A 53,368-nucleotide genomic window follows, 5' to 3' on the forward strand; every position below is an offset into this window, starting at 1 on the left:
AGCAGTATTTCAACCTCAGCCACAGCCAGCCGCTGGGTGACTGGACGCTGGGCGCCAACCTCGGTTTCTTCACCGGCAAGGAAGACGGCAGCGCCCAGGCCGGCGACCTCGATAACAAGACTGCATTTGCCATGCTGTCGGCCCGCTACGGCGGCAACACCTTCTATGTCGGCCTGCAAAAACTCAGCGGCGATGACGCGTGGATGCGGGTCAACGGCACCAGCGGCGGCACCCTGGCCAACGACAGCTACAACGCCAGTTATGACAACGCCAAAGAGCGCTCCTGGCAGTTGCGGCATGACTACAACTTCGTTGCCCTCGGCATTCCCGGCCTGACCCTGATGAACCGTTACATCAGCGGCGACAACGTGCACACCGGGACGATAACCGACGGCAAGGAATGGGGTCGCGAGTCGGAACTGGGATACACCGTGCAGAGCGGGCCGCTGAAGAACCTCAACGTGAGATGGCGCAACGCGACGATCCGCCGGGACTTCAGCACCAATGAGTTCGACGAGAACCGGGTCTTTATCAGCTATCCGATTTCGTTGTTGTAAAGCCAGTCCTCACACCGGGTTTCCCTGTGGGAGCGGGCTTGCTCGCGAATGCGTCGGGTCAGTCAATTCATCTTTCAATGACACACCGCTTTCGCGAGCAAGCCCGCTCCCACAAGGGGATTGCATTGCAACGAAGGCGTCGCGGTGATTGAAAAGTGAATGAGCCCCTTCCGTCATTTACCCCAAAAGTCGCGTTGACAAGTTCCGGAAACCCTACCGATACTTCAGCGCAGTCATACGACAACCTACAACAAACCTAATAACAACGTGTAAGGGATTGCCATGACGTCTACCTCTACTCCCCGCGCCCCGTTCAATCGTCTGCTGCTGACCGGCGCTGCCGGTGGCCTGGGCAAAGTCCTGCGCGAACGTATGCGCCCTTATGCCCGTGTCCTGCGCCTGTCGGACATCGCCGCCCTCGCCCCAGCCATTGATGATCGCGAAGAAATCGTCCCCTGCGACCTTGCCGACAAACAGGCAGTGCACCAACTGGTCGAAGGCGTCGACGCGATCCTGCATTTCGGCGGTGTCTCCGTGGAGCGGCCCTTCGAAGAAATCCTCGGCGCCAACATTTGCGGCGTATTTCACATCTACGAAGCTGCACGCCGCCATGGTGTGAAGCGAGTGATCTTCGCCAGTTCCAACCACGTCATCGGCTTCTACAAACAAGACGAGCCGCTCGACGCCAGTTGCGCCCGCCGCCCCGACGGCTACTACGGATTGTCCAAGTCCTACGGCGAAGACATGGCCAGTTTCTACTTCGATCGCTACGGCATCGAGACCGTCAGCATCCGCATCGGCTCCTCGTTCCCCGAGCCACAGAACCGCCGAATGATGCACACCTGGCTGAGCTTCGACGACCTCACGCAATTGCTCGAGCGCGCGCTGTACACGCCAAACGTGGGCCACACCGTGGTCTACGGCATGTCCGCCAACAAGGACGTCTGGTGGGACAACCGCTTCGCCAGTCACCTCGGTTTTGAGGCCAGGGACAGCTCCGAAGTGTTCCGCGAAAAAGTCGAAGCGCAGCCTATGCCCGCCGCCGATGACCCGGCGCGGGTCTATCAGGGCGGCGCGTTCGTCGCGGCCGGCCCCTTCGGCGACTGACCACTCTGCCAACGACGCAAAGGAATGAGTATGCAAGCCGAATTGATCGTCGATGCGCGCAACGCCGTGGGCGAAAGCCCGGTCTGGGTGCCGCAGGAAAACGCGCTGTATTGGGTCGATATTCCCAACGGCGGGCTGCAACGCTGGAGCGCTGACACCGGCCATGTGCATGCCTGGAAAACCCCGCAAATGCTCGCCTGCATCGCCCGTCACAGCAGTGGCGACTGGGTTGCCGGCATGGAGAGCGGCTTTTTTCATCTGCACCCGCACAGCGATGGCAGCCTCGACAGCGAATGGCTCGCCGCCGTCGAGCACAGCCGAGCAGACATGCGCCTCAACGATGGTCGCTGCGACCGCCAGGGTCGTTTCTGGGCTGGCAGCATGGTGCTGAACATGGGCCTGAACGCATCCGAAGGCCGGCTCTACCGCTACGGCGCCGGGCAGTCTGGTGTGATCGAAGCGCAACTCGACGGCTTGATCGTGCCCAACGGCCTCGGCTTCAGCCCTGACGGCAAGACGATGTACCTGTCCGATTCACATCCGCACGTGCAATTGATCTGGGCCTTCGATTACGACACCGAGACCGGCACACCATCGAATCGGCGGTTCTTCGTTGACATGAAGCACTTCCCCGGCCGGCCGGATGGCGCTGCCGTGGATGCCGAAGGCTGCTACTGGATCTGCGCCAACGACGCCGGACTGATTCACCGTTTTTCCCCGGACGGCCGCCTCGATTTCTCGCTGCAAGTGCCGGTGAAGAAACCGACGATGTGTGCCTTCGGCGGCAGCCGCCTGGACACCCTCTTCGTGACCTCGATTCGCCCCGGCGACGACCGCGATCCGCAATCCCTGGCCGGCGGCGTGTTCGTCCTCAATCCCGGAGTCAAAGGCCTGGAAGAACCACTGTTCGACGATTCCCTGTAACACCTGCCTCTGCTGCACCGCTGCGCCTTGAACACAAAAATAACAAGACTGGAGACTCACCCCCATGAACTTCAAACGCACCTTGCTGGCCGCTGCACTCCCGCTGATGTTCACCTTCACTGGCGCCGCCCAGGCCCTGCAACTCAAATTCGCTGACATCCATCCCGCCGGTTATCCCACCGTGGTGGCCGAAGAAAACATGGGCAAGACCCTGACCCGGGAAACCAACGGCGAGCTGACCTTCCAATACTTTCCCGGCGGCGTGCTGGGCTCGGAAAAGGAAGTCATCGAGCAGATGCAAGTCGGCGCGGTACAGCTGTCTCGCGTCAGCCTGGGTATCGTCGGCCCGGTAGTGCCGGACGTGAACGTGTTCAACATGCCGTTCATCTTCCGCGACCATCAACACATGCGTAACGTCATCGACGGCGCAGTGGGCGACGAGATCCTCGACAAAATCACCAACTCCGAATTCGGCCTCGTGGCTCTGGCCTGGATGGACGGCGGCACGCGCAACGTCTACACCAAGAAACCGGTACGCAAGCTCGAAGATCTCAAGGGCATGAAGATTCGTGTCCAGGGCAACCCGATGTTCATCGACATGATGAACGCCATGGGCGGAAACGGTATCGCCATGGACACTGGGGAAATCTTCAGCGCCTTGCAGACCGGCGTGATCGACGGCGCAGAAAACAACCCGCCGACCCTGCTCGAACACAACCACTTCCAGAACGCCAAGTTCTACAGCCTGACCGGTCACCTGATCCTGCCAGAGCCGATTGTGATGTCGAAAATCACCTGGGAAAAACTCACCCCGGATCAACAGGCGCTGGTCAAGACCGCCGCCAAGGCTGCCCAGGCTGAAGAGCGCGTGCTGTGGGACAAGAAGTCCGCTGCCAGCGAAGAAAAACTCAAGGCCGCTGGCGTCGAGTTCATCGAGGTCGACAAGAAACCCTTCTACGACGCCACCGCACCGGTGCGGGAAAAGTACGGTGCGAAGTACGCCGACCTGATCAAGAAAATCGAAGCCGTGCAGTAACGCCTCCCGCCCCGTCCTCATTAACCAGGCCCGGCGCACCTGATCACTCAGGCGCGCCCGGTTACGGTGGAACCCGATGAAGAATCTACTGCTGCGTATCAACGACAAGATCTACATGACGTGCATCTGGGTCGCCGGCCTTTCCGTCCTGGCGATTTCCCTGATGATTCCCTGGGGCGTCTTCGCCCGCTACGTGCTGGGCACCGGTTCGAGCTGGCCAGAGCCGACGGCGATCCTGCTGATGATGGTGTTCACCTTCATCGGTGCCGCCGCCAGTTACCGCGCCGGTGCGCACATGGCCGTGGCCATGCTCACCGACCGCACGCCACCCCGGCTGAGATCTGCGGCGGCGATATTCTCGCAACTGCTCATGGCGTCGATCTGCATTTTCATGACGATCTGGGGCGCCAAGTTGTGCATGTCCACCTGGAACCAGTTCATGGCGGCCCTGCCCGATCTGCGGGTTGGCGTGACCTATCTGCCGATTCCCGTGGGCGGCTTGCTGACGCTGGTTTTCGTCCTGGAAAAACTCTTGCTCGGTGACCAGAGCAAACGGCGGGTCGTGCAGTTCGATCTGGTTGAAGAAAGTGAAGGTGGCGCTTAATGGACGCTCTGATTCTGCTAGGCAGTTTTATCCTGTTGATCCTGATCGGCATGCCAGTCGCCTATGCGCTGGGCGCCGCCGCGCTGATCGGTGCATGGTGGATCGACATCCCGTTCCAGGCGGTGATGATCCAGGTCGCGTCGGGGGTGAACAAGTTCTCGCTGCTGGCCATTCCGTTCTTCGTCCTGGCCGGTGCGATCATGGCCGAGGGCGGCATGTCCCGGCGTTTGGTGGCGTGTGCCGGGGTGCTGGTGGGTTTCGTGCGCGGTGGCCTGTCGCTGGTCAACATTGTTGCTTCGACCTTCTTCGGCGCGATCTCCGGTTCCTCGGTGGCCGACACCGCGTCGGTGGGTTCGGTGCTGATTCCGGAAATGGAACGCAAGGGCTATCCTCGGGATTTCTCCACCGCGGTGACCGTCAGCGGCTCGGTGCAAGCCCTGCTCACGCCACCCAGCCATAACTCGGTGCTCTACTCCCTGGCCGCCGGTGGTACGGTTTCGATTGCCTCGCTGTTCATGGCGGGCATCGTGCCGGGGTTGCTGATGAGCGCCTGCCTGATGGTGCTGTGCCTGATTTTCGCGAAAAAACGCGACTACCCCAAGGGTGAAGTCATCCCGATGCGCCAGGCGTTGAAAATCGTCGGCGAAGCCCTCTGGGGCCTGATGGCGATGGTGATCATCCTCGGCGGCATCCTCTCGGGGATCTTCACCGCCACGGAATCGGCGGCCATCGCCGTGTTGTGGTCGTTCTTCGTGACCATGTTCATCTACCGCGACTACAAGTGGCGTGAACTGCCGAAGCTGATGCACCGCACGGTACGCACCATTTCCATCGTGATGATCCTGATCGGTTTCGCCGCGAGCTTCGGCTACATCATGACCCTGATGCAGATTCCGGCGAAAATCACCACGCTGTTCCTGACCCTGTCGGACAACCGCTACGTGATCCTGATGTGCATCAACGTCATGCTGCTGTTGCTCGGCACAGTGATGGACATGGCGCCGCTGATTCTGATTCTGACGCCGATCCTGATGCCGGTGATTCTCGGCATCGGTGTCGATCCAGTGCAGTTCGGCATGATCATGCTGGTCAACCTCGGGATCGGGCTGATCACACCGCCGGTGGGCGCGGTGCTGTTTGTCGGTTCGGCGGTGGGCAAGGTCAGTATCGAGAGCACCGTGAAGGCGCTGCTGCCGTTTTATGCGGTGCTGTTTCTGGTGTTGATGCTGGTGACCTACATTCCGGCGATTTCGCTGTGGTTGCCGCATCTGGTGTTGTAACCGGTTGATGGATCGCAGCCCTCACGGGCTGCGATTTTTGCTTTACGCACGCAACAACATATACCCCGCCACCACCAGACACACGCTGGCAAACCCCACCTGCAACGTCCGCGCCGGCACCCGCGCGCACAGTTTGCGGCCGATGATCATGCCGACAATGCTGGCCACGATAAACGCCGCGCCCTGAGCATCAATCCGCACACCTGCGTGAAACGAGCCGATCACGCCAATCGCCGAAATCAGGCTGATCACCATCAGCGAAGTGGCGACAATCCCGCGCATTTGCACATCGGTCAGTTGCTTGAACGCCGGCACGATCAGGAAGCCACCGCCAACGCCGAGCAAGCCCGAAACCACACCGGTCACCGCACCCAGCGCCGCGAGGGTCGCGGTGCATTTGGCGGTCCAGTCGAAACGACCGGTCTGCTCATTGAGCATGCAGTTTTTCTGCCCCCAGCTCGCGTGGCCGTGGTCGCTCGGCCCCTCTTGCGCACGCTCACGGCGCAGCATGCGCCAGGCCACCATGACCATCAGCAGACTGAAGAGGATCATCAGGATCTTCTCCGGCAACTGGTGCGCGAAATAAATGCCCAGCGGCGAAAACAGCGCGCCAAGCGCGGCAATCAGCAGCGCCGCGCGATAACGCACCAGACCATGACGCAAGCCGTCGATCGCCCCGACTGCCGCCGCACTACCGACGGCGAACAACGCCACGGGCGCGGCCTGGGTCATGCTCCAGCCGAGGCCAAGCACCAGCGCCGGCACCGCGAGAATTCCGCCACCCGCCCCGGTCAGCCCGAGAATAAGCCCCATCAATACGCCAAACAGACTTGCCAGCAGCATAGGGAGTTCTCAGTCGACTTTGGACAAACCGGTCAGCCACTCGCGGCCCTTGAGCATGCCGTTCCAGTAGAACCACGGCAGCAGCGTCGCCTTGAGAAACCACGCCGAGCGGCGCGGCACGGTCGCATCGAGGGCGAAGGTCGGCAGCAACTTTCCGCCGTAACCAAACTCGGCGAGGATCACTTTGCCCTTCTCCACTGTCAGCGGGCACGAACCGTAGCCGTCGTACTTCAATGGCAGCGGTTGTTGCTTGCGCACGGCCAGCAGATTTTCCGCGACCACCACAATCTGCTTGCGCACCGCCGCAGCGGTTTTCGCATTGCTGGTGCCGCAGATATCACCGAGGCCGAACACCTCGGGGTAACGCGGATGTTGCAGGCTATGCGGATTGACTTCGCACCAGCCAGCAGCGTCAGCCAGCGCACTTTGCGCGATGAAATCCGGCGAGACTTGCGGCGGTACGACATGTAGCAGATCGAAAGTTTTCGCCTGTGTGGTGAGGTTGCCGTCAGCGTCCTTGATCTCGAACCACGCGGTTTTTGCCGGGCCGTCGACCTTGACCAGATTGCTGTTGAACGCCAGTTGCGCGTTGTACTTTTCGATGTACTTCATCAGTGGCGGGACGAAGGTCGCGACACCGAACAGCGCGGGGCCGGCCAGGTTGAACTCGACATTGATGTTGTTCAGCACAGCGGTTTTGCGCCAGTGATCGCACGACAGGTACAACGCCTTCTGCGGCGCGCCGGCGCATTTGATCGGCATCGCCGGCTGGGTGAACAACGCCTTGCCGCCGCTCAGTTTCTGCACCTGATCCCAGGTGTACTGCGAGTGCTGATAGCTGTAGTTGGACGTTACGCCGTGCTGACCAAGGCTTTCCTGCAGGCCTTCGATCTTCTCCCAGGCCAGACGCAGGCCGGGGCAGACGATCAGGTTCTGGTAAGTGACGGTGCGCTGATCGTTGAGGGTCAACTGGCGCTGATCGGGATCGATGCCAGTCACCGCCGCCTGAATCCAGGTGGCCTGACGCGGCATCACTTTGCTCATCGGCCGCACGGTGTCCTTGACGTCGTAGGCGCCACCGCCGACCAGCGTCCACGCCGGTTGGTAGTAGTGCTGGGCGCTTGGCTCGATCACGGTCACTTTTAGAGTGGGATCACGCTTGAGCAGACTGGCGACGAAGCCGATGCCGGCGGTGCCGCCGCCGATGACCACGATATCGGCACTGATGGATGGGCCCCAGTGTTGATCATTCATTGCTTGTTCCTTATTGCTGCATGCAAGGATTTCTTGGCCTTCACATAAATCCATTGTAGGAGTGAGCCTGCTCGCGATAGCGGTATGTCAGTCTATGAAGATGTTGGCTGATACACCGCTATCGCGAGCAGGCTCACTCCTACAGAGATTGTGTGGTGGCTGACATTTATTGATGGCCCAGGCTTTTCAGCACCGCTCCGCAATACAACCCGGACAGGGTCTTCATCACCTGAATCACTTCAGGACTGGCCAGACCGTAAAAGATGTATTTGCCTTCGCGACGGGTCGCCACCAGGCCTTCATCACGCAGGATGCCCAGTTGCTGGGACAGGGTCGGCTGGCGCACGCCGGTCATTTTTTCCAGCTCGCCTACGTTGCGCTCGCCCTGGGTCAGCTGGCACAGGATCAACAGGCGATCCTCATTGGCCAGCGCCTTGAGCAGCGCGCAGGCCTTGGAGGCGGACGCCCGCAACTGGGCGACTTCACATTCGGTCAGACTGGATTGCATTTGCACGATGCCTTCAACGTCACTTAAGCTGCGAACATTATGTTTTTAGATAAAGTGTTGCAACCCATTTCCCTGGTTCAGGTTGGTGACCATGCCCGCGCAGATTGAAGCTTTCCTCGACCCCGCCTCCTCGACCTACAGCTACGTGGTCTATGAAGCCGATGGCGGGCAGTGTGCAATCGTCGATCCGGTACTCGATTACGACGGCGCTGCCGGTCGCACCTGCACCGCGCAGGCCGACAAAATCATCACCTTCGTCCGAGAACACCACTTGCAGGTGCAATGGCTGCTGGAAACCCACGCCCACGCCGACCACCTGTCCGCCGCGCCGTACCTGCGCCGCGAACTGGGCGGCAAGATTGCGATCGGCCAGTCCATCAGCAAGGTGCAGAACGTGTTCAAGGCGCTGTTCAACCTGGAACCGGAATTCTGCGTTGACGGCTCGCAGTTCGATCACCTGTTCGCACCGAACGAATCGTTCAAGATCGGCAACCTCAAGGCCACCGCCCTGCACGTCCCCGGTCACACCCCGGCGGACATGGCCTACCTGATCGACGGCGAACAGATTCTGGTCGGCGACACGCTGTTCATGCCCGATGTCGGCACCGCCCGCTGCGACTTCCCCGGCGGCAACGCGCACCAACTGTTCAACTCGATCCACAAACTGCTGGCCTTCCCCGCCAGTGTCAAACTCTACGTCTGCCACGATTACCCGCCCGAGGGCCGCGCTGCGCAGTGCCAGACCACCGTCGGGGAGCAGCGTCTGAGCAATATTCATGTGCATGACGGGATCGACGAGGCGGCGTTTGTCGAGATGCGCACCAAACGCGATGCCGGGTTGGGCATGCCGACACTGTTGCTGCCGGCGATTCAGGTCAATGTGCGGGCCGGCAACCTGCCGCCGGCGGAAGGTAATGGCGTTGTCTACCTGAAGATTCCGATCAACAAAATGTGAGTTCAATTGCCCAGATGATTATTCGCTCCCTCATTTAAAGGAGCGCTCTGGACCGTGCCCTAGCCAAAATGCCACTACCGTGTAATATCCGGAAACCTAAACCGCTACGGGAGACTCCCTGCGACTACAAATGCGCAGGTGAGCAATAACACGGACATCGTCGAAGTCACACTTCGTCGAGAAGACTTTTTGCAGGGAAACCATGAGTCAAACTTCTCCACAGGGGCAAACCCCTGAACTGGAACCTGAAACATTCAATCGCCACCTTTCTATTTCTCGTCGCGCAATCGCCTACTTGTCATCCAAAGTCCTTGAGGCACTCAAAGCCATTGACGGGCGATCCTTCTTCGAGGGTAGAGAAGAAGGAATCAAGCTTGGCAATGACGCGGGCCTGCTTGCCGGAAAGGTTCTCGGCTACGCTGAGGGTTATGCAGAGGGGCGCGCCATTCTAAAGATCAACGACCTGCGCTCAGCCGCATCCTTGCCAGGAGAGGATCACTCCCTTTTTGACAATGAACTCATGCCCATCACCGATGATATCAAGCAGAAAATGCGCGACGAGGTGTGGGAAAAACTTGATGAGAAAGAACAACCGAGCGATCAGCAGTGGGCAATGATCTTTGCCGACACGACCTGTACTTCAGTGATCGCTGGCGCGGGCTCCGGGAAGTCCACGACGTTAGCCTTGCGTGTTGTGCTTAAACACTTTCACCTGGGCATCCCCCTTCATCACATGCAGGTGACTACCTTCACCACTGAGTCTAAAAAAGACTTGCAGAAAAAGATGGTGAAGATTTTCAAATCGTGGGGCAAAGACCTGAGTGAGAATCAAACTAAGAGTTTGGTACGCACCTTTCACAGCAAAGTATTCGGCTTCATGAAAGCGTTCTCGGATGCGCCTATCGACTATTTCGATTTCTTGGGCGCAAAAAAATCAGGTGAGGATGAGGACGAGCTGGAAAACCCCTTCTCGTCAAAGATCACGAATGAGCAAGGATTGGTTCTTTCCCAAGTATTCAATAGCCTTTACGAGAAAGACCTGACGTTCAAAAAGCACATCCTGGATCTCTACCAATCGATCGTCTTCGTCAAGCCGGATCCTATGTCTGAGTCCATGCGAAACAAAAAAAATCAGATTCTCGGCAAGATGTCCGATAAGGATGAAGCTGTCTGCGATGAAATTGAGGCCGCATGGGTAGAGTTGGGTCTATGGCCAATTCCAGGTGTGGCCGAGCGTCGAACGTTCAACATCGAAAGAAAACCCTTCATAGCCCACGGTTACTTGGAAGAGTTGGAAACACTGGTAATTCTTGGTTGGCCGGACACGAAAAACCAGTCGGGCGAAATTCCTAGGCGCGAAGGCCAGACAGTGAATCTCAAACAAGAGAGCTGGAGCCGCCAGGCGATGATTGGAGAATGTTATCGGGGGAAAAAATACATTCTCATCAATAACGTTATGGCCGCAAAGACACTGATGGGCAATGCCGAGCACATGATCGTTCAGGATGCCGGTTTTGATTATCACTTGCCGGGCACGACTATCAAGGAAACGAAGCTGACCGAAGTGTTCTTTGCCGAAGCCAACTACATCGAGAACCTGGGGTTGGATGTCGTCCAGGCGATCGGTTCATTAGATTTTACGCCGGGCGACCCACGCGAGCCTTTCTACCTCGCCTTGCAGATCTATTGGCGCGGCTTTCATGATTATCTGGAAAGCATGTCGCCCAAAAGATTGATTACCTTCAACAAGGCATTCGCACTGTTTGGCGAACACAATCCGGAAAATATTAAGCGCATTCCAACAGCCGAGCTAGACGGCATGCGACACCTCATGATTGATGAGTTCCAAGACGTGTCCGGCTTGAATATTTCCTGGGTCCGGCAATGCTGCAAAGAGATCCGTAATCGTAATCAAGGCCTGCCCGGATTGGGCAACAGCCTGATGGCAGTCGGCGACGACTGGCAAAGTATCTATGGCTGGCGCGGTAGCTCACCCCAGTATCTGATGGACTTCCATAAGCATTTCCACGCCCATACGCGCAATACTCTGTACATGCAGAACAACTACCGTTCCCATCAGACAATCATTGATGCTGCCGAACAAATTGTCCGTCCCACCACAACCGATAAAGCCAAGCATGGGATTGCAGCGAACGGAAAAGTCGTTAATCAAAAGACACCCGTATACATGCACTACGTGGCTAAAGATAAAAAAATCGTCGAGCCGGACGAAACGATTCTGCGACTCGTCAGACAAGCCTATGACGACGGTCATAGCATATTGATGGTGTTTCGCGTTGGCGATGTTGAAAAAGCATACAGAACAGCCCTACGAGGCCTATTGCACGAAGCGCAAAAAAAACAGCGCAACGTCAAACTGATGACCTTTCACAAGTCCAAAGGATTGCAGGCGCAATCTGTTTTCGTTATCGGTGATTGCTTCTATAACCCGACGAAATCCAAACGCAACGACATTTACAACCTCACCCAACTGGGCGACAAATCTCCAGCGCCTTATGACAACGCTCAATCAGATGAGGCACTGCGTTTAGCTTACGTAGGCATTACTCGCGCCGAACTCAGATGTCATTGGCTGGTAGACCGCGAGGTCACCGCGACGACCAAACAAAGCGGAAGTAATGCTTCGGGGTATGCCGATCTTAAATCTGGATGCTACAAAAAGTGGACTGATCACGAAACATCCGGAGTTTCAGCTCTTTCCCCGCAATAAGGTATTGATCCAGAGGCGGCGAAAGTGTCAGCGCTAGGTGCCCAGCGTCAACCCATTCGCCGGCAACGGCAACGCCGTCTTGTAGCGCACCTGCTTCAAGGCAAAACTCGACCGAATATTCGCCACCCCCGGCACCTTGGTCAGAAAGTCCATCATGAAGCGCTCCAGCGCCTGAATCGTCGGCACCAGCACCCGGATCAGATAGTCCGGGTCGCCGGCCATCAGGTAGCACTCCATCACCTCGGGGCGGTCGGAAATTGCCTCTTCGAAATGCTGCAACGCCTCCTCGACCTGTTTCTCCAGGCTGACGTGAATGAACACGTTCACATGCAGGCCCAGCAGGTCGGCATCCAGCAGCGTCACCTGCTCGCGAATCAGGCCTAATTCCTCCATCGCCTTGACCCGGTTGAAACACGGCGTCGGCGACAGATTCACCGAGCGCGCGAGGTCGGCGTTGGTGATGCGCGCGTTCTCCTGAAGGCTGTTGAGAATGCCGATGTCGGTACGGTCCAGTTTGCGCATGAGACAAAACCACCTGTTTTTTATGTTTATGCAGAATTTCTATCTGCAAATCGTCTCCAGCGCAACGAAACAGAGAGAAATATTCTTCTTGGCCGGGCCTATGATTGTTGTAGGACAAGATTTCTTTCACCCAAGAATGATTGCCAGCTCACTACAAGAAATTCACAAGATCGAGCGTAGAAGCCATGACCCAAGCGTATGAACCGCTGCGTCTGCACGTCCCTGAACCCTCGGGCCGCCCAGGCTGCAAAACCGACTTCTCCTACCTGCATCTGACCGATGCCGGCACGGTGCGCAAACCTTCCATTGACGTCGAACCCGCCGACACCGCCGACCTGGCGCGTGGGCTGATTCGGGTGCTCGATGATCAGGGCAACGCCCTCGGCCCCTGGGCTGAAAACGTGCCGGTCGAGATCCTGCGCAAGGGCATGCGCGCCATGCTCAAGACGCGGATCTACGACAACCGCATGGTGGTCGCCCAGCGCCAGAAAAAAATGTCGTTCTACATGCAGAGCCTTGGCGAAGAAGCCATCGGCAGCGCCCAGGCCCTGGCCTTGAACATCGACGACATGTGCTTTCCGACCTACCGCCAGCAAAGCATCCTGATGGCCCGCGAAGTGCCGCTGGTCGACCTGATCTGCCAGTTGCTGTCCAACGAGCGCGATCCGCTCAAGGGCCGGCAGTTGCCGATCATGTACTCGGTCAAGGACGCCGGTTTCTTCACCATCTCCGGCAACCTCGCCACCCAGTTCATTCAAGCCGTCGGCTGGGGCATGGCCTCGGCGATCAAGGGCGACACGAAAATCGCCTCGGCCTGGATCGGTGACGGCGCCACCGCCGAATCGGACTTCCACACCGCCCTCACCTTCGCTCACGTTTACCGCGCGCCGGTGATCCTCAACGTGGTCAACAACCAGTGGGCGATCTCGACCTTCCAGGCCATCGCCGGGGGTGAAGCCACCACTTTCGCCGGACGCGGCGTCGGTTGCGGCATCGCCTCGCTGCGGGTCGATGGCAACGACTTCTACGCGGTCTACGCCGCTTCCGCCTGGGCTGCCGAGCGCGCCCGGCGCAACCTCGGCCCGACCATGATCGAATGGGTCACCTACCGCGCCGGCCCGCACTCGACCTCCGACGATCCATCCAAATACCGGCCTGCCGACGACTGGAGCCACTTCCCGCTGGGCGACCCGATTGCCCGCCTGAAGCAGCACCTGATCAAGGTCGGCCACTGGTCGGAAGAAGAGCACGCCGCCGTCAGCGCCGAGCTCGAAGCCGAAGTGATTGCCGCGCAGAAACAGGCCGAACAGTACGGCACCCTCGCCGGCGGGCAGATTCCAAGCGCCGCAACCATGTTCGAAGACGTCTACAAAGAGATGCCGGAGCACTTGAAGCGCCAGCGTCAGCAGTTGGGGATCTGACATGAACGATCACAACAACAATATTCAGTTGGAAACCGCCATGACCACGACCACCATGACCATGATCCAGGCCCTGCGCTCGGCCATGGATGTGATGCTTGAGCGTGACGACAATGTGGTGGTGTTCGGTCAGGACGTCGGCTACTTCGGCGGCGTGTTCCGTTGCACCGAAGGCCTGCAAACCAAGTACGGCAACTCGCGGGTATTCGACGCGCCGATCTCCGAAAGCGGCATTGTCGGTGTTGCGGTGGGCATGGGCGCTTACGGCCTGCGCCCGGTGGCCGAGATTCAGTTCGCCGACTACGTCTACCCCGCTTCCGACCAGATCATTTCCGAAGCCGCGCGCCTGCGTTATCGCTCGGCCGGCGAGTTCACCGCGCCGATGACCCTGCGCATGCCATGCGGCGGCGGGATCTACGGCGGCCAGACCCACAGCCAGAGCATCGAGGCGATGTTCACTCAGGTCTGTGGTCTGCGCACCGTGATGCCGTCCAATCCTTATGACGCCAAAGGCCTGCTGATCGCCTCCATCGAAAACGATGACCCGGTGATCTTCCTTGAGCCGAAACGCCTGTACAACGGCCCGTTCGACGGCCACCACGACCGCCCGGTAACCCCGTGGTCGAAACACCCGCAGGCCCAAGTGCCGGACGGTTACTACACCGTGCCTCTGGACGTCGCCGCGATCACCCGTCCGGGCAAGGACGTGACCGTGCTGACCTACGGCACCACCGTGTACGTGTCGCAAGTCGCCGCTGAAGAAAGTGGCGTTGACGCTGAAGTCATCGACCTGCGCAGCCTGTGGCCGCTGGATCTGGAAACCATCGTCAAGTCGGTGAAGAAAACCGGTCGCTGCGTGGTGGTGCACGAAGCCACCCGCACCTGCGGTTTCGGCGCCGAGCTGGTGTCGCTGGTGCAAGAGCATTGCTTCCATCACCTGGAAGCGCCGATCGAACGCGTTACCGGTTGGGACACCCCCTACCCGCACGCGCAAGAGTGGGCGTATTTCCCAGGGCCGTCCCGAGTGGGCGCGGCGTTGAAACGGGTCATGGAGGTCTGAATGGGCACGCACGTTATCAAAATGCCGGACATCGGCGAAGGCATCGCAGAAGTCGAACTGTCGCAGTGGCACGTCAAGGTTGGCGATCTGGTGGTTGAAGACCAGGTGCTGGCGGACGTGATGACCGACAAGGCAATGGTCGATATTCCGTCGCCGGTTCACGGCAAGGTGATTGCGCTCGGCGGTCAGCCGGGTGAAGTGATGGCGGTCGGCAGTGTGCTGATCAGCATTGAAGTTGAAGGCGCCGGGAATCTGAAAGAGTCCGCCGCGCCAGCACCGGTTGCTGCGCAAGAGCCGCCTGCTGCTCCGAAAGTTGAAACAGTTGCCGAGAGCAAACCTGCCGCTGCTGCTGGGCCGCGCCCGGCACCGGTTTGCCAGGGCCCGATGGTTGCCCGCGAGGCCGATGAACGTCCGCTGGCCTCGCCGGCCGTGCGCAAACATGCGCTGGATCTGGGCATTCAATTGCGTCTGGTGCGCGGTTCCGGCCCGGCCGGCCGTGTGCTGCACGAGGACCTTGAGGCCTATCTGGCGCAAGGTCAGTCGAACGCTTCGGCACCGGCAGCCGCCGCATACGCTCAGCGTCACGATGAAGAACAGATTCAGGTTATCGGCATGCGCCGCAAGATTGCCCAGCGCATGCAGGACGCCACCCAGCGCGCCGCGCACTTCAGCTACGTCGAGGAAATCGACGTCACCGCGATTGAAGAGCTGCGCGCGCATCTGAATGAAAAACACGGTACCAGCCGGGGCAAGTTGACCTTGCTGCCATTCCTGATCCGCGCACTGGTCGTCGCCCTGCGCGACTTCCCGCAGATGAACGCCCGTTACGACGACGAAGCCCAGGTCATCACCCGCCTCGGCGCAGTGCATGTCGGTGTCGCCACGCAAAGCGATGTGGGCCTGATGGTGCCGGTGGTGCGTCACGCCGAAGCACGCAGCCTGTGGGACAGCGCCGCGGAAATCTCGCGTCTGGCCAATGCCGCACGCAATGGCAAGGCCAGCCGCGACGAATTGTCCGGCTCGACCATCACCCTGACCAGCCTCGGTGCGCTGGGCGGCATCGTCAGCACGCCGGTGCTGAACCTACCGGAAGTGGCCATCGTCGGCGTGAACAAAATCGTCGAACGGCCAATGGTCGTCAAAGGCCAGGTGGTGATCCGCAAGATGATGAACCTCTCCAGCTCCTTCGATCACCGCGTGGTCGACGGCATGGACGCGGCGCTCTTCATCCAGGCCATTCGTGGCTTGATCGAACAACCCGCGACCCTGTTTGTGGAGTGATGCAATGCAAACCTTGAACACCACGCTGCTGATTATCGGCGGCGGCCCCGGCGGTTACGTGACGGCGATTCGCGCCGGGCAACTGGGCATTTCGACGATTCTGGTCGAAGGCCAATCGCTCGGTGGCACTTGCCTGAACATCGGCTGCATTCCGTCCAAAGCGTTGATTCACGTGGCCGAGCAGTTTCACCAGACACAACATCACAGTCAGCATTCTGCGCTGGGTATCAGCGTCTCGGCACCAACCCTCGACATCAGCAAGAGCGTCGAGTGGAAGGACGGCATCGTTGATCGCCTGACCACCGGCGTCGCCGCACTGCTGAAAAAGAACAAGGTCCAGGTCATCAATGGCTGGGCCAAAGTCATCGACGGCAAAACCGTGGAAGTCGGCGATACGCGGATTCAGTGCGAGCATCTGGTGCTGGCCACCGGTTCGACCAGCGTCAACCTGCCGATCCTGCCAATCGGCGGGCCGATCATCTCCTCCACCGAAGCGCTGTCGCCGAAGTCCGTGCCCAAACGTCTGGTGGTGGTGGGCGGCGGTTACATCGGTCTGGAGCTGGGCATTGCTTACCGCAAGCTCGGCGCCGAGGTCAGCGTGGTCGAGGCGCAGGATCGTATCCTGCCGGCCTACGATGCCGAGCTGACCCAACCGGTCCACGAAGCACTGAAGCAACTGGGCGTGAAGCTCTATCTCAAGCACAGCGTGCTGGGTTTCGACGGCACCTTGCAGGTGCGTGACCCGAACGGCGACACCCTCAATCTGGAAACCGATCAGGTGCTGGTGGCAGTCGGGCGCAAGCCAAATACTCACGGCTGGAACCTCGAAGCGCTGAACCTGGACATGAACGGCTCGGCGATCAAGATCGACAGCCGCTGCCAGACCAGCATGCGCAACGTCTACGCCATCGGCGACCTCAGCGGCGAGCCGATGCTCGCCCATCGCGCCATGGCTCAGGGCGAAATGGTTGCCGAGCTGATCAGCGGCAAATCCCGCGAATTCAACCCGACCGCCATCGCCGCCGTGTGCTTCACCGACCCGGAACTGGTGGTGGTTGGTCAAACTCCGGATGAAGCCAAGGCTGCCGGGCTGGACTGCATCGTTTCCAGCTTCCCGTTCGCTGCCAATGGCCGGGCGATGACCCTGGAATCGAAAAGCGGTTTCGTGCGGGTGGTAGCGCGGCGCGACAATCATGTGATTGTCGGCTGGCAGGCGGTCGGGGTTGGCGTGTCGGAGTTGTCGACCGCGTTCGCGCAAAGCCTGGAAATGGGTGCGCGCCTCGAAGACATTGGCGGCACTATTCATGCGCATCCGACCCTGGGTGAAGCGGTGCAGGAAGCGGCGTTGCGGGCGTTGGGACATGCGTTGCATCTGTGATGGATGGTGGCAGTGGTGGCCTCTTCGCGAGCAAGCCCGCTCCCACAGGGAAATGTATTCCAAAATGTGGGAGCGGCTTCTTCAGGGAAATGCATTCCCCCTGTGGGAGCGGGCTTGCTCGCGAATTCTTGAGGCCGACACGATTTATCTGCCTGTCATCCGATAGTCCGGGCTGCGAAACCGCTCAAGAATGAAGTATTGTTGTGCCCATCCAAAAAAACGTCAGAAGCCTTGAACCGTTTCGACGGTTGTTCAGTGATAGAGGGTGTCATGGGTAACGAAAGCATCAATTGGGACAAGCTGGGTTTTGACTACATCAAGACCGACAAACGCTATCTGTCGTACTTTCGCAATGGCGAGTGGGACAAAGGCACCCTGACCGAAGACAACGTGCTGCACATCAGCGAAGGCTCGACTGCCCTTCACTATGGCCAGCAGTGCTTCGAAGGCCTGAAGGCTTATCGTTGCAAGGACGGCTCGATCAACCTGTTCCGTCCTGACCAGAACGCCGCGCGCATGCAACGCAGCTGCGCTCGCCTGCTGATGCCGCACGTGTCGACCGAGCAGTTCATCGAAGCGTGCAAGGAAGTGGTTCGCGCCAACGAGCGCTTCATCCCGCCATACGGCACCGGCGGCGCGCTGTACCTGCGTCCGTTCGTGATCGGCGTGGGTGACAACATCGGCGTGCGTACCGCGCCGGAGTTCATCTTCTCGGTATTCGCGATCCCGGTCGGCGCCTACTTCAAGGGCGGCCTGACTCCGCACAACTTCCAGATCTCCAGCTTCGACCGCGCCGCCCCACAAGGCACTGGTGCGGCCAAGGTCGGTGGCAACTATGCCGCCAGCCTGATGCCGGGCTCCCAGGCCAAGAAAGCGCACTTCGCTGACGCCATCTACCTGGATCCGCTGACCCACAAGAAGATCGAGGAAGTCGGTTCGGCCAACTTCTTCGGGATCACCCACGACAACAAGTTCATCACCCCGAACTCGCCGTCGGTCCTGCCAGGCATAACCCGTCTGTCGCTGATCGAACTGGCGAAAACCCGTCTGGGTCTGGAAGTGATTGAAGGCGACGTGCTGATCGACAAACTGTCGGACTTCAAGGAAGCCGGCGCCTGCGGTACCGCGGCGGTGATCACCCCGATCGGCGGGATCAGTTACAACGACCACCTGCACGTGTTCCACAGCGAAACCGAAGTCGGCCCGGTCACCCAGAAGCTCTACAAAGAGCTGACTGGCGTGCAGACCGGCGACATCGAAGCGCCAGCGGGCTGGATCGTCAAGGTTTGATCTGACGGCTGCTGATGCACAAAAGCCCCCATCGAGTGATCGATGGGGGCTTTTTCATGGGCGCTGTTGCTGTAGCCACTCAATCAACACTTTGGTGTGCGCCGACGCTTGCGGGGCAACGCCGTAGTAATAGCGTGGCAGCGGCATGCGCAGATCCGGCAACGGACAGATCAGGCGACCACTCGACAAATGTGTGCCGAGCAAAGTAGTCGGACACAGCGCGATGCCCTCGCCCGCCACGGCCGCTTCCAGCACCCGGTGCATGTAATCAAACTGACGGATCACCTGAGTGCTGCTCTGACTCTGGCCAAAATGCCTCGCCCAGTGGTGCCAGTCTTCACGCCGCGCCCTGACGGTGAGCAAGGTATGCACACTGAGGCCGGCGAGATTTGTCAGCGGCAGTCGCTCAATCAATGCCGGCGCCGCGACCATGACCAATTCATCCTCGAACAACGCGTGCGCCTCCAGCGTCGGCGCCCAATCGTCACGGCCCCGGCGGATGACAATGTCGAAATCGTCGCGGGCCGGATCCGGCGACTGGGTCTGCGTGACGACCTGGGTGTCGATGTGCGGATGCTGCACCGAAAAGTCCGCCAAACGAGGCGTCAGCCATAACAGGGCGAAGGACGGCCGGACATTGATCGTGATCGTCGGCCGCGCTGCCTGTCGCCTCAACTCGGCAGCGGCGTCGGCAATCTGCGCCAGACCGGCGCTGACTTGCTGATAAAAAAGCTCACCCGCCGGCGTCAGCAGCGACTGCCTGATGCGCCGTTCAAACAACAAAACGCCCAGATGTTCTTCAAGCAGTTTGACGTGGCGGCTGACCGCACTATGGCTGACATGCAGCTCGTCGGCCGCCAGGCTGAAACTCTGATGACGAGCAGCCACAGCGAAGGCGCGAACCGCATTGAGTGGGGGAAGTGAATTTTTCATGGGTCTAATTTAGTCACATATGCACTGCATTTAAAGCGTTTGTCAGCGCGTCGCCGCCACGCCAATCTGCCCGCACGCAGATACGCGATTCGACGGAGCAACATCATGCACAGTTACGGACTCTTTGTACTGTTCGCCGCCCTGACCATTTTGAGCCCCGGGCCGGGCGTGGTGCTGACCCTGTCCAACGCCGTGCGCCTGGGCTGGACCGGCGCAGTACCCGGCATTCTGGGCATCGCCTCGGGCGCGTTCGTGGTGGCTGCCCTCAGCGCCACCAGCGTCGGCTTGATCCTCAGCGCCTCGGCCGAGGCGTTTACCGTGCTGAAATACGCCGGAGCTGCATACCTGTTGTACTTGGGCTTCAAGAGCTGGCGTTCAGATCGTTTCCGTAGCCTGCAGCAGGTTCGCCCTTCTCGTCCGGGCTACCGTTTTCTCGAAGCCGCGTCCCTGCAGTTTCTCAATCCGAAAGCGATCTTCTTCTTTCTGGCCGTATTCCCGCAGTTCATCGACACTGAACAGGTTTTTTACCCGCAGTTCTTCAAACTGGTGGCCTCTTACGCGGTGCTGGTAATTCTGGTGCACGGCAGCTATGCCCTGCTCGCCAATGCGGCCAAAGGCTGGCTGTCGAGCCCGAAAGGATCCTGGCTGGCGGCAAAAGTCTCGGGGGTGACCTTTGCCGGTTTTGGTCTGCTGATGGCGTCGGCAACCCGCTGATCGACCTGCTCAGGCTCATTCTGTTTCAAGGCAATTCGCTTGCCGGCTCGCGCGGCAATCCCGCTGGCCTGTCCGTTCTGCTGCTTGCCCGTGCGCGCCTGGGTAATCAGCCCGGGAATCAACTCCCCTTCCGGCAGATTCTTCCAGAACCGTACCGGCAAGTGCCCTTGCATGACCTTCTCGTTCAATCGCGCCGGGTTGAAGATGTGGCTGTAGTACGTCAGCCATAATTCGCCGTGTGGGTCATCGACGTTCTGCGCCAGTTGCTGCCATTCCACCGGGCACTGGCGCTGATGAATCAACTGTTCGCCATCGTAATAAACCCCGTCACGCGGCGTGGCGATCAACCAGCGATGTCGGCCCATGCGTCCGATGAAATGTTCGCTGGCACTGTGCAGGATGTCGTGGGCCGGTTCGTGCCACGCGACGTATTGCGGGCCTGGCTGATCCTGCGGGCGTTCGATGAAACGCACGAACGCATGCAAATGGTGGGCTTCGCGCTGCACCTGCTTGATCCGCCGCTGCAACTCGCTGCCGAGTTTGTCGCCAGCCATCATCGCCGTGCGATCGCCATGGCTGACTCGCCACAGCACTTCATACAACAGACTCCAGCGCTGGTCGCCCCGGTAGCGCGCGGCTTGCTCCAGGGTGTCGAGCAGTGCACGGGGGATGCGTGCCTGAAACGGCCCCTGCCCCTCGGGCACCGAAACGTCACTGGCAAACAGATCGCTCACCCCTTCCGACGCCCAGCTCACCAGACTCGGGTCGACTTCATGGCTGAGCAGCCAGCGTGCCTGCTGGCGCCAGGTGTCGAACAGGTCGTCGCAATCGAGATTGATCATCCCCACAACCCCATCTGCTGCGGCTGCGGCCGGTCGCGCAGTTGCTGATAGAGCATGTGGCTGGTGACTTCGGCCTGTTGCGGGTGGTAGTCGCTGGTGATGATGAACGGCTTGGCCTTGGCCAGCACACAACGCATGCGCGCCACATCTTCGTAGCGGATGCGCCGTTGCTGGCGCAATTGCACCAGACGTTCGGTGGTACGCAAGCCAATGCCCGGGATGCGCGCGATCAGCGCCGGTTCGGCGCGGTTCAGGTCCAGCGGAAACACTTCGCGATTCTGCAGCGCCCAAGCCAGTTTCGGATCGATATCCAGCGCCAGATTACCCGGGCCCTTGAGCAACTCATCGGCGCTGTAGCCGTAGCTGCGCAAGAGGAAATCGGCTTGATACAAACGATGTTCGCGCATCAGCGGTGGTGCGGCCAGTGGCACGCTTTTCGGGCTGTCGGGGATCGGGCTGAAGGCCGAATAGTAGACCCGCCGCAAGCGGTAGTTGCCATACAGCGACTGGGCGCTGTGCAGGATCGTGCTGTCATCGGTGTCATCGGCGCCGACGATCATTTGCGTGCTCTGCCCGGCGGGAGCGAATTTTGCCGAACGCGGTTCGTTGAGCACCGTTTGTACGCCGGTGTAAATGGTGTTCATTGCCTGCTTGATCGAACCGATCTGCTTCTCCGGTGCCAGGGTTTGCAGGCTGGCGTCGGTGGGCAGTTCGATATTGACGCTGAGGCGATCGGCGTAGCGCCCCGCCTCCTCGATCAATGCCGGATCGGCCTCGGGAATGGTCTTGAGGTGAATGTAGCCGCGAAACTCGTGCTGCTCGCGCAACAGCTTCGCCACGCGCACCAGTTGTTCCATGGTGTAGTCCGCCGAGCGGATGATCCCCGAGCTGAGAAACAGCCCGCTGACGCAGTTGCGCCGGTAGAAATCCAGGGTCAGCGTGACCACTTCCTCGGGGGTGAAGCGTGCGCGCGGCACATCGCTGGAGCGGCGGTTGACGCAATACTGGCAGTCGTAGAGACAGAAATTGGTCAGGAGGATTTTCAGCAGCGACACGCAACGGCCGTCCGGCGTGTAGCTGTGGCAGATGCCCATGCCATCGGTCGAGCCCAACCCGCTCTTGCCTTCGGAGCTGCGCTTGGGCGCACCGCTGCTGGCGCAGGAGGCGTCGTACTTGGCGGCGTCGGCGAGAATGCTGAGCTTGTCGATGATTTGCATGGCGCGGGCTCTTTACTGTGTGGATATACAGTATAGGTCCGAGCACGGGGTTACAAGGTGCCAGAAGCGCACCTCGTCGGGCAGAAGCTCAAGATCAAAGGATCGCAGCCTGCGGCAGCTCCTACATTAATTCGCAACAGTCGACATTTTTCAAATGTGCACACTCCCTGTAGGAGCTGCCGCAGGCTGCGATCTTTTGATCTTTGCGTCTAAAGGCAACTCAAGACCAAACCGCTTACCCATTTCCTTTCGCCCCGCCACGGTGAGCGCCAACGCCCGACTATCAAGATCCTGCGTCACCCACTTGCGTTTCAGCGCCATCTGCAACAACGCCGCTCCCAGCGAACCGCCCAGATGCGGCCGGCGCATGCTCCAGTCCAGGCACCGGCAGGCAAACTTGCGGCGCAAGGTACTCAAGTCCTGCACCTCAATCCCCAAGCTCGCAAACAACGCGTCGCCGGTGCCGCTCAAGCGATAAGCCCGCTGATCGGTTTCCACCAGCCACCCCGCCTCAAGCATACGGTCGTGGAGCAACACCGCCAGCGTGCCGGCCATGTGGTCGTAGCAGGTGCGGGCGAATTGCAGGCGATCCGGGGTGTGCGGCTTGAAGCTAGGTGCGGCGTTCTGGCCGATCACCATCAACGCTTCCAGCGCCTGAGCCACGCGCTGATCGGCGAGGTTGTAATAACGATGGCGGCCCTGCACATGCAGGCGCACCAGTGCCAGATCCTTGAGCTTGGCCAGATGTGCACTGGCGGTGGAGGCGCTGACTTCCGCCACGGCCGCTAATTCAGTGCTGGTGCGGGCGTGGCCGTCCATCAGCGAGCAGAGAATTTTCGTGCGTGCCGGTTCGGCGATGGCGGCCGCCACCTGCGAAACGCCGATGTCTTGATGTTCTGCGTGCATATTTCGCTCCCCGACGAATCGTCGTCGCTGCGAACTGAAGATACTCGCATCACTTTCCCGACCACAAGGCTGTGAACCATGGAACCGATCATCGCTGCGACGCATGCCGATCCCTACCCCTACTACGCCAAACTGCGCGCCGAGGGCGGACTGACCTTTGATCATGGATTGAAGCTGTGGGTCGCCAGCAGCGCCCGAGCGGTGCGTGCGGTGCTGACGCATGCCGATTGTCGGGTGCGACCGTCGCAGGAACCGGTGCCCAAGGCGATTGCCTCGGGGCTGGCCGGCAAGGTGTTCGGGCAGTTGATGCGGATGAACGATGGCGAACATCAGCGCTGTCCGCGTGCGGCAATCGAGCCGTCACTGCAGTTGATAGATGAGGAGCAAGTACGCGCACTGGTGGCCGCGCGTCTGATTACAGCGGACGCCGACGGCTTATATAAGGCGATGTTTCGCGGCCCGGTGTGCGTGGTCGCGGCGCTGCTCGGCTTCACCCCGGCGCAAGGCCGGGCGATCAGTGAACTGACCGCGGATTTCGTCGCCTGCCTGTCGCCGCTGAGCAATGACCTGCAACTGGCGGCGGCGCATGCGGCGGCGGAGCAATTGCACGGCTATTTCATCGAGTTGCTGGCCGAAGCCGATAGCGAGTTGCTCAAGGCTATCGAGCAGCGATTTACAGGAGACGAAGAAACCCTGATCGCCAACCTGATCGGTCTCTGTTCGCAGACGCTCGAGGCCAGTGCGGGACTGATCGGCAATGCACTGATAGCGCTGCGACGTCAGCCCGAATTGCGCCATGCCTCAGTGGACGCACTGTTGGCCGAGGTTCAGCGCTTTGATCCGCCAGTGCAGAACACTCGGCGCTTTGTCGCACAGACTTGCGAGATCGATGGCGTGCGGCTCGAGGCTGGCGAAGTGATTCTGGTGCTGCTGGCCTCGGCCAACCGCGATCCATTATTGAATGAAGCGCCTGAACGGTTTCTGCTGGATCGTCCTGACCGGCGCAGTTTCAGCTTTGGCAGCGGCCGGCATCAGTGTCCGGGGCAGACGCTGGCGTTGAACATTGCCGCTGCGACTGTCAGAGAAATCCTTGATCAGGGTATGAATCTGCAACAACTGACGTGGCATTACCGCCCCTCCCTCAACGGGCGGATTCCACTGTTCAGCGCAGTGCAGCCTTAAACGCTGCGCAACTCGATGGTCAGGTGCGACAGCTCATGTACCGGCGCCAGCCGCTCGCGGATCGCCTCCGCTGTCACGCCCGCCGCCGCGACCACACTGACAATCGCCGCCCGCGCCTGCGGGCCGACCTGCCAGACATGCAGATCGCTGATGCACACATCGTCCGAGGTTTCCAGCAGTTCGCGAATCTCTGCGGCAACCGGTTCGTCGGTGGTGTCGAGCAGCACCGCAGCGCTGTCGCGCATCAGGTTGTAAGCCCATTTCGCGATGACAATCGAGCCGACAATCCCCATCGCCGGATCCAGCCACACCCAACCCAAATAGCGGCCGGCCAGCAGCGCGGCAATTGCCAGCACCGAGGTCAGGGCATCGGCCAGCACGTGGACGTAGGCCGAGCGCAGGTTGTTGTCGTGATGGTGATGATGATCGTGGCCGTGCGCGTGATCATGCTGATGGCCATGGTCGTGGCCGTGATGGCCCATCAGCAGGAAGGCGCTGAGGATGTTCACGCCCAACCCGACAATCGCGATCAGGGTCGCTTCGCCGAACGCCACGGTAGTTGGTTCAAACAAGCGAAAAATCGACTCGCCGGCAATGCCCAGCGACACCAGCCCCAGCACCATGGCTGAAGCAAAACCGGCCAGATCGCCGACCTTGCCGGTGCCGAAACTGTAGCGGCGGTTGTTGGCGTTGCGCCGGGCGAAACCATAGGCCGCAGCAGCAATGCCCAACGCCCCGGCATGGGTCGCCATGTGGAAACCGTCGGCCAGCAGGGCCATGGAGCCGGTGAGATAACCGGCGGCGATCTCGCCGATCATCATCACAAATGTCAGCGCCACCACCCACAGGGTGCGGCGGGCGTTTTCGTCGTGAGACGCGCCGAGGAATTGGTGATCGTGGCTGAAACGCTCAGCGCTTGGGGTCAGGCTCATGATACGGATGCTCTATTTGGAATAACGGCGGATGGCTTGCAACAGATCTTCGGCGCCCTGAGCGCGCTGTTCGTCGGTGAGGTCGGGATGCGCCACGTGCTCACGGGTGTGAGCCTCGATGAACTGCTCCATCAACCCGTTGACCGCCCCGCGAATCGCCGCCACCAGATGCAAGGTCTTGGCGCAATCGGCATCGCCTTCCAGCGCTTTTTCCACCGCCTGCACCTGCCCGGCAATGCGTCGTACACGGTTGAGCAGCTCGTCTTTGTGTTCATGAATGTGCGACATACCTATACCCCCTACCCCTATATGGCGCGCATAGTCGCCGAAGGCTTGGGCAATCGCAAGCTTGGTGAGCATTCGAGGGATGAACGGGATGCTGAAAGCGACCTCACTCCCGTTGTAGGAGTGAGCCTGCTCGCGATAGCGGTGTGCCTGGAAACAAAGATGCTGAATGTACCGGCCCCTTCGCGAGCAGGCTCACTCCTACATTTTTCCGGGGGGTGCTCGGGTTCCGCGCCGTACGCAGATTCCCCTGTAGGAGCCAGCCTGCTGGCGATGGCGGACTGAAAAACGCAGCATCATTTCGGCATCATCCACAAGGCTACATCGCCTTGCGCCTTTGCCTACAAGTACGCCAGAATCCGCCGGCTTGTGCGGTTTGGGGGGCATCGGTAACTTGGCTCGCGTCACTGAATGATCAGTGATCGGGTTTAGTCGCTCGGTGTTATCTCAAGTTCGCAAGCTGTTATTCAGTCAGGCATCTCTACGCCTGCGCTCAATGGCGGCTGTGCGCAGGGCGCCTTCGGGCGCGCCGGTAATGCTTGGGTACTGGTCGACTAACCTGCGTACAGCTGCCACCTATTGTTTAGTCGCAAGTGCGTGTCAGCCTCATTGAGGTTACCCAGCAAATGTTTAAAGTGACGCCAAATCCGCCTGAAGCGGACGCAATACCTGACCCCGAATCAACGTCCCCCTACTCCGACCCCAATTCCAGAAAACTCCACGAAGCCGCCGAACGCGCCCTCGATCACTACCTGAAACCGCAGGCTACACCCGAGCGCAAACCCAGCCACATGTTTGTCGTCGCCCCGAACATGGACAACGAAGAACTGCTGGCCCACGCCTGCGAATCCATGGCCTCGGCCAGCATCATGCTCAGCGACTTCGCCGGCCTGCTCGACACGCCCTACCGCAACACCGTGCTCGGCATCCAGCAAGTAGTCATGCTCGGCGAACTCGCCGTGAACCGCGCCCTCGACAACCTCGAGCCCCCGATCGGAAACTGAAAAGCGTTCCTGTGGCGAGGGAGCTTGCTCCCGCTCGACTGCACAGCAGACGAGAATCCGGATCCGGGCCGAATCGATGGGTCTTGGGGTCGCTTCGCAACCCAGCGGGAGCAAGCTCCCTCGCCACAAGGAAAACGGCGCAAAGGAGAATTTCACATGACCAATAAAACAGATGCCCACGTCGTCGCCGCATTAGTCGCCATGGGCCTCAACGAACGGGATCGACGCTGGGCGCAGAACGCATGCCTGGTGTTGTTTGAAAGCGAGCGGGAAACAATTGTGGCCTTGGCCGTGAACGCTTTAGGGAAACTTGATGGGCTTGAAATGGAGGCTGTGCTGCCAGCGCTGCAACGTGTGAAATGCCGGTTTCCTGTACTGGAACGGACGGTGGCAGAAACGTTGTGCGAGATCGCGACGGTTGCCTGATTAATCGCGTCATCGTTCTTCAGAGCAGGCGCGCTCCTGCATTGGATCGGCGGTGTACTCGAATTCCAAGAGCCAGCAATCATCTGTCGGAGTGAGCCTGCTCGCGAAGGCGCCCTTTCCGCTAACGGATTTCTAATAACAAACCCAGGAAGAGAAACTAATCATGAAAAATCACCCACCCGATTCCAGGCGCTTTACAAGCGTCTGGGACGCACTGGAAGACACGCCGCAGGACGCCGCCAACATGCGCCTGCGGGCCAAACTGATGCGCACACTTTGCGAGACAATCCGTACCTGGGAGCTTCCCCAGAAGGAAGCCGCCAAGCGCTTGGGGATTACTCAGCCACGCCTCAATGACGTGCTCAACGGGAAAATCGACAAATTTTCTCTGGATGCGCTGGTCAATCTGTCGGCCGCAGCGAAACTGGAAGTAGACATCTGTTTCCCCCAGGCTGCACCGCTGCACTGGGCTTGAAGGCAGCTCGGATTCTTAGGCCAAGAGGCGATGTCGTTACTACATCCGCCTCAATCTTCCCGCGTCAAAACCTCCAACAATTCAATCTCGAACACCAGATTCGAATGCGGCGGAATCTTGCCCATCGTCCGCTCGCCGTAGCCCAAATGCGCCGGCACCAGCAGTTTGCGCTTCCCCCCCACTTGCATGCCCATCAGCCCCTGATCCCAACCCTTGATCACCCGGCCAGTGCCAATCACGCACTGGAAAGGTTTGCCTCGGCTGTGGGAAGAATCAAACTCGCTGCCGTCTTCCAGCCAGCCTGTGTAATGAGTGGTGATCAGCGCACCTTTGACGGCAGCCTTGCCCTCGCCCACCTGAAGATCGATTACCTGCAGTTCATCAGTCATGACATTCACTCAATCGCTTAAATGGCGGCCGTTTTCCCAGAATTGCCGGTGATTGGCAAGCCGATTGCGCAGAGCAACGCTATCACTCCTCGGATTGTGGATCTGGCGATGCAGGAGGTCAGACGCAGCAGGATTTTGAGGTGGGAAGCCCTGCACGAGTGCATGCGCAGGGCTTTGAGCCGGGGACTTAACGCTCGACAGGCTGCATCTCAACGATAGTGCCGTTGGTGATCATGACCATCACGTACTTGTCATTGATCTGCACCCACTGCGCCTGATCGACCGGGGCTTTCAAACCTTTCTGTTTCCAGTTTTTCAACGCTTTGTCGCTGCGCTGATAAATGTCTGGAGCCCGGTCGTTGACCTTCAATTCGCGGTCGCTGGTCGGCGACTGGACCGTGGGTTCGCTTGAGGTTTGCGCCGCTTGAACAAGTGGGCTGATCCCGGCAATGCCGGCGACCAGGGCCAGGCTGGCGATTAGGGTTTTGCTGTTCATCGGTGAACCTCCTTCAGATGTGTAATACCTGAACTCCGACTGCGGAGGACTGGAATCATTCCTTGTTTTTGCGTGGACTGGCCAGGGATTGTAGTTATCTGTGAGGCCGCTATCGCTGGCAAGTCAGCTCCCACAGGTTTGCTTGGTGTTGCAGGGACAGCGGGTACACCACAAAAACTGTGTGAGCTGGCTTGCCAGCGATGACATCGGTACATGCAGCATCTTCATTACCTGAACCACCGCTTTCGCGAGCAGGCTCGCTCCCACAGGAAGTGGTGTTTCAGGGGATTGATCCGCTTTGCGCATCAATCCATGCCAACAATGCAATTAACATCCTGTTACAGCTGCGCGACCATCCGCCGCAATAACAACCGTGCGCCGCTTCCACGTCGCGCACGTCATAAAAGCGGTGGAGATTTTTCTATGACAGCCTCAATCCCACACGGCGGCTCGCGGGCCGGCGCCATTTTCCGAGTCACCTCGGGCAACTTCCTCGAACAGTTCGACTTCTTTCTGTTCGGCTTCTATGCCACGCAGATCGCGGCGGTGTTCTTCCCGGCGAGCAGTGAGTTCGCTTCCCTGATGATGACCTTTGCCGTATTCGGCGCAGGCTTTCTGATGCGTCCACTGGGTGCCATCGTGCTGGGTGCGTACATCGATGACGTCGGTCGACGCAAAGGGTTGATCGTCACCCTGTCGATCATGGCCAGCGGCACGATCCTGATTGTGCTGGTGCCCGGATACGAGACCATCGGTCTGTTTGCGCCAGCGCTGGTGCTGGTCGGACGGCTATTGCAAGGCTTCTCCGCCGGTGCGGAACTTGGCGGTGTTTCGGTGTACTTGTCGGAAATCGCCACCCCTGGCCGCAAGGGCTTTTTCACTGCCTGGCAGTCGGCCAGTCAGCAAGTGGCGATCATCGTCGCGGCAGCCTTGGGCTATGCGCTGAACGCATGGATGGCGCCAGACGTGGTTGCCGATTGGGGCTGGCGCATTCCGTTTTTCGTCGGTTGCATGATCGTGCCCTTCATCTTTTTCCTGCGGCGTAACCTGGCGGAAACTGAAGAGTTCGCCGCACGCAAACACCGCCCGAGCATGAAAGAAGTGTTCCGCACGCTTGGCCAGAACTGGGGCGTGGTGCTCGGCGGCATGCTGATGGTCGCGCTGACCACCACCGCGTTCTACCTGATCACCGTGTACGCGCCGACCTTCGGCAAGACCGTGCTGCACCTGAGCACTTCCGATGCGTTGCTGGTGACCTTGCTGGTCGGCGTGTCGAACTTCTTCTGGCTGCCGATTGGCGGCATGTTGTCCGACCGTATCGGCCGGCGCCCGGTGCTGATCGCCATGGCGCTGCTGGCACTGGCCACCACCTATCCGGCGCTGTCGTACCTGGTGCAGGCGCCGAGCTTCAGCCATATGTTGCTGTCGCTGCTGTGGCTGTCGTTCATCTACGGCATGTACAACGGCGCGATGATTCCGGCGCTGACCGAGATCATGCCGGTGGAAGTGCGAGTAGCCGGTTTCTCCCTCGCCTACAGCCTGGCGACCGCGATTTTCGGCGGTTTCACCCCGGCGATGTCGACCTTCCTGATCCAGTACACCGGCGACAAAGCGGCGCCGGGTTATTGGATGAGCGTCGGCGCACTGTGTGCGTTGTGCGCCACGTTGTACCTCTATCGCCGCGCAGGCGGCCGTTTGCAACCGGTTGCCGCATAAGGAGCAATCACCTTGAAAAAACTGATCAATCTCAGCGCCATCGCCCTCTTCGCTTTCAGCGCCCTGGCCCATGCTGAACAGCTGAATGTGATGACGTCGGGCGGCTTCACCGCCGCGTACAAAATCCTCGGCCCGAAATTCGCGGCCGCCACCGGCAACACCCTCGACACCCAGCTCGGTCCGTCGATGGGCAAGGCGCCGGAAGCGATCCCCAACCGCCTCGCTCGCGGTGAGCACGCCGACGTGGTGATCATGGTCGGCTACGCCCTCGATGACCTGATCAAACAGGGCAAAGTCGACCCGGCCTCGCGGGTCGAACTGGCGGATTCACGGATCGGTCTGGTGGTGCGTGAAGGCGCGCCGAAGCCGGACATCAGCAGCGTCGAACGCCTGAAGAAAACCCTGCTCGACGCAAAATCGGTGGCCTACTCCGACAGCGCCAGCGGCGTGTACATCGAGAAGGAGTTGTTCAACAAACTCGGTGTCGAGGATCAACTGAAACCGAAAGCGAAGATGATCCCGAAAGTCCCGGTCGGCTCGGTGGTCGCCACCGGCGATTATCAACTGGGCTTCCAGCAAGTCAGCGAATTGCTGCCGGTGCCGGGGGTGAGTTTTGTCGGCAAGATTCCGGAGTCGGTGCAGTCGGTGACGCGCTTCGCCGCCGGCATCCCGGTCGGCGCGCAGCATCCAAAAGAGGCCAAAGCCCTGCTCGACTACCTCGCCGCGCCTGCCGCCCAGGCTGACGTGCAAGCCACCGGGCTGGATTCGGTCAAGCGCTAAGCGTTGGCGGCTGGACTTTCATTTCCACCACCAGCCGCTCCAGTTCCAATGCCGCCGGGGTCAACGTGCGACCCCGGCGCTTGAGGATGCCGACACTGCGCATCACTTGCGGATCGGTCAACGGCACCCGCGTCAGGATCGGATGATCCGGCCCGGGCATCGCCATCAACGGCACCGCAGCCACGCCAAGCCCCGCCTCCACCAGACCAATCATGGTCGTCACATGCCGCGTCTCGCAGATGCTCGGGCGCTGCGGCACCACGCTGCTCAAGGCCTGATCGAGCAGAAAACGGTTGCCGGACGTCTTGTCCAGCGAGATGTAATCCTGCTGATAGAACTCGTCCCAGGTCACGCTGCTGCGTCCGGCCAAAGGGTGATCGCGCCGGCAAGCGACGACATAGCACTCCTGCACAAGCGGTTCGAAATCGACTTTGGCATCCTGCGTGCCCAGAAAACTCAAACCGAAATCCGCCTCGCCGTTGACCACTGCGCTGAGCACATCGTGGGCGCTGGAGTCGAGGACTTTGACCTTGATTCGCGGAAACTGCTGGTGATAGCGAGCGACCACCCGCGGCATGAAGTAGTACGCCGCCGAGGGTACGCAAGCCACGGTGACATGACCGAGTCGGGTCGATGCGACTTCACTGATGCCCAGCAGCGCCACGTCCAGATCATCCAGCAAACGCTCGACGCTGGGCATGAAGCCACGCCCGGCCTGGGTCAGACTGACTTTGCGCGTGGTGCGCTCGAACAGCTTTACGCCGAGGGCGTCTTCAAGCTTCTCGATGCGTCGGCTCAGAGCCGGTTGCGACAGGCGCACGGTGTCGGCAGCCTTGCGGAAACTGCCCTGTTCGACCACGGCGCGAAAGGCTTGCAGGTCGTTGAGGTCGAAGTTGATGGCCATGGCGGACTCGAAAAGATTGATTCGCGAAGGCTATCAATGTAACCAAATGATGCAATTTATTACAGAGTTGATGATATTGCCCTTGTGGGAGCGGGCTTGCTCGCGAATGCGGTGTCACAGTCGCCATCAACATCGACTGAACCAGCGCTTTCGCGAGCAAGCCCGCTCCCACAGGGTTTTGTGGTGGATTGACGAGCGGCGCAGCCCTTATCCTTGTCACCCCCCGCCGTACCGCTGTCAGGAGTCAACCCATGCCCCATGAAGGCAACCTGTTACAAGCCGCTGTCGTGTTTCTCTTCGCAGCCGTGCTCACCGTGCCCTTGGCCAAACGTCTGCAACTGGGCGCGGTGCTCGGTTATCTGTTGGCGGGGGTGATCATCGGCCCGTCGGTGCTCGGTCTGATCGGCAATCCGCAGAGCGTTGCGCATATTTCCGAACTGGGCGTGGTGTTGCTGTTGTTCATCATCGGCCTTGAGCTGTCACCCCGTCGCTTGTGGGTGATGCGCAAGTCGGTGTTCGGCGTAGGTCTGGCGCAGGTGCTGCTGACGGCGGCAGTGATCGGCGTGCTGGCGTTGTACGTGTTCGGTCAGCCGCTGAACAGTGCGATCGTGCTCGGTCTTGGCCTGGCGCTGTCGTCCACCGCATTCGGCCTGCAAAGCCTGGCCGAGCGCAAGGAACTGACCAGCCCGCATGGGCGGCTGGCGTTTGCGATTCTGCTGTTTCAGGACATCGCCGCGATCCCGTTGATCGCGCTGGTGCCGATGCTCGCCGGCAGCGCCCACGCCAGCAGCAACGCGGAAAGCCTGAACCACGGTTTGCAAGTGCTCGGCGGGATCGCCGTGGTGGTAGTCGGTGGACGTTATCTGCTACGCCCGGTATTTCGCGTAGTGGCGAAAACCGGTCTGCCGGAGGTCTCCACCGCCACCGCATTGCTGGTGGTGATCGGTACGGCGTGGCTGATGGATCTGGTCGGCGTGTCGATGGCCCTCGGGGCTTTTCTCGCTGGCCTGCTGCTGGCGGATTCGGAATATCGCCATGAACTGGAAGCGCAGATCGAGCCGTTCAAAGGCCTGCTGCTCGGGCTGTTTTTCATCAGCGTCGGCATGGGCGCCAACCTGAGTCTGCTGCTGAGTGCGCCGATCACTGTGCTGGGCCTGACGCTGCTGCTGATCGGCTTGAAGTTGCCGCTGCTGTTTGTGGTCGGGCGCCTGGCCGGTGGGCTGACCAAAGTCAGTGCGATTCGCTTGGGTATCGTGCTCGCCGCCGGCGGTGAATTTGCCTTTGTGGTGTTCAAGATCGGGCGCGATCAGGGCCTGTTCGAACCGCGCCTGTATGACTTGCTGGTGCTGACCATCACCTTGTCGATGGCGTTAACGCCGTTGCTGCTGTTGATCTGTGCACGTTTGGTCAGCCCGAAAGTGCAGCCGGTGGAGGTGCCGGAGAAATTCCGCGAAATCGACACCGAGGCACCGCGCGTGGTGATTGCCGGCATGGGCCGGATGGGCCAGATCGTGGCGCGGATTCTGCGGGCGCAGAACATCAAGTTCGTGGCGCTGGACACCTCGGTGGAAACCATCGAACTGTCGCGCAGTTTTGGCGGCGTGCCGGTGTTCTACGGCGACCCGATGCGCCCGGAAATCCTCAATGCGGCGAAGGTTGGCGAGGCGGAGTATTTCGTGATTGCCACGGATGATCCGGAGACCAACATCAAGACCGCCGAGATCGTGCGCAAGCTCTATCCGCACATGAAGATCATCGCCCGCGCGCGTAACCGTCAGCACGTGCACCGCCTGGTGGATGTCGGTGCCGAAGCGATTCGCGAGACCTATTACTCCAGCCTGGAAATGAGCCGCCGCACCCTGGTCGGCCTCGGTCTGACCCAGGCCCAGGCCGATGCGCGGATCAAGCGTTTCAAACACCATGACGAACAGGTGCTGGAAGCCCAGCACGCGGTCTACGACGACGCGGCCAAAGTCCTGCAAACCGCCCAGGAAGCCCGAGCGGAACTGGCGCGGTTGTTCGAGTCTGATCAACTGGAAGAGGAAGCGCGCAAGGTCTGAATTCAGCGCAATTCCAATTGTAGGAGTGAGCCTGCTCGCGATTGCAATCTATCAGTCACACCGCCATCGCGAGCAGGCTCACTCCTACACAATTGATCGGCAAACTCGACCTCTGTAGGAGCTGCCGCAGGCTGCGATCTTTTGACCTTGATCTTAAAAAAACAAAATCAAAAGATCGCAGCCTGCGGCAGCTCCTACAGGGGATTGGATCAGGCCAGCTCTAATTCACGTTCTTGCTTGACCGGCGGCGCCTCAAACCGATCCGCGAGGAACGGTGTGATATCCAGCGGCAGCGCTTCCTGGTTGACCAGTTTGTCCAGCAGCACCCCGGTGATCGCCGAGGTCAGGATACCGGTGCGGAAGTGTCCGCAGGCATTCAGGTAACCCTCCACCCCACGCATCGGCCCGAGGATCGGCAGCTCATCCGGCGAGCCCGGACGCAATCCGGCCCAGGTGCGCTTGAGGTTGACGTCCTTGAGTTCCGGCAGGCAGCGCACCGCGCCCTGCACCAGTCCGGCGATTTCCGGGTAGGTGGTGGTGACGTCGAAGCCTTTGTCTTCGGTGGTGCTGCCGATCAGGATTTCGCCGTTGTCCTTCTGTGCCACATAGCAGTCGCTGGTGGTCAGGCAGCCGTTGAGGATCTTCGGCATGCGTTCGGTCAGCAGAATCTGGCCCTTGACCGGTTTCACCGGGATACGAATCCCCGTCGCCCACTCACTCAAGTCCGCCGCCCAGGCACCAGCGGCGTTGATCAGGGTCTTGCAGTGGAACACGCCCTCCTCGGCCGTCTGCACGCCAGTCACGCGGCTGCCGTGGTGCAACACACCGGTGACGTTGGTGTTGACGAAGATGTCGACGCCATTCTGCCGCGCGCCTTCCATGTAGGCGTCGGCGAGACGGAACGGGCTGACCTGGTGATCGCAAAGAAACTCCAGCGCGCCACGGGCCTCATGGCTGACGCTCGGTTCCGCTTCACGCAGCGCCGCCTGATCGAGCCAGCGTACCTGATCGGCCAGATGCGGAATGCAACTGACGATGTGCTCGGCGTAGAGGCGGTCTTCGTCGTCATAGATGACGAACTTCAGCCCGGTCTTTTCGAACTTGAAATCCATCCCGTGCCTGTCCTTCAGCTCGCGGTGCAGCGCCGGGTACAGCGCATTGGACTGCAAGGCGAAATCGAAGAAGGACTCCGGCAGGATGTGCGGCGTGCTGGCGTCCACCGCGACCGCCGCGCCCTGGGTTTCGCGCTTGCGGTTGGCCGACATCATGCGGAAGAAAATCACCCCGCAGCCCAGCCCCACCGACTCGCCGATGGCCCACAAGCCTCCGGCCGAAGCGCGGGTCGCGTTGCCCGGGCGCTTGGCGTCGATCACCGCCACCTTGAGGCCCTGGCGCTTGGACAATTGATAGGCGCAGGACGCCCCGATCACGCCGCCGCCGGCGATGATCACGTCATAGAACTTACTCATGGGATGCGGCCTCCGTGCCGACGGACTGGAACGCGGAAAAAGGGATCGGATCAATCGGGAAACGCGGACGCAGCCAGCCGACGTCCTTGCGCCCGGTGGCCTGACGCAGACGGTCGCTGCAGTAGCCGACACACATCCGCCCCTGACAATCGCCCATGCTGATGCGGGTGCGCATCTTCAGGCTGGCGATGTCTTGCACGCCCTGCTCCAGCGCCAGATCGATGTCCGCGCGGGTGGCGTGTTCGCAGCGGCAGATCACGGTGTCGGCGGCCGGCAAAGCGGTCTGGCCGACACCGCGTTCGGTGTAACGGTCGACGGCCGCACGGAAGCGCACGATGGATTTGAGTTTGCCCAGATAACGATCGCGGCGAACCCGCGCCAGCTCTTCTTCGATCACCCCGCGTTGCAGCAGGATCGAGGTCGCGGCGATCTTGCCGGCGAGCATCGCCGCTTCACCACCGCGAATCCCGCCCATGTCACCGGCCAGATGCACGTGCGGCTCGTTGCTTTGCTGCCAGTTGTTCGAATTGGCGCGCAGGTAACCGTCGTCGCTGAAACAGTGATCGAGGCCCATCTGCTGACTGAGCTGGGTGCGCGGAATGAAGCCGTAACCGACCGCCAGGGTCTGCGCTTCAAAGCGCTCGATGCGCGTCAGGTCCGGCTCCCAGCTGGCCGAGTAAGGTGCCACGGTGACGCTTTTCAGCTCGCCGTCGCCGTGGGCTTCGACCACGCCCCAGCCGTAGTTCATCGGGATGCCGTGCAGTTTAAGGTAAGCAAGCATGCTCAAACCGTCGAGGAACAGCTGCGGCTTGTTCAGCAACGCCAGGCTTTCGCGGGCGATCTTGCCGAAGGCGCAGGCTTCGTACACGCCCGCGACCTTGACGCCGGACGCGTGCAGCTGCGTTGCAACCAGTGGCAGCAACGGCCCGGTACCGGCGATGACCACCGGCCCCTGCGGCTTGACCACACCACTTTTGATTTGCAGTTGCAGACCGCCGAGCATGATCACCCCCGGCAGTGTCCAGCCGGGGAACGGCACGCTGCGTTCGTGGCAGCCGGCGGCCAGCAGCAATTGCGGATATTCGATCTCGTGCAGCTGCTCGTCGCCGTCGAGCACCACCAGCGCGCGGGTGCCTTCGGCGCCGACCACACGATGATTGAGGCGCACGTCGATCAACCCGGACTGTTCCTGGAAATCACCGTGCAGTTTGCTCAGGGCTTCGGAATAGCGCGGCCCCAGATAATCCAGTTGCACGCCGTCGCGCAGTGGCCCGCGATAGACCACGCCACCAAGACGCGAGGCCTCTTCGAGCAAGGTGCAGCGCACCCCATGACGCGCAAGTTCGATGGCCGCCGCCATCCCCGCCGGACCACCGCCGACGATTACCGGTTGCAGGCTCATACGACCTCCTGCTCGTTGATGCGGTTGACCTGGGTTTCGATCTGCATGCCGTCGCGCACCACGGTCTGACAGGCACGGCGCTTGTGGCGGCCGTTGATCTTCACCAGGCAGCACTGGCACACACCCATGCCGCAGTAGGCGCCGCTGATCTGGCCATGGTCGTTGCGTGCGACCTGGCGCACGCCAAGGGACTGGATAACGCTCAGGACGGTTTCGCCAATGGCCGCCGTCACCGGTTGACCATTGATGTGGACGGTCATATCCGCCTGGGTCAGGGGCTGGATATCGAAAGTGCGTTCTAGGCAGTGCATTACGAAGTTCATCCGTGAAAAGGTTCAGGGGGAAGGTATTGCGTCAGCTCCTTGCTGCTCTACACCGTGCGGCCCGTTTAATTGTTCGATTACAGGCGGGCTCGCGGGTACTTCGTCAGCGCAGCAAAGTGCGCGTGAAGCACTGTAGTTCAAACCTCAGCGAAGGCCTGGAACATTTACGTTAGGGGAAGTTACAAACGCGAATATTGATCCAGGCCAGTGAAAGCGGTCGGATTGTTCAACGATTCGGTTGAAGAAGACGAATGGTGCACGCCAGAAAGCAAAAAGCCGCTTTCACCGTGAAGTGAAAGCGGCCGAGGCATGGGCCTCAATGGAGCATTGGAATCAGTGTACGAACAGGGCGATCAGGATGATGATCGGGATTGGCACACCGAGGAAAAACAGTAATAGAGAGCGCATGGTGATTCTCCTTGTTAACGGACTGGAGGCAGAGTGGTCGTGGTGGCGTAGGTCTCGACTTCAACGTACTCGACCGCATCCCGGCGACGACCGCCGAAGGTGGCTGCGAGACTGGCGAAGAACGCACCGGCCAGCAACGCGATGAACATCCACAGCGAGGTCCAGGCAGCAACTTTCGCAGCGGTGTCGGCAGCCTGTTGGGCTTTGACTTTGGCGTCGGCGATGGCCTTCTGAGTGCGGGCATACACTTCATCGACACGCTTCTCGGCGTCGGCCTGACTCAGATTGGTTCGTTGTGCGACCAGTTGCGCGAGGTAGGTACGGTCTTCCGGGCTGAGTTGGCCGTTGGCCAGGCTCTGGGCGAAGATCCGCGCTACGGCGCCATGGGCGGCATCATCACTGACCGATGCTGGACGGTCATCGCGGAACAGATTGTCGATGTAGTAACCGTACTGATTGCTGTCGGTGTTGGCCGCTGCGCTACCGGCAGCCTGAGTCGCGGCAGCCGCTGCGCCACCGGCGACACTGGCACCGGCCTGCACACCGCCACTGATCACACTGCTGACCGAGCCGACTACCAATACTGCGGTGACCAGCGTGGCCACACACCAGGCGAGGAAGCCATGGGCAGTATCACGAAAATACACTTCATCCCCGTGCATGTTGGCCCACTTCACCCGCAGCCGACCGGCGATGTAGCCACCCAGACCGGAGGCGATGATTTGCGTCGCCGCCAGCCAGACAATCGTCGAAATCCCCAGACCCTTGGCGCTGATGCCCTCCCCGGCCCAAGGTGAAACGGCAGAGAATCCCAAACCGAAGCCAAGCAGCACTAAAATCATCGACAGTGCTGCGGCCGCCGCTGCGCCCGCGAAAATCGCGCCCCAGGACACGCCTGACACGTTGCTCGACTCTCCTTCGAAGGCAGGATAAAACCCATCAGAGGATCTATTCATTGTTGTAGTGCTCCAGGCATGAAAAATGGTGTTACAACTCGTCACGAGATGAATTGCAGCGACCGTGCCAGTCGAGGGCACGAAATAAATCTTTCAATTTCAACGATTTAAAAAGACTGAACTTCTACATTCATTGCAATTTGCAACAATGGACGGAAAGCAGCGGGTTTTATGCATTGACGCCAACGCCGCGAAGCGCCCCGAATTGACGTTTGTGACAGGCTATACATGAAAGTTAATTTAAAGCGCGACGCAAAATACTTGGCAAAATGCAGCCATTCCGTTTGAACCGATCAAGGCCTGCCCTATGACGCGTATTTTGACCATCGAAGACGACGCCGTGACTGCCCGTGAAATCGTCGCCGAACTCAGCAGCCACGGCCTGCAAGTGGATTGGGTCGACAATGGCCGCGAAGGCCTCGACCGCGCCGTCAGCGGCAACTACGACCTGATCACCCTCGACCGCATGCTGCCGGAACTCGATGGCCTGGCGATCGTCACCACTCTGCGCACCATGGGCGTGGCCACGCCGATTCTGATGATCAGCGCCCTCTCCGATGTCGATGAGCGCGTGCGCGGCTTGCGCGCCGGCGGCGATGATTACCTGACCAAACCGTTCGCCACCGACGAGATGGCCGCACGCGTGGAAGTGCTGCTGCGCCGCCAGAACAGCGTTGCCACCCAGGCCACCACGTTGCAGGTCTCCGACCTCGAACTGGATTTGATCAGCCACGAAGCACGCCGCGCCGGGCAGGTCCTGACGCTGCTGCCCACCGAATACAAGCTGCTGGAATTTCTCATGCGCAACAGCGGGCAGATCCTGTCGCGGATGATGATTTTCGAAGAAGTCTGGGGCTATCACTTCGACCCGGGCACCAACTTGATCGACGTACACATCGGTCGTCTGCGCAAGAAGATCGACGCGACGGGCAATGTTCCGCTGATTCGCACGGTACGGGGCTCGGGTTATGTCATTGCCGAACCCGTCTGACGGCTGGCGCTCCTCCAGCAGCCGCTTGCTGGCGCTGTACAGTTCACTGTTCGTGGCCTGGAGCGCGATCCTCATGGGGGTCATGTATTTCGAGGTCTCCAGCTACCTCGATAACCTTGCCAAGCATTCGCTGATGCAACGTCAGCATCTGTTTTCGCACTTTCGCGGTGAACAACTGGAAGAAGCGCTCGCCGCCAGCATGACCTTTGACATCCGCGGCATCGACGCCTATGGCCTGTTCGACGCCCAGGGCGTTTACCTCGGCGGTGCCTTGCAGCAATTGCCCGAAGGCCTGCCGCTGGATGGCAAGATCCACACCCTGGATGACTGCGCCGATTCCGATGACCCGACCCTGCCCGCCGACAGCTGCGACGCGGTGGCAACCCAGACCCGCGACGGTCGCTGGCTGGTGTTGTTGCGCGATAACGGTTCGTTGTTCGCCGTGACGCGGATCATTCTGCACGCGTTGTTCTGGGGGGTATCACTGACGATTCTGCCGGGGATTGCCGGTTGGCATCTGCTGCGCCGCCGACCAATGCGCCGCATCCGCGCGATTCAGGACAGCGCCCAGGCGATTGTCGCTGGCGACCTGACCCACCGTTTGCCGCTGTCCAACCGCCGCGACGAACTGGACATGCTCGCCGCCATCGTCAACGCCATGCTCGATCGCATCGAACGGCTGATGCATGAAGTCAAAGGCGTGTGCGACAACATCGCCCACGATTTGCGCACGCCGCTGACGCGTTTGCGCGCGCAGTTGTATCGCATGCAACAGCAGGCCGGTGAGGGTTCGCAGGAAGCGGCGCAACTGGATCTGGTGCTGGCCGAGGCCGATACGCTGATGGCGCGGTTCCGTGGGTTGCTGCGGATTTCCGAGCTGGAAGACCGTCAGCGGCGCTCAGGTTTTGTCGAGCTCGATCCGGTGCAATTGCTCGAAGAACTGCATGAGTTTTACCTGCCGCTGGCCGAGGAAGGCGAGCTGCTGTTCGTGCTGAACATGCCGGAAACCCTGCCACCGCTCAATGGCGACCGGGCGTTGTTGTTCGAGGCGCTGGCCAATCTGTTGAGCAACTCGATCAAGTTCACTCCGGCAGGCGGCACGGTGATTTTGCGTGGTGTGAATGACGGTGGGCATACGCGGATTGAAGTCCACGACTCCGGACCGGGGATTCCCGAAGCCGAGCGTGAGGCGGTGTTTCAGCGTTTCTATCGGGCCGAGGGCGGGCAACCGCAGAGTGGCTTTGGCCTGGGTCTATCGATTGTCGCGGCGATTGTCAGCCTGCATGGCTTCAATCTTGAGGTGGGCAGCAGTGAGCTGGGCGGTGCAAAACTGGTGCTGGATTGTCGGCAGAGTTTGATCTCGCCGTCCTGAGAATCACCGCGATGCATCGTAGGAGTGAGCCTGCTCGCGATATCGGTGGGTCAGCCAACATAATTGTTGAATGATCGACCGCTATCGCGAGCAGGCTCACTCCTACAATCCGCGATCCTGAAAACAATGTGACCCTCTGTGGGAGCGGGCTTGCTCGCGAAGGCGTCGGGTCAGTCGACATCGTTATTGGATGACCCTCCGCATTCGCGAGCAAGCCCGCTCCCACATTCAGATCTTTGTCAGATCAGGCTGGGTAATTGGCCCGCAGCGCTTGAAGGCCACCCTGATAGATGCCGGTGAACAGCGCCACCACTTCCTCTTCGCTCACGCCTTTGGCATTGAAGCGTCCCGACCACGTCACTCGAGCGCCCTGCCCTTGAGCTTCAACCTTGATCGTCGCCAGATAGTCAGTCGCCGGGAACGGTGCCTGTTCGATCGAGTAGCTGTAGGTCCTGGCAGCGTTGTCGAACGCTTGCTGACGCTCGATCACCACCGCGCCATCGGCGGTTTGCAGGGTGCGCACGCGTCCGCCATCGCTCAGCTCACTCTTGGGAATCAACGGCAGCCAGTCCGGCAGCGTGTTGAAGCCGCCGATCAATTGCCAGACCTGATCGGCCGAAGCCGGGATGTCGATCGTTGCTGATGCAGTTGCCATAAATAAACGCTTCTCCAGAGTCTTCGCGGTTCAGATCGCCATACTGTCGACTACACCGCCATCGACGCGCAAGGCCGCGCCAGTGGTGGCGGAGGAAAACGGCGAAGCGATGTACGTGACCAGATGCGCCACCTCCGCAACGTCGGCCACCCGCTGGATGATCGACGTCGGCCGCGCTCGGCGCACAAACGCATCAGCCTCTTCACGCAGATTACGGCCGGACTCGGCCGCAGCCTCCTTGAGCATGTGTTCCACGCCACCGGTAAAGGTCGGCCCCGGCAGGATCGCATTGACCGTCACACCGGTGCCCGCCAGACGCTTGGCCAGGCCATGGGACACCGCAAGGTTGGCGCTTTTGGTCACGCCGTAATTAAGCATGTCGGCCGGGGTCGCCACACCGGATTCCGAGGACAGGAAAATCACCCGTCCCCAGCCCTGCTCGACCATCGCCGGCACGTAATGCCGCGACAGGCGCACGCCGGAAATCACGTTGACCTCGTAGAAACGCGTCCACTCGCTGTCCGGGGTGTCAAAGAAATCCACGGCGTCGAAGATGCCGAGGTTGTTCACCAGAATGTCTGCGCGCGGTTCAGCGGCGAACAGTTTTTCCGCACCTTCGGCAGTGCCCAGGTCGGCCGTCAGACCGCGCAATTGCGCACCCGGCACCTGCTGGCGAATGCTCGCCAGCGCTTGCTCGACCTTGGCCGTATCACGCCCGATCACCACAACCGTGGCTCCGGCCTCGGCCAGTGACTGACTGATGCCCAGACCAATGCCACCCGTGCTGCCGCTGACGATGGCCAGTTTTCCACTCAAGTCGATTTTCATGGGTTCACCTCTTCGATGGGCAATACACGGACAAATAGAAGGAATGGATCAGCGTAGACGCGATGTTGGCCGGATGAAGGCATTGCCGACCAAAGACCGGTCACGACCGATCCGACGCCTTCGCGAGCAAGCCCGCTCCCACTAGGGATTGTCGGTGGATGGAGGCTCTCGGGCCCGGATCAAGGGTGGGAGTGGGCTTGCTCACGAAGGGGTCGGGGCATCCGGCTTCAATGCTGACTGACCCGCGACCTACGCGGGTTCAGCGGCGTCCTACACTGAAAGGATCAGCCGCTTTTCAAGAGATGACCATGAAAATGTCTGCGCAAATGACCGTGGTTGCGGTGCTCGCCACCCTCGCCTACCTGGGCCTGGCGGTATGGGGCATTGGCGGGCCGGCGGTGTTCTTTTCGCATGGGGCGCTGGTGCTGGTGGCGCTGGCCACGGTGCTGATGGTGGTGGCGTCGCTGTTCACCGACGTGAACATGAGTTCGGGCGAGCGCGAGGACCGCGCCAATCGCTGGGTGATTCCGGCGTTCGGCGTGATCGGTCTGGTCAGCGGTTTTCTCCCGGCATACTGCGACCGCATCGACTTCTGGACCTTCGGCGCTGAAGGCGTGCGCTGGCTCGGCGCGCTGTTGTTTATCGTCGGTGGCGCGCTGCGGCTGTGGCCGGTGTTTGTGCTGGGCCGTCGGTTCAGCGGTCTGGTGGCGATTCAGCCGGGGCATCGGCTAGTCACCGACGGCATTTACACACGCCTGCGCAATCCGAGCTATCTGGGGTTGGTGGTCAACGCCGTGGGCTGGGCACTGGCGTTTCGCTCCAGTGTCGGGTTGATTCTGGCGGCGCTGACGCTGATTCCACTGATCGCACGTATTCACTCGGAAGAGGCGCTGCTGCGCGGGCAGTTTGGTGCGGAGTACGAGGCTTATTGCGCGCGCAGCTGGCGATTGTTGCCGGGAGTTTACTGACGCCATCGCCAGCAGACTGAACTGGCTCCTGCAGTGTTGGATAGCGGGCAACATTTACGGCCCGACATTGATCGAATGTGGGAGCGGGCTTGCTCGCGAATGCGCTGAATCAGTCGACATCGCATGCAACTGAAAGACCGCATTCGCGAGCAAGCCCGCTCCCACAGGTGACTGTGTAGTGTCAGGTTTTTCGCAGGTGCAGTTGACCTTGGCTGTCGACAACGACGCTCAGCGGCTCATAACTGTCGATAGTCGCGTGGCGGGTTTCGATGGGATGCTGGTGCGTCGTGGTGATGATCATCAGCGCTGCACCTGCCGCTTCAGCAGCCTGGATGCCGACGGTGGCATCTTCGAAAATCAGGCAGTCGCCAACCTCAAGCCCTAGGCGCTTTGCCGCCAGACGATAACCCGCCGGATCAGGCTTGCCAGCGCTTACATCCTCCGCCGTAATCATCACCGCAGGTTCGCAAATCCCCGCCGCCGCCATCCGCCGCAACGCCAGATCCCGTGGCGCCGACGTCACCATCGCCCAGCGCTCACTCGGCAAGGCTTCGAGAAACGCTGCGGCCCCGGGAATCTGCACAATCCCTTCGACATCATCGATTTCCGCCTGCGCGATAAACGCCGCTTGCGCCTCGGCGTCCACTCCCGGCAGGTTCAGCCGGCGGATGGTGTCGATGGCGCGAGCACCGTGAATGGTCGGCAGGAAACTCTCGACATCAACCCCGTGGCGCTCAGCCCACGCCGCCCAGACGCGCTCGGCAGCGGCGATGGAATTGAGGACGGTGCCGTCCATGTCGAACAGGAACGCGCCGAACGCGCGGTCGAAGACGTTATCGTGAGCAGACAAAAGGTCGCATCCTTTGACAGAACTGGGCGGATTGGCCGGGCAATGTAGCATTTTTACCCGGCAGTTCGACCCGCCACCTCAGTGCAGACGTGGCGCCTTGGACTTGAAAGCGCTGTCGACACAGTCAAGCAACTGGCCGATCGCCCAAGGCTTTTTGATGAACGCCACCGGATGCTTGACCCCGGAAGTTTCCGGGGTTTCATAACCGGACATGACCATCACCGGCTTTTCCGGCCAGCGGTCGCCAACCAGATTGGCCAGCCCGGCGCCGTTGATTTCACCGGGCATGGTGATGTCGGTCAGCAGCAACGCGACATCCGACGCGTGCTTTTCCAGATACAGCTTGGCGGCATCCGCGCTGGTTTGCGGCTCGACCTTGAAACCTTCCTCCTGAAGAATTTCGCAGAGAAACTCCAGAATCAACGGGTCGTCCTCAACCACCAGAATCAACCCGCCAGGAAGGAGCGCGCTCGGTGTCGGTGTTGGACTCATGAACTGGCACTCCCTGAATTGCATTAACGACTTAGCGGCTCGAATCCGCTGCTTATCTGGTATGAGCAGCGCGCCCTGCATAAATTCATTTTTGATACAGGTCTTTTCTTAACAGTGGTCAATCGCCTTGGCTGACCGGCGTTCGCCAAGCGGTTTTTGTGGTTAAAATGCCGGCCCTTTTGCTTGCCGACCGTGACTGATGAACCCTGAAGCCCTCGCCACCCTCCGCGCCCATCTGCTGCCTGCACTGGCGGCCGCACCGAGCGAAACCCGTCGCCTGTTCCATGGGCGCGGGCGTTGCTGGCCGGGGCTGGAGCAAGTGACGGTGGACTGGCTGCAAGGCGTGGTGCTGGTCTCGCTGTTCAAGGAGCCGCTGCCGGAGCGACTCGAAGCGCTCAAGCAAATGCTGCTCGACATCAGCACCTCGGCGGAATGGCAAGAGTCCGGTGCCCACACCTTGTTGGTACAACATCGTTACCTGCCGCAGAGCACCGCCGAATGGTTGCTGGGGGATGAAATCGACGAGATGAGTATCGTCGAGGGCGGCTTGCACTATCGCGTCGATCTCGGTCGCAAGCAGAACGCCGGGCTGTTTCTCGACATGCGCTATGGGCGCAACTGGGTGCGTGAGCAGGCTGCGGGCAAACGCGTACTGAACCTGTTCGCCTACACCTGTGGGTTTTCCGTGGCGGCCATCGAAGGCGGCGCCAGCCATGTGGTCAACCTCGACATGTCCCGCGCCGCACTGAGCCGCGGTCGTGACAATCACCGGCTGAACAGGCATGACCTGAGCAAGGTGAGTTTCCTCGGCCACGACCTGTTCAAGTCGTGGGGCAAGGTGATCAACAGCGGCCCGTACGACCTGGTGATCATCGACCCGCCATCGTTCCAGAAAGGCAGTTTTCTGCTGACCAAGGATTACCAGCGCGTATTGCGTCGTTTACCGGAATTGCTCACGGCAGACGGCACGGTGCTGGCGTGCATGAATGATCCGTCGTTTGGTTCGGACTTTCTGATCGATGGCGTGACGCAAGAGGCGCCGAGTCTGCGCTTCGAGCAGCGGCTGGAGAATCCGCCGGAGTTTCCGGATATTGATCCTGAGAGCGGTCTGAAGGCGCTCGTCTTCAAACGCCTCGACTGACCCGACATCCCGCGAACCCCGCTCATCCCTGTAGAAGTGAGCCTGCTCGCGAAGACTGACTCACCGGCAACCCATTTCTTCAGAAGGACAAAACCCGCCGCCCCGATCAACCGGGGCGGCGGGTTTTGTCCTTCAGGCCTCGATCAAACCGTCCCCACCTACAATGCGTGCTCACTGAGCATGCCGCTGACGACTTTCGCCCTGTCCTGCCCGCGAGCAATCACCCCAGCGCCTCACGACCGTTCATCGCAAATACCTCCTCACCTGTAATTTCTGACAGTAGCCAGAGCCGTCATCTTCAGCGCTGAATAACTCCACGCCCTTTGTCTCCCGACAGTTCGCACGGAGTTCCGACCATGCTCGTTCAACCCAAGAAGAAAATCTCAGCCCCCCATTCATTGCTGGACCCGCTAGTCCCCGGGCGCCTTCTGCCTTCCGGTCAGTGGGGGATCAACCGGGCGGCGGTGTTCACTTTTCCCGACCTCGGCCTGCTTGTCGTCATCCCCGTCTGGGCCAACAAGGCTATCGGCGACACCGTCAAGCTGCTGCTCAATGGCCGTGAGGTCGACGGGCGCCCCATCATTGACGCGGCCGAGCTCAAGCAACCGACCCTCTTGTGGGTGGCTCCCCGTCATCTGCAGACCGGTTCTTACGAACTCACCTACGAAATCAAACAGCCCAATCAAAAAGAAGAGCGTCCGGACAAGCCCCTCAACCTCTTCGTCAAACTGGAACTCCCCGCTGGCCAGGACATCGACCCGGGCCCTGGTCACTCCAACCTGTACATGTACATTCCCCCGGAAATCGTCAACGGCGGTGTGGACAAAGACGTTGCCGAAGCGGGAGTGCCGATTGTCATCAGGTCCGCGTCCGGCAGCAGCTCGCCTTACCCGGACATCGCGGTGGGCGACGTTATTCATCTCAGTTGGGGTGGCTTTTTCGAGTATTCCACACCGGTGACCCAGGCGCAGATCAACGATCCAGCGGCAAACCCGATATTGATCACGGTCTCCAAAGCCACCATTGAACGAGCTGGTGACACCGACCTCTTCGGTCTGGCGGTCACCTTCAAAGTGCGCGACATCGTCGGCAATGAATCGGAAGACTGGTGCAAGGCAACCCGCATCGTCGTCACCACCGGCATCGACCTGCTGGCCGCACCGATTGTTCAGGAGGCTGTCAATAATGAACTCGACGCCGATAAACAGGGCGATAACGACATCACGGTGCATGTCACGGCCACACGGCCAGACTTCGAGATGGATGACATCATCCACTTGACCATGCTCGGCACCACCCTGGAGGGCGAAAAAGTCGAAGTCACCGCCCTGCCCCAGACCGTCGACAACATCCCGCATAACTACGAGTTCAAGCTGCCCATTGCCGACGTGCGCAAACTGGTCAATACCCAGGTCAGTTTCTTCTATCGGCTGGAACGCAGCGGCAGCAGTGACCCGTTACGCTCAAAAAGGCAGTTTGTACAAGTCACCGGCGCAGCCCACCGCCTGGCCGCACCGATCATCGAAGAAGCCGAGGGTGACTTCATCGATCCCACGAAGACACCCATCAACGTCCGCATTCCGTTCGATCCGGTCATCGAGTACGGCATGGGCATCGAGCTGTTCCTGTTGGGTAAACGTCCGGACGGCAGCACCTTCCTGCCTGAGTTGGAGTGGCACATTCCGGAGGAGGATGAAGTCGAGAATCCCGAAGGTTTTGTCATCACCGTCGATGACTACAACCTCAAGCTCCTTGACGGCGGAACCCTGGAGGGTTGGTACGACCTGCTGATAGCCGAGGGCGACGAGATCCTCAGACGGGAATCGCTGCACACGAAATTGCTCAATGTGGGTGAACCGAAATTCGAGCTGGACGCCCCCATTGTCCTCGGGGTGGCGAACGGCTTCCTCGACCCGGCCACACTGCCCGGCGGTACCAGTAAACTGACCATCCCCAGGCCTGTGGTGAAGCCATGGGTAGCCAACGACGAGGCCTCCTGGAAGTGGGTGGGCGACATCTCCGGCGAGGAACCCGGGTCCCGCACATTCAATGCCGTCACCGCCCAGCAAGACTGGGTCATCAACCTGGACGCCGCCTTCGTCGCCCAACACATCGAACCGAACCGCGGCAGCAAGATCACCGTCCGCTACCAGCTCTGGCGGTATGCCACCGATGAGACCAGCCTTTCGAATCCGTTGGTGTTCACCGTGGGCGTCGCGCTGGAACTGCTCGCCCCCTGGATCAAGGAGAACAACGGCGATAGCGCACTCAACCCGCTGCTGGTCAGGGACACCTTGACCATCGTGGTGCCGGCCAACAGCGAGTTGCTGCCAACTGATGAAATCATCGTCACCTGGACTGGCGCACAGGGTACGCCCGCAGGCGGTTCACACACCTCTGTTCCTCGGCCACTGGGCAGCAACCGGGAGTTTGTGATTCCGAATAGTGTGGTCGCGTTCAACCTGAACAAAGATGTGAAGGTGTCCTACGTCGTCATCCGCGACGGCAAGCCGCTGCCGTCCCTCGTCTTTGATTTGACTGTGTTGAGCATGCCGCAGAATGAACTGCTCAAACCGATCATCAAGGACGCGGACAACAACGGCGAAGGCCCGGAGTTCAACGTAGGGAATCTGACCAGCAATGCCACCTATCGCATGGGCGTCTGGCCGTTGATTGCCACAGGCCAATATGTCTGGCTGCGTCTGAAAGGGACGAACGCGGATGGCAGCGACTACAACCTGCAGATTCATACGGCACCAGGCTCACAGGTCAATGATACGTGGATCAATCAAGGTTATTACGAGCGGAGCATCGCCCTTGAAGGCTTGAGAAACCTCAAGGATGGCAGCCCGCTGACCATGGAGTTCAAAGCCGCGTTTGGCAAGAGCACGGATGAGAGCGAGGCGGTGGTCTTCCCTGTGCGCACTTACACGATCAAAGCGGTTGAGGATGTGCGGCCAGAAATTACCCGTGTAGAAGACTCAAAAGGGAATGAGATTCTCCCAGACGGCACGACTGGCGACACCACGATCAAACTTGAAGGGAAAGGGGCTAAAGGTCAGCAAGTCAAGATCAAGGATGGCGCCATCGAGATAGGCATTGCCGACATCGATCCACAGAATGGTGACTGGGAGTTGACGGTGACGGACTTGAGCGTGGGTGACCACCGTTTTATCGCCATCGCTCTGTATGGCAGTGAGCAGGAGTCGGATCCGCGAACCTTGACCGTGATCGCATCCACGACGGTCCGATTCTGCGTCACAACCACCCCGCAGTATCCTGGTAGTTTTGAAACAATACCAAACGGAAGCACGCTAAATATCGCATCTTTTAGAAATCACTATTTGAGTTGCGAATTCTACGCAGTTAGCCCCAGGGAACACCACGTTCTCATAATCGAGCGCAACAACATCGAGTGGTTCTCTTTATATAGCGGCACTAGATTAAATAAATGGTACCGACTGCATAAGGATTTTTATTCCGCATCCATCCCCCCTCGACTCTTAGAACCCGGCCGTTACACGATGTACATATATGCAACCGACTTACCATCCTCAAACCCGCGACAAGAGTTCCTAGGGGAACAGACCGTCACATTCATTTGATACGAACAACGTGAACCCATCTCATCCGCCTTCCCGTCAGGCGTAGCGGATGAAAAACGATTTTTACGTCACCTACTTTTTCGCCTTAAGGGCGGGGGCGGATCAAATGATCCGCCCCCGTTGTATTTCCGCATTATCCGCCGTGTTCAAAGCCTGCTCGCAATGAGGCCATCAATGCTGGCCTAATCCTTGGGCACCACATTATCCAGCGCCTGATTCACCGCCAACTCGCCCAGCATCACCACTTGGGCAATGCCCAGCGCCGTATTGCGACTCGGCCCTTCCAGCGTCCCGGCGAAATCGCCGAGCATGACCGTGGCTGAGGCCAGGGATTCGCAGGCGTTGGCCAGCAGGGATTCGGTGTCGGTTTGTGGATTGACCAGGAACATGCTGCTGGGGGTGTATGGCGTTGCCATGATTTGCGCGGGTGCGAGGTAATGGTCGAGGGCGCGTTCGGCGGCTTTGTGGAGTTTTCTGGAGTTGAGGGATTCGTAGGGTGATACCGAGTCTGTGGCCGGCGGATTGGGTGGGGTTTCGGACATCAGCTGGAACTCCGATCAAGGTACTTTGGAAGAATGACTCCCTGTAGGAGCTGCCGCAGGCTGCGATCTTTTGATCTTGATCCTGAAAAACAAAATCAAAAGATCGCAGCCTGCGGCAGCTCCTACAGGGGACCGGGCTACTAGTTCGGCACGCGGCGGCCGTCCAGTACCCGGTTGACCATCAGTTCACTGAGCATGATCACCTGATGCAGCATCAGCATCGCCCGGCGCTGTGGGTTGTCGATGGTGTCGCCGATATCGCGGGCCATGTCACTGGCTGATGCTAACGACTCGCAGGCTTCGACGAGCAAGGTTTCTTCGTCCACGGTGGGGTCGATGAGGAAGATTCTGTTCGCCTTGCATGACGAGGTTGAAGGAATCGAGATCTTCAGTGCGCCGGGGTTGAGGTAGAAGTTGATGGCACGGTCGGTCGCGGCCTTTATCTTCTGCGGGTCGAGGGCCGGGTCGTACGGGATCCGGTCGACGTCTGGGGGGTTGGGTGTGGCTTTGAACATAAATATCTAATTCCTGATTGAGGGCCGCGACCGTTCTCTACTAAAAGAAGGGTGGCGGCTGTGCACAGGTTAGTAGACCGGAGGAATTAGCAAGACCGGCGCGCTCGAGAGCGCCCTGCGCACAACCACCATCGAAGTGCAGGCAATAGATACGCCTGGCTCAATGGGACTCATGCACTTACTAAAACCATACGGGCTACTAAACCCGACCACCGATGGGCAGTGGCAGGGAAACGATATAGCGCAGGGTATGGTCGTGTAAGCCGGCGGATTCTGGCGTACGCGTAGGTAACGGCGCAAGACGTTGTAGCCGTTATGGCGTAACGGTTCGTGTACTTTAAACGTGGTTGCGGGGTTATGTTTATTTGCGGGGTTTGCTCTGTTGTTTTGTTTTTGTCTGATAGGCCGCTTTCGCGAGCAAGTCGAATCGTCGCACCGCCGCTCCCACAGTTGGAATGCTTGCATTCAGTGGGAGGTTGGTCGGCTTGTGAGCCGTCATCGCTGGCAAGCCAGCTCCCACCATTTGACCGAGTGCATTCAGTCGGAGATTGGTCGATCGGGAGGCCGCTTTCGCGAGCAGGCTCGCTCCCACAGGTTTCGTGGTGGCTCTGGTGATTTGTATTACGGCCTGAGGCATCTGGAAGGAACTGCCCGCTCACAGACCAGTCGCATGAACAGGAAGCCGTTTTTTCAGAGGAGTGAACGTGTCCAGCGATCCCAAGCGTCACGCCGTCGACGCACCCGTCATCCATCGCCTGCGCGTGTTGACGGTCAACACTCACAAGGGTTTTACCGCCCTCAATCGGCGCTTCATCCTGCCGGAACTGCGCGAAGCGGTACGCAGCACCTCGGCTGATCTGGTGTTTCTGCAGGAGGTGGTGGGCGAACACGAGCGACATTCCAATCGCTACCAGGAATGGCCGCAAACCTCGCAATACGAATTTCTTGCCGACAGCATGTGGAGCGACTTTGCCTACGGGCGCAACGCGGTGTACCCCGATGGCCACCACGGCAATGCATTGCTGTCGAAATACCCGATCCGCGAATACCGCAACCTCGACGTGTCGATCACCGGCCCCGAGCGCAGAGGCCTGCTGCACTGCGTGCTGGACGTGCCGGGCCACGCCGAAGTCCACGCGATCTGCGTGCACCTGAGTCTGCTGGAAAGCCACCGCCAATTGCAGTTGCAGCTGCTTTGCCAGTTGCTCGAATCATTGCCCGACGATGCGCCGGTCATCATTGCCGGCGACTTCAATGACTGGCAGCTGCAGGGCAATGCCGCCCTCGCCCGCCGCGATTACCTGCACGAAGCCTTCGAACGCCACCACGGCCGCCCGGCCAAGACCTACCCTGCGCGTTTTCCACTGCTGCGCCTGGACCGCATCTACCTGCGCAATGCCAGCAGCCACGACCCGCAGATCCTCGGCAACAAGCCGTGGACGCACTTGTCGGACCACTTGCCGCTGGCGGTGGAAGTGCATTTGTAAGCACAGACAATGACTTGGATATGTGCAGAAAAACAAACGCTTGCAGCGCCTGATTTAGCTATACCGCTCATCGTGCAGTTTCTTGACGCATGGGCATCACTCTTCTTATCTCTACCTTACTACCCCCGGAATCACTCACCGGGACGAACCTTACGGCACTCGCGAAATCGAGCGCCGCGGTTCGCCCCGCTCCATTCGGTCGCCCCTCGTTCGGGGTAGGAGAGACGCCAGAAAGAGATCCCGCATGCGCTTGCAAGGTAGACCTCCATGAAAAGCTCATTCACCCCACAAGAGATCAAAGTGACGTTTTGCACAGTGTCGAGTTCGATTCTGCTGTGCTCATCCATGGAGGCGCAGGCCGGACCTGCGGCGGATGAAACCACTCCCTGGTATCGCCAGGACACGCCCGTTCTGACCCTGCCGGCGACCGTTGTCACCCCCGAGCCACAACGCCTGAGTCCACGTCCCGATTTGCGCGGCGCCGACCTGATCACCGAAGATCTGGCGCCAGCAGCCTGGGACCGGTTGTACGGACAAAGCGCCCGGCAAGCGCAAACCGACGTGCTTTCGCCAGGTTTTGCCACGCCCGGCAACGGCGACTTCAAAGGCCCGCCCGTGCTCACCGTGCAAAGCGCCGGCGGCCACACCCAGACGCTCGGCCTGATTGGCGGATACAACCAGATCCAGGCCAACAGCGGCGGCCTGATCAGCAGCCGCGCCCTCGCCGATCCGACCACCGACACCCTGAACCTGCAAGGCCAGAGCCTCGGCGCTTATTACCGCCTGACTGGCGCGCAGGGCTGGCATGTCGACCTGTCGGCCAGCGGTGGCCGGGTCAGCGGTTTCAGTCGTAACGAACAAGGCGCGCGCCAGGCCACCGAAGGCAGTGCGATGACCTTCTCGGTCGAAGGTGGGTATCCGATCGGCCTGGGCGGGAACTGGGTGGTTGAACCCCAGGCGCAATTGATCAATCAGCGCATCACCCTCGACACGCCGTACGCGGGTTCCGGCAATGCGTCGTCATCGGATCTGTCGGCGTGGAGCGGCCGCGTCGGCGCCCGCCTCAAAGGCAGTTACGATGTGAACGGCCTGCCAGTGGAACCCTATGTGCGTACCAACCTCTGGCATACGGTGTATACCGGCAACACGGTGACTCTCGATCAGGTCGACAAGATCAGCAGCAGCCGCAAGTCATCAACGGTCGAGTTAGGGCTGGGATTGGTGGCGCGGGTGACGCCGGCGGTCAGTCTGTATGTCAGCGCCGATTACAGCAGTGATGTGGATGACAATGATCTGAACGGGTTGATTGGCAGTCTGGGAGTGCGGATGCGTTGGTGATTTCGGCTTGAGGG

50 protein-coding genes and 1 pseudogene are annotated in these 53,368 nt (G+C 60.0%); 28 read left to right on the plus strand and 23 right to left on the minus strand.

Going from position 1 to position 53,368, the window contains the following annotated elements; translation table 11 throughout:
- From V3W27_RS26465 to V3W27_RS26490, 6 genes are all read left to right on the plus strand, one after another.
- A partial coding sequence (locus tag V3W27_RS26465; RefSeq protein ID WP_330207926.1) for an OprD family outer membrane porin occupies positions 1–557 on the plus strand: 557 nt, incomplete at its 5' end.
- Between the two features lie 282 nt (positions 558–839).
- Entirely contained in the window at positions 840–1,664 is an 825-nt protein-coding gene (locus V3W27_RS26470) for an NAD-dependent epimerase/dehydratase family protein (protein WP_330207927.1), read from the plus strand.
- Between the two features lie 30 nt (positions 1,665–1,694).
- Positions 1,695–2,588, plus strand: coding sequence for an SMP-30/gluconolactonase/LRE family protein (locus tag V3W27_RS26475; protein ID WP_330207928.1), 894 nt, complete (start codon positions 1,695–1,697; stop codon positions 2,586–2,588).
- 64 nt (positions 2,589–2,652) lie between these two features.
- Positions 2,653–3,624 carry a TRAP transporter substrate-binding protein gene (locus tag V3W27_RS26480; protein WP_135295485.1) on the plus strand — a complete coding sequence of 324 codons (972 nt, stop codon included), beginning with the start codon at positions 2,653–2,655 and terminating at the stop codon, positions 3,622–3,624.
- A gap of 76 nt (positions 3,625–3,700) precedes the next feature.
- Positions 3,701–4,228, plus strand: coding sequence for a TRAP transporter small permease (locus V3W27_RS26485; protein ID WP_330207929.1), 528 nt, complete (start codon positions 3,701–3,703; stop codon positions 4,226–4,228).
- Positions 4,228–5,508, plus strand: a complete 1,281-nt coding sequence (locus V3W27_RS26490) for a TRAP transporter large permease (protein WP_027613212.1) — start codon at positions 4,228–4,230, stop codon at positions 5,506–5,508. Before V3W27_RS26485 ends, V3W27_RS26490 begins: the two co-directional genes overlap by 1 nt.
- A 42-nt stretch (positions 5,509–5,550) precedes the next feature.
- Here the strand turns inward: V3W27_RS26490 and V3W27_RS26495 are convergent, their stop codons facing one another.
- The 3 genes from V3W27_RS26495 to V3W27_RS26505 form a co-directional block, all read right to left on the minus strand.
- Positions 5,551–6,351: a sulfite exporter TauE/SafE family protein gene (locus V3W27_RS26495; RefSeq protein WP_103369163.1), complete on the minus strand. Its 801-nt coding sequence runs from the start codon at positions 6,349–6,351 to the stop codon at positions 5,551–5,553.
- Between the two features lie 9 nt (positions 6,352–6,360).
- Complete coding sequence (locus V3W27_RS26500; protein ID WP_330207930.1) at positions 6,361–7,605, minus strand: NAD(P)/FAD-dependent oxidoreductase; 1,245 nt, start codon at positions 7,603–7,605, stop codon at positions 6,361–6,363.
- A gap of 166 nt (positions 7,606–7,771) precedes the next feature.
- Complete coding sequence (locus tag V3W27_RS26505) at positions 7,772–8,113, minus strand: ArsR/SmtB family transcription factor (RefSeq protein WP_007965280.1); 342 nt, start codon at positions 8,111–8,113, stop codon at positions 7,772–7,774.
- Between the two features lie 91 nt (positions 8,114–8,204).
- Here V3W27_RS26505 and V3W27_RS26510 point away from each other — a divergent pair, with 91 nt between their 5' ends.
- Both V3W27_RS26510 and V3W27_RS26515 read left to right on the plus strand, forming a co-directional pair.
- On the plus strand, positions 8,205–9,068 hold the full coding sequence (locus tag V3W27_RS26510; protein WP_330207931.1) for an MBL fold metallo-hydrolase: 864 nt from the start codon (positions 8,205–8,207) through the stop codon (positions 9,066–9,068).
- Between the two features lie 202 nt (positions 9,069–9,270).
- Positions 9,271–11,799 (plus strand): UvrD-helicase domain-containing protein, encoded by a 2,529-nt coding sequence (locus V3W27_RS26515; protein WP_330207932.1) that lies wholly within the window; start codon positions 9,271–9,273, stop codon positions 11,797–11,799.
- A gap of 33 nt (positions 11,800–11,832) precedes the next feature.
- On the opposite strand, the gene bkdR is transcribed toward V3W27_RS26515, so the two are convergent.
- Positions 11,833–12,321 carry a Bkd operon transcriptional regulator BkdR gene (gene bkdR / locus V3W27_RS26520; protein WP_007965286.1) on the minus strand — a complete coding sequence of 163 codons (489 nt, stop codon included), beginning with the start codon at positions 12,319–12,321 and terminating at the stop codon, positions 11,833–11,835.
- Between the two features lie 185 nt (positions 12,322–12,506).
- Between bkdR and V3W27_RS26525 the strand changes: the two genes are divergently transcribed.
- The 5 genes from V3W27_RS26525 (at position 12,507) to V3W27_RS26545 (ending at position 18,751) form a co-directional block, all read left to right on the plus strand.
- Positions 12,507–13,742 (plus strand): 3-methyl-2-oxobutanoate dehydrogenase (2-methylpropanoyl-transferring) subunit alpha, encoded by a 1,236-nt coding sequence (locus V3W27_RS26525; RefSeq protein ID WP_003224001.1) that lies wholly within the window; start codon positions 12,507–12,509, stop codon positions 13,740–13,742.
- Position 13,743: 1 nt separating this feature from the next.
- Complete coding sequence (locus V3W27_RS26530; protein WP_330207933.1) at positions 13,744–14,802, plus strand: alpha-ketoacid dehydrogenase subunit beta; 1,059 nt, start codon at positions 13,744–13,746, stop codon at positions 14,800–14,802.
- Entirely contained in the window at positions 14,803–16,083 is a 1,281-nt protein-coding gene (locus V3W27_RS26535; RefSeq protein ID WP_330207934.1) for a dihydrolipoamide acetyltransferase family protein, read from the plus strand. It begins immediately after the preceding gene.
- Between the two features lie 4 nt (positions 16,084–16,087).
- Positions 16,088–17,461, plus strand: a complete 1,374-nt coding sequence (lpdA, locus tag V3W27_RS26540) for a dihydrolipoyl dehydrogenase (protein ID WP_330207935.1) — start codon at positions 16,088–16,090, stop codon at positions 17,459–17,461.
- A gap of 270 nt (positions 17,462–17,731) precedes the next feature.
- A complete protein-coding gene (locus tag V3W27_RS26545; RefSeq protein ID WP_027613221.1) occupies positions 17,732–18,751 on the plus strand; it encodes a branched-chain amino acid aminotransferase in 1,020 nt (339 codons plus the stop codon).
- A 54-nt stretch (positions 18,752–18,805) separates the two neighbouring features.
- Here V3W27_RS26545 and V3W27_RS26550 read toward each other — a convergent pair whose 3' ends face one another.
- Complete coding sequence (locus tag V3W27_RS26550; protein ID WP_330207936.1) at positions 18,806–19,684, minus strand: LysR substrate-binding domain-containing protein; 879 nt, start codon at positions 19,682–19,684, stop codon at positions 18,806–18,808.
- 105 nt (positions 19,685–19,789) lie between these two features.
- Between V3W27_RS26550 and V3W27_RS26555 the strand changes: the two genes are divergently transcribed.
- The gene (locus tag V3W27_RS26555; protein WP_134786058.1) at positions 19,790–20,398 is read left to right on the plus strand and encodes a LysE family translocator; all 609 of its coding nucleotides are present in this window, start codon (positions 19,790–19,792) and stop codon (positions 20,396–20,398) included.
- A gap of 23 nt (positions 20,399–20,421) precedes the next feature.
- Here the strand turns inward: V3W27_RS26555 and V3W27_RS26560 are convergent.
- The 3 genes and pseudogenes from V3W27_RS26560 to V3W27_RS26570 all read right to left on the minus strand — a co-directional run.
- Positions 20,422–21,240, minus strand: a pseudogene (locus V3W27_RS26560) (TIGR03915 family putative DNA repair protein); the annotation flags it as partial.
- Positions 21,237–22,457, minus strand: coding sequence for a putative DNA modification/repair radical SAM protein (locus tag V3W27_RS26565; RefSeq protein WP_139055924.1), 1,221 nt, complete (start codon positions 22,455–22,457; stop codon positions 21,237–21,239). The pseudogene V3W27_RS26560 and the gene V3W27_RS26565, both read right to left, overlap by 4 nt.
- Before the next feature lie 150 nt (positions 22,458–22,607).
- Positions 22,608–23,363: an ArsR/SmtB family transcription factor gene (locus V3W27_RS26570; protein ID WP_330207937.1), complete on the minus strand. Its 756-nt coding sequence runs from the start codon at positions 23,361–23,363 to the stop codon at positions 22,608–22,610.
- Positions 23,364–23,441: 78 nt separating this feature from the next.
- On the opposite strand from V3W27_RS26570, the gene V3W27_RS26575 reads away from it, so the two are divergent.
- Positions 23,442–24,545: a cytochrome P450 gene (locus V3W27_RS26575; RefSeq protein ID WP_330207938.1), complete on the plus strand. Its 1,104-nt coding sequence runs from the start codon at positions 23,442–23,444 to the stop codon at positions 24,543–24,545.
- On the opposite strand, the gene dmeF is transcribed toward V3W27_RS26575, so the two are convergent.
- A complete protein-coding gene (gene dmeF / locus V3W27_RS26580) occupies positions 24,542–25,477 on the minus strand; it encodes a CDF family Co(II)/Ni(II) efflux transporter DmeF (RefSeq protein ID WP_330207939.1) in 936 nt (311 codons plus the stop codon). The genes V3W27_RS26575 and dmeF overlap by 4 nt on opposite strands.
- A 12-nt stretch (positions 25,478–25,489) precedes the next feature.
- Positions 25,490–25,765 (minus strand): metal/formaldehyde-sensitive transcriptional repressor, encoded by a 276-nt coding sequence (locus tag V3W27_RS26585; protein ID WP_003223990.1) that lies wholly within the window; start codon positions 25,763–25,765, stop codon positions 25,490–25,492.
- Between the two features lie 623 nt (positions 25,766–26,388).
- Between V3W27_RS26585 and V3W27_RS26590 the strand changes: the two genes are divergently transcribed.
- The 3 genes from V3W27_RS26590 to V3W27_RS26600 all read left to right on the plus strand — a co-directional run bounded on the left by V3W27_RS26590 (position 26,389) and on the right by V3W27_RS26600 (position 27,667).
- Positions 26,389–26,766 (plus strand): DUF6124 family protein, encoded by a 378-nt coding sequence (locus V3W27_RS26590; protein WP_330207940.1) that lies wholly within the window; start codon positions 26,389–26,391, stop codon positions 26,764–26,766.
- 156 nt (positions 26,767–26,922) lie between these two features.
- Complete coding sequence (locus tag V3W27_RS26595; protein WP_330207941.1) at positions 26,923–27,192, plus strand: hypothetical protein; 270 nt, start codon at positions 26,923–26,925, stop codon at positions 27,190–27,192.
- 163 nt (positions 27,193–27,355) lie between these two features.
- A complete protein-coding gene (locus V3W27_RS26600; protein WP_330207942.1) occupies positions 27,356–27,667 on the plus strand; it encodes a helix-turn-helix domain-containing protein in 312 nt (103 codons plus the stop codon).
- A gap of 50 nt (positions 27,668–27,717) precedes the next feature.
- Here the strand turns inward: V3W27_RS26600 and V3W27_RS26605 are convergent, their stop codons facing one another.
- On the minus strand, positions 27,718–28,056 hold the full coding sequence (locus tag V3W27_RS26605) for an FKBP-type peptidyl-prolyl cis-trans isomerase (RefSeq protein ID WP_115990136.1): 339 nt from the start codon (positions 28,054–28,056) through the stop codon (positions 27,718–27,720).
- Positions 28,057–28,243: 187 nt separating this feature from the next.
- Positions 28,244–28,552, minus strand: coding sequence for an RcnB family protein (locus V3W27_RS26610; RefSeq protein ID WP_027613230.1), 309 nt, complete (start codon positions 28,550–28,552; stop codon positions 28,244–28,246).
- A 423-nt stretch (positions 28,553–28,975) separates the two neighbouring features.
- Here V3W27_RS26610 and V3W27_RS26615 point away from each other — a divergent pair, with 423 nt between their 5' ends.
- Together V3W27_RS26615 and V3W27_RS26620 are read left to right on the plus strand one after the other, a co-directional pair.
- Positions 28,976–30,268, plus strand: a complete 1,293-nt coding sequence (locus tag V3W27_RS26615) for an MFS transporter (RefSeq protein ID WP_330207943.1) — start codon at positions 28,976–28,978, stop codon at positions 30,266–30,268.
- Between the two features lie 12 nt (positions 30,269–30,280).
- Positions 30,281–31,048 carry a substrate-binding domain-containing protein gene (locus V3W27_RS26620; protein WP_330207944.1) on the plus strand — a complete coding sequence of 256 codons (768 nt, stop codon included), beginning with the start codon at positions 30,281–30,283 and terminating at the stop codon, positions 31,046–31,048.
- Here the strand turns inward: V3W27_RS26620 and V3W27_RS26625 are convergent.
- Positions 31,038–31,952 carry a LysR family transcriptional regulator gene (locus tag V3W27_RS26625; protein ID WP_097088034.1) on the minus strand — a complete coding sequence of 305 codons (915 nt, stop codon included), beginning with the start codon at positions 31,950–31,952 and terminating at the stop codon, positions 31,038–31,040. The genes V3W27_RS26620 and V3W27_RS26625 overlap by 11 nt on opposite strands.
- Positions 31,953–32,203: 251 nt before the next feature.
- On the opposite strand from V3W27_RS26625, the gene V3W27_RS26630 reads away from it, so the two are divergent.
- Positions 32,204–34,012, plus strand: coding sequence for a monovalent cation:proton antiporter-2 (CPA2) family protein (locus tag V3W27_RS26630; RefSeq protein ID WP_096795893.1), 1,809 nt, complete (start codon positions 32,204–32,206; stop codon positions 34,010–34,012).
- Positions 34,013–34,221: 209 nt separating this feature from the next.
- Here V3W27_RS26630 and hcnC read toward each other — a convergent pair whose 3' ends face one another.
- The 4 genes from hcnC to V3W27_RS26650 form a co-directional block, all read right to left on the minus strand.
- Positions 34,222–35,481: a cyanide-forming glycine dehydrogenase subunit HcnC gene (hcnC, locus tag V3W27_RS26635; protein ID WP_330207945.1), complete on the minus strand. Its 1,260-nt coding sequence runs from the start codon at positions 35,479–35,481 to the stop codon at positions 34,222–34,224.
- On the minus strand, positions 35,474–36,883 hold the full coding sequence (gene hcnB, locus V3W27_RS26640; RefSeq protein ID WP_330207946.1) for a cyanide-forming glycine dehydrogenase subunit HcnB: 1,410 nt from the start codon (positions 36,881–36,883) through the stop codon (positions 35,474–35,476). The genes hcnC and hcnB overlap by 8 nt, the downstream gene beginning before the upstream one ends.
- Positions 36,880–37,194, minus strand: coding sequence for a cyanide-forming glycine dehydrogenase subunit HcnA (gene hcnA, locus V3W27_RS26645; RefSeq protein WP_027613237.1), 315 nt, complete (start codon positions 37,192–37,194; stop codon positions 36,880–36,882). Before hcnA ends, hcnB begins: the two co-directional genes overlap by 4 nt.
- A gap of 434 nt (positions 37,195–37,628) precedes the next feature.
- Entirely contained in the window at positions 37,629–38,570 is a 942-nt protein-coding gene (locus V3W27_RS26650; protein WP_027613238.1) for a hypothetical protein, read from the minus strand.
- A 307-nt stretch (positions 38,571–38,877) separates the two neighbouring features.
- On the opposite strand from V3W27_RS26650, the gene V3W27_RS26655 reads away from it, so the two are divergent.
- Together V3W27_RS26655 and V3W27_RS26660 are read left to right on the plus strand one after the other, a co-directional pair.
- Positions 38,878–39,561: a response regulator transcription factor gene (locus tag V3W27_RS26655; RefSeq protein ID WP_330207947.1), complete on the plus strand. Its 684-nt coding sequence runs from the start codon at positions 38,878–38,880 to the stop codon at positions 39,559–39,561.
- Positions 39,539–40,933: a sensor histidine kinase gene (locus V3W27_RS26660; RefSeq protein WP_330207948.1), complete on the plus strand. Its 1,395-nt coding sequence runs from the start codon at positions 39,539–39,541 to the stop codon at positions 40,931–40,933. Before V3W27_RS26655 ends, V3W27_RS26660 begins: the two co-directional genes overlap by 23 nt.
- A gap of 244 nt (positions 40,934–41,177) precedes the next feature.
- On the opposite strand, the gene V3W27_RS26670 is transcribed toward V3W27_RS26660, so the two are convergent.
- Both V3W27_RS26670 and V3W27_RS26675 read right to left on the minus strand, forming a co-directional pair.
- Positions 41,178–41,588 (minus strand): SRPBCC family protein, encoded by a 411-nt coding sequence (locus tag V3W27_RS26670; RefSeq protein ID WP_330207949.1) that lies wholly within the window; start codon positions 41,586–41,588, stop codon positions 41,178–41,180.
- 30 nt (positions 41,589–41,618) lie between these two features.
- Positions 41,619–42,416 carry an SDR family NAD(P)-dependent oxidoreductase gene (locus V3W27_RS26675; RefSeq protein ID WP_330207950.1) on the minus strand — a complete coding sequence of 266 codons (798 nt, stop codon included), beginning with the start codon at positions 42,414–42,416 and terminating at the stop codon, positions 41,619–41,621.
- A gap of 308 nt (positions 42,417–42,724) precedes the next feature.
- On the opposite strand from V3W27_RS26675, the gene V3W27_RS26680 reads away from it, so the two are divergent.
- A complete protein-coding gene (locus V3W27_RS26680; protein WP_330207951.1) occupies positions 42,725–43,384 on the plus strand; it encodes a methyltransferase family protein in 660 nt (219 codons plus the stop codon).
- 181 nt (positions 43,385–43,565) lie between these two features.
- On the opposite strand, the gene V3W27_RS26685 is transcribed toward V3W27_RS26680, so the two are convergent.
- Positions 43,566–44,234 (minus strand): HAD-IA family hydrolase, encoded by a 669-nt coding sequence (locus V3W27_RS26685; protein WP_330207952.1) that lies wholly within the window; start codon positions 44,232–44,234, stop codon positions 43,566–43,568.
- Between the two features lie 78 nt (positions 44,235–44,312).
- Positions 44,313–44,726, minus strand: a complete 414-nt coding sequence (locus V3W27_RS26690) for a response regulator (protein ID WP_027613245.1) — start codon at positions 44,724–44,726, stop codon at positions 44,313–44,315.
- A 199-nt stretch (positions 44,727–44,925) separates the two neighbouring features.
- Between V3W27_RS26690 and V3W27_RS26695 the strand changes: the two genes are divergently transcribed.
- Positions 44,926–45,867 (plus strand): class I SAM-dependent methyltransferase, encoded by a 942-nt coding sequence (locus V3W27_RS26695; RefSeq protein ID WP_330207953.1) that lies wholly within the window; start codon positions 44,926–44,928, stop codon positions 45,865–45,867.
- A 356-nt stretch (positions 45,868–46,223) separates the two neighbouring features.
- Positions 46,224–49,472, plus strand: coding sequence for a hypothetical protein (locus tag V3W27_RS26700; RefSeq protein ID WP_330207954.1), 3,249 nt, complete (start codon positions 46,224–46,226; stop codon positions 49,470–49,472).
- A 182-nt stretch (positions 49,473–49,654) separates the two neighbouring features.
- On the opposite strand, the gene V3W27_RS26705 is transcribed toward V3W27_RS26700, so the two are convergent.
- Positions 49,655–50,014, minus strand: coding sequence for a DUF6124 family protein (locus V3W27_RS26705; RefSeq protein WP_330207955.1), 360 nt, complete (start codon positions 50,012–50,014; stop codon positions 49,655–49,657).
- Positions 50,015–50,154: 140 nt separating this feature from the next.
- Entirely contained in the window at positions 50,155–50,529 is a 375-nt protein-coding gene (locus tag V3W27_RS26710) for a DUF6124 family protein (protein ID WP_330207956.1), read from the minus strand.
- A gap of 704 nt (positions 50,530–51,233) precedes the next feature.
- Between V3W27_RS26710 and V3W27_RS26715 the strand changes: the two genes are divergently transcribed.
- Both V3W27_RS26715 and V3W27_RS26720 read left to right on the plus strand, forming a co-directional pair.
- On the plus strand, positions 51,234–52,016 hold the full coding sequence (locus tag V3W27_RS26715) for an endonuclease/exonuclease/phosphatase family protein (RefSeq protein ID WP_027613718.1): 783 nt from the start codon (positions 51,234–51,236) through the stop codon (positions 52,014–52,016).
- Positions 52,017–52,283: 267 nt separating this feature from the next.
- Positions 52,284–53,354, plus strand: coding sequence for an autotransporter outer membrane beta-barrel domain-containing protein (locus V3W27_RS26720; protein ID WP_330207957.1), 1,071 nt, complete (start codon positions 52,284–52,286; stop codon positions 53,352–53,354).
- Positions 53,355–53,368: the final 14 nt, after the last annotated feature.

The sequence above is a fragment of the Pseudomonas sp. AM14(2022) genome, from assembly GCF_036346455.1.
Lineage (GTDB): Bacteria > Pseudomonadota > Gammaproteobacteria > Pseudomonadales > Pseudomonadaceae > Aquipseudomonas > Aquipseudomonas putida_A.

Excerpts from the sequence above, each read along its gene's own strand:
- V3W27_RS26470 (WP_330207927.1), top strand. The coding sequence starts at position 840 with ATGACGTCTACCTCTACTCCCCGCGCCCCGTTCAATCGTCTGCTGCTG.
- V3W27_RS26475 (WP_330207928.1), top strand. The coding sequence starts at position 1,695 with ATGCAAGCCGAATTGATCGTCGATGCGCGCAACGCCGTGGGCGAAAGC.
- V3W27_RS26480 (WP_135295485.1), top strand. The coding sequence starts at position 2,653 with ATGAACTTCAAACGCACCTTGCTGGCCGCTGCACTCCCGCTGATGTTC.
- V3W27_RS26485 (WP_330207929.1), top strand. The coding sequence starts at position 3,701 with ATGAAGAATCTACTGCTGCGTATCAACGACAAGATCTACATGACGTGC.
- V3W27_RS26490 (WP_027613212.1), top strand. The coding sequence starts at position 4,228 with ATGGACGCTCTGATTCTGCTAGGCAGTTTTATCCTGTTGATCCTGATC.
- V3W27_RS26495 (WP_103369163.1), bottom strand. The coding sequence starts at position 6,351 with ATGCTGCTGGCAAGTCTGTTTGGCGTATTGATGGGGCTTATTCTCGGG.
- V3W27_RS26500 (WP_330207930.1), bottom strand. The coding sequence starts at position 7,605 with ATGAATGATCAACACTGGGGCCCATCCATCAGTGCCGATATCGTGGTC.
- V3W27_RS26505 (WP_007965280.1), bottom strand. The coding sequence starts at position 8,113 with ATGCAATCCAGTCTGACCGAATGTGAAGTCGCCCAGTTGCGGGCGTCC.
- V3W27_RS26510 (WP_330207931.1), top strand. The coding sequence starts at position 8,205 with ATGCCCGCGCAGATTGAAGCTTTCCTCGACCCCGCCTCCTCGACCTAC.
- V3W27_RS26515 (WP_330207932.1), top strand. The coding sequence starts at position 9,271 with ATGAGTCAAACTTCTCCACAGGGGCAAACCCCTGAACTGGAACCTGAA.
- bkdR (WP_007965286.1), bottom strand. The coding sequence starts at position 12,321 with ATGCGCAAACTGGACCGTACCGACATCGGCATTCTCAACAGCCTTCAG.
- V3W27_RS26525 (WP_003224001.1), top strand. The coding sequence starts at position 12,507 with ATGACCCAAGCGTATGAACCGCTGCGTCTGCACGTCCCTGAACCCTCG.
- V3W27_RS26530 (WP_330207933.1), top strand. The coding sequence starts at position 13,744 with ATGAACGATCACAACAACAATATTCAGTTGGAAACCGCCATGACCACG.
- V3W27_RS26535 (WP_330207934.1), top strand. The coding sequence starts at position 14,803 with ATGGGCACGCACGTTATCAAAATGCCGGACATCGGCGAAGGCATCGCA.
- lpdA (WP_330207935.1), top strand. The coding sequence starts at position 16,088 with ATGCAAACCTTGAACACCACGCTGCTGATTATCGGCGGCGGCCCCGGC.
- V3W27_RS26545 (WP_027613221.1), top strand. The coding sequence starts at position 17,732 with ATGGGTAACGAAAGCATCAATTGGGACAAGCTGGGTTTTGACTACATC.
- V3W27_RS26550 (WP_330207936.1), bottom strand. The coding sequence starts at position 19,684 with ATGAAAAATTCACTTCCCCCACTCAATGCGGTTCGCGCCTTCGCTGTG.
- V3W27_RS26555 (WP_134786058.1), top strand. The coding sequence starts at position 19,790 with ATGCACAGTTACGGACTCTTTGTACTGTTCGCCGCCCTGACCATTTTG.
- V3W27_RS26565 (WP_139055924.1), bottom strand. The coding sequence starts at position 22,457 with ATGCAAATCATCGACAAGCTCAGCATTCTCGCCGACGCCGCCAAGTAC.
- V3W27_RS26570 (WP_330207937.1), bottom strand. The coding sequence starts at position 23,363 with ATGCACGCAGAACATCAAGACATCGGCGTTTCGCAGGTGGCGGCCGCC.
- V3W27_RS26575 (WP_330207938.1), top strand. The coding sequence starts at position 23,442 with ATGGAACCGATCATCGCTGCGACGCATGCCGATCCCTACCCCTACTAC.
- dmeF (WP_330207939.1), bottom strand. The coding sequence starts at position 25,477 with ATGAGCCTGACCCCAAGCGCTGAGCGTTTCAGCCACGATCACCAATTC.
- V3W27_RS26585 (WP_003223990.1), bottom strand. The coding sequence starts at position 25,765 with ATGTCGCACATTCATGAACACAAAGACGAGCTGCTCAACCGTGTACGA.
- V3W27_RS26590 (WP_330207940.1), top strand. The coding sequence starts at position 26,389 with ATGTTTAAAGTGACGCCAAATCCGCCTGAAGCGGACGCAATACCTGAC.
- V3W27_RS26595 (WP_330207941.1), top strand. The coding sequence starts at position 26,923 with ATGACCAATAAAACAGATGCCCACGTCGTCGCCGCATTAGTCGCCATG.
- V3W27_RS26600 (WP_330207942.1), top strand. The coding sequence starts at position 27,356 with ATGAAAAATCACCCACCCGATTCCAGGCGCTTTACAAGCGTCTGGGAC.
- V3W27_RS26605 (WP_115990136.1), bottom strand. The coding sequence starts at position 28,056 with ATGACTGATGAACTGCAGGTAATCGATCTTCAGGTGGGCGAGGGCAAG.
- V3W27_RS26610 (WP_027613230.1), bottom strand. The coding sequence starts at position 28,552 with ATGAACAGCAAAACCCTAATCGCCAGCCTGGCCCTGGTCGCCGGCATT.
- V3W27_RS26615 (WP_330207943.1), top strand. The coding sequence starts at position 28,976 with ATGACAGCCTCAATCCCACACGGCGGCTCGCGGGCCGGCGCCATTTTC.
- V3W27_RS26625 (WP_097088034.1), bottom strand. The coding sequence starts at position 31,952 with ATGGCCATCAACTTCGACCTCAACGACCTGCAAGCCTTTCGCGCCGTG.
- V3W27_RS26630 (WP_096795893.1), top strand. The coding sequence starts at position 32,204 with ATGCCCCATGAAGGCAACCTGTTACAAGCCGCTGTCGTGTTTCTCTTC.
- hcnC (WP_330207945.1), bottom strand. The coding sequence starts at position 35,481 with ATGAGTAAGTTCTATGACGTGATCATCGCCGGCGGCGGCGTGATCGGG.
- hcnB (WP_330207946.1), bottom strand. The coding sequence starts at position 36,883 with ATGAGCCTGCAACCGGTAATCGTCGGCGGTGGTCCGGCGGGGATGGCG.
- hcnA (WP_027613237.1), bottom strand. The coding sequence starts at position 37,194 with ATGCACTGCCTAGAACGCACTTTCGATATCCAGCCCCTGACCCAGGCG.
- V3W27_RS26650 (WP_027613238.1), bottom strand. The coding sequence starts at position 38,570 with ATGAATAGATCCTCTGATGGGTTTTATCCTGCCTTCGAAGGAGAGTCG.
- V3W27_RS26655 (WP_330207947.1), top strand. The coding sequence starts at position 38,878 with ATGACGCGTATTTTGACCATCGAAGACGACGCCGTGACTGCCCGTGAA.
- V3W27_RS26660 (WP_330207948.1), top strand. The coding sequence starts at position 39,539 with ATGTCATTGCCGAACCCGTCTGACGGCTGGCGCTCCTCCAGCAGCCGC.
- V3W27_RS26670 (WP_330207949.1), bottom strand. The coding sequence starts at position 41,588 with ATGGCAACTGCATCAGCAACGATCGACATCCCGGCTTCGGCCGATCAG.
- V3W27_RS26675 (WP_330207950.1), bottom strand. The coding sequence starts at position 42,416 with ATGAAAATCGACTTGAGTGGAAAACTGGCCATCGTCAGCGGCAGCACG.
- V3W27_RS26680 (WP_330207951.1), top strand. The coding sequence starts at position 42,725 with ATGAAAATGTCTGCGCAAATGACCGTGGTTGCGGTGCTCGCCACCCTC.
- V3W27_RS26690 (WP_027613245.1), bottom strand. The coding sequence starts at position 44,726 with ATGAGTCCAACACCGACACCGAGCGCGCTCCTTCCTGGCGGGTTGATT.
- V3W27_RS26695 (WP_330207953.1), top strand. The coding sequence starts at position 44,926 with ATGAACCCTGAAGCCCTCGCCACCCTCCGCGCCCATCTGCTGCCTGCA.
- V3W27_RS26700 (WP_330207954.1), top strand. The coding sequence starts at position 46,224 with ATGCTCGTTCAACCCAAGAAGAAAATCTCAGCCCCCCATTCATTGCTG.
- V3W27_RS26705 (WP_330207955.1), bottom strand. The coding sequence starts at position 50,014 with ATGTCCGAAACCCCACCCAATCCGCCGGCCACAGACTCGGTATCACCC.
- V3W27_RS26710 (WP_330207956.1), bottom strand. The coding sequence starts at position 50,529 with ATGTTCAAAGCCACACCCAACCCCCCAGACGTCGACCGGATCCCGTAC.
- V3W27_RS26720 (WP_330207957.1), top strand. The coding sequence starts at position 52,284 with ATGAAAAGCTCATTCACCCCACAAGAGATCAAAGTGACGTTTTGCACA.